Here is a 57,671-nt window from a genome sequence, read left to right as displayed (position 1 = left end):
TTAATTGGATTTTCACTTAAGAAAGGTACGAGTATGTTGCTAGACGATAAATCATTATGAGCAACTTCATTTTCTTCCATCATTTTAAGTGTTGTAAGAAATGCTTCTGCAATAAAGAAACATTGTTCTTTTGATAACATTCGTTGTTCTTGTAAAATATCAGCCCAAGTTGGACCTTCAATCCAAGGCATTACAATACTGTTAGCAAGATCTTCTGATTTTTCGATAGCAGATATATGTTCTTCTTTAGTAACAATATAGCGTGAACATACTTTAAGACCCGCTAAGGAAGAAAGTGGTTTCAAAAATGCTAGTTGATGTTTTTCCTCGCGATAGCGTTCCTTAAAGACTTTTAATGCAATTCGTTCCATACCATTTTCATGTTGTAGTTGATAGACTGTTCCTTGTCTACCTTCTTGCCCATATGGCATTTCAATCCCAACTACTGCTGGATGTTTCTCAAACCGATAAACATCTTTATTAAGACTAATTTCTTCTCCTACTTCCGGTCGGAATCCCATTTTATCCCCTTACTCTCATATGACAATTTTTCATACAAAAGACCAGGAACAATAGCTCCTGGTCTTTTGCAATTGTTCTATTCTTAGTATGTGTTATCTGTACTACGGAATTTCTCAGCAATACGTTTTAAGTCTCTCGAAATTCCTTCTAAAATAGGAATGTATTGTTGCATTTTTTGTTTAGAATTTTCAAATTCTCCTCTGAATTTTGCTTGTGTTGACCCAGCCCATTGTCCATCTAAGCTTTTAATATCGCCTTCAAGTCTATTAACTTGACTTTGTGCTTCCGCAGCTGCGTTATTAAAGTTATTAGAAATTCTTTCAAGGTCTTCTGGTCTAATTTTAATTTCTGTCATTTTATTAATTTCCCCTTTCAAACCATAAATGATATAACAATTAGATTATAAACTATATTCATACAATTTTAAAAGAGTTAAATTGCAAAAAAATTCTATTTTATAGTAATTTAACCCTATTTTAATATTATTTCACTTTTAATTCAGACCATTTAACACTAATTTTGTCTGTCATCGTGCGAAGTAAATGTAATGGTGTATATGCACATTTTATTTTTATTGGCTTTCTACGTATGCAATATCCATCCCCACTTAATAATTCTTGATCGATTTCAGCATGTGGAAGTTTCATATTAAAGAAATATACATCGTTATTGTGGGTCGTTCCTAATAAATAACCTATACTTCTCTTTCTAATTTCTCCAAACCATTTTTCATGTGAAAAGCTATTTACACTAGATGTTGTAGCCGCCGTTAAAAAATGAACCCCTTTATTTTTACAATTTTGAACTATTAGTTCCATTTTATTTTTCGCCTCATAATCAGTAGATAATACCGTTAACATTTGATCAATATCATCAATTGCAATGATTATTTTCTTATATGGAAACTCCACTGTTACCTTTGGATCTATAGAAGGTACTACTGCTTCTCTATTATTTATTAGCTCTAACAATTCATCTAACATTTCTTTTAATTGCATATCATCTGTAACTTTCTTCTTCACATGAGGTAAATCTCCAAGAGCTAATATGCCAGTAGGTCTTTCACCAAGGTCTACTAAGTATAGCTCAACCTTTTCTGGAGAGTATTGGTATGTAGTAGTGAAAAGAAGTGTTTGTAATAATGATGTTTTCCCACCTTCTATTCTTCCACCGATAAATATATGATTCATTTCGTCCAATGAAAAATTTTGCAAACGGATATCGTCTGTTTCAACTCCTGCAGAAATTTGAGTTGGTTCTAATTGCTCAACTAAATCTTCTACAAATATTTCTTTAGGAACCATTGGAATCTCTTTTGCTTTTTCACCATTCCATTCACTGCCCATTTTTTGAATAATCGTTTTTAATTGCTGTGAGTATTCTAATTCACTTTCACCTATAAACGGCAGTGCTGCTTGGAACAATTCAGGTGGTTGTCCTTTCATTAACCCACGGCCAGTAGGAACTTCAATTAACGGGAAATTCGGTCTACCAACTAAACTAGGATATTCAGCTCTATCTTGCAATTCAAATGTAATTGCCATCGGTATATTATTACGAACACGATCAAACATATCAATTGTTTGATTAAGCGAGAAATAGAAGTACACGCCATATGTGCTTGATTCGCGTAATAACATTTCTAATACTTCATTCTCTTTTTCGAATTCATTCTTAAATCTTATATAACCATCTACCATTACAACGATAGCAGGAATTCTCTTTCCAACCATTCGATTATACATAGAGAATGACTTTGCACCGATATTAGAAAAACTCTCTTTTCTATACGTGATTTCCTTCTTTAAAAATCCGAATAGACGTTTCATTTTTTCATTTTCGTCCTCTTGTACAACCCCGCCTACATGAGGTAAATCTCTAAAATCTAAGAACATACGACCAAAATCAATAATATAAAAATTCACTTCTTCTGGTGTATGAGATACTGCTAGAGACATAATAATCGTTTGTAACATCGTTGTTTTTCCTGTTCCTGGCATACCATAAATATTTAAGTGTCCTTCTTGTAAATCTAACTTCAGCGGAAATTGCGCTTGATTTGCAACATCATCAATTAATCCTACTGTTACTTGTAAATATCCTTTTGATTTATTCCACTCAGCAATTGTCCAATCTTCCATAGCATAAAATTCTTTTAACAATAATTTTTCTGGTAATGGATCCAGCCAAGGTCCTGGTAATGCTTTAATATTTTCTTTTTCTGATACGCTCTGTACATATTGAATAAAAGCTTGTAGTTGTTTTGGACTATTTGTCATTGGTTTTGGACGCTTTTTCACTTTTATTCTCTCACCCGATAGCTTAACTTCTGTAAAATCAACTATATCAAGTACTTTCTCTTCATCTGGATTATAAGGTGCTCCGCTCCATGCTGATTGGAATAATTCCAATACTTCATTGCTACCAACTTGGAGATACCCTCGTCCTGGTACATTGATTTTTGATGCATCTGGAATCTTTAACATTTCACGACTATCCGCATCATCTTGTACACGTAAACAAATTCGAAAACGCGAGTTACTCCAAATCTTGTCATTTACAACCCCTGAAGGTTTTTGAGTTGCTAATAATAAGTGAACTCCTAACGTCCTTCCTATTGCAGCGACACTAATTAGCTCGTCCATAAATTCTGGTTGTTCCTTTTTCATTTGAGCAAACTCATCAATAACAATAAATAAATGTGGTAAAGGTTCTTTTTCGCGCCAGCTTGTTTCATAATATTCATCTAAATGCTGGACATTTCCAGCCTGAATGAATAATTTTTGTCTACGCTCTAATTCTGCCTTTAATGAAATTCTGGCACGCTCAATTAAGTTTGGATCTTCTAAGTTCGTAATAGATGCAATAATATGCGGTAATCCCGCAAATGTGTTTGACATTCCACCACCTTTATAGTCGATAAGCATAAATGCCATCTCATGAGGATGATAGGTTGCCGCTAACGCGGCTATTATAGACTGAATTACTTCACTTTTTCCTGATCCAGTTGTACCAGCCATTAGACCGTGCGGACCATGCCCTTTTTTCTCTATTTTATCGTGAATATTTAGAAAAACAGGTTTACTTCCTTCTCTTACACCAATTGGAACCGGCAATGAAGTCGGGTATCGATTTTCTTTCCATCTCTCTAGCACTTGTAATTCTTCCATGTTTTTAGCTTGAAACAAGTCTAAAAATGTTAATACTTTCGGAATGTTGGCTGCTGTTGAACTTTTCATTCGAATTGGAGCAATACTTCGCGCTCCTAATTCACATCGTTCGAATGAAAGTCGATCTACTTTAAAACTAGCACGCGTTGTCCCACTATTTTCAGCTGAACTTGAAAACGTTTCTACTAACTCACCATCTTCTCCATTTAAACTTATTACAAGATCACATTCCATCGGTAACCGTTCCTTTTGTTCCGCAAAAATAAATGTAGAAGCTCCTACACTTTCACCTTCTCTAAGTAACATTGGAGTTAAAGGATCATCTTCTAAAAATTCTCTCGCTGATAAGAAAAAGACATACATCGGAATTAAAGGAACTTTTGCATCCGCTTGCGCAGAAGAATTATAGATTCTACGCATGTTAAGTGGGGTAAATAGTACTTCAGCTAGTTTCTGTGCATCTTGTTGATTTTCAGATAAAAAGCGCATACTCCTCTGTTCATCCCATACGTGAGGAAGCCACCTCATCCACTCCCACTGCTTTTTCTCTTTCTCATGATAAAATGCTGCTATTTTCACTTCATTTGGTGCATGATGCGTCATAATTTGCGTCGTTACAATTCGAATAAAGTTTAGTCTATCTTCTTTATTTCCAACTACACCAATTACATCGTTTTTTTTCAAAGAAATGGAGATGTGTCCATTTGGTATCGTATTGAAATCCCTTTTCACATTTTGCGCTTCCGTAACTAATGGATTTTCTTCATAACCTTTCTGTTCAGGCACCTTCAATTCTACAAGAAACGGTCTTTCTCCTGTACCAATACGAATATCTAAAAAGTCTGGACTTTCAGGTGTACGCTCCCATAAATTACTTTCCCGATTTTCAATTCTTTGTACACTTTTTAATGGGCTTGGATTTTGTGTAATTAAATATTTTGCTTGTTCAACCTTTAACGTATCTAATTCCACTCGATGCTTTTGAATTTGCTCTAAATATCTTGTTTGTAATTGTTCAACCATTTGACGATGTTCTTTCTTTTTACGGAAATGTCCCATCGTTGTAAATAGATATGACCCCAACATCGGAATACTTGAAACCATCATTAATGGCATATAACTTGCATTCATCTTCATAAATTTCATCATTACAAAATATAATACCAATGTTAAAACCGTCATCATTGCAGGCAGTAACATTGTTTCAATTGAAAACTTCGGCTCCTCCGGTATATTCGGTGGATCATGAATAATAACATCCCCTGTCGGTATATCTACTTTCACACGCGGAGAGCGTTGAAAATACGGTGATTTTTGCACAAAACATTTCTCCTTCCCCATCCAAAAACTATTACTCAATGATTTTCCATACATAATCTTCTTCACTAGAAGACATATCTTGTTTAACAGGTTCATTATAAACTTTTTCTGCTGGCATCATTTCAAAAGAAGGGATAATTGCTCCTTTTTTATGTAGCATTACATATTGTCCATCCCATACATCATTATCGCGCAACGTTTCATCATTTCCAATAGAATGCCACTCTTCTTTATCTTTTGCCACTCTAATTTCATAGATCCCGCTTAATGCTTCATCTATTTTTTCATGATGTAAAATCGATTCAATAATTTGCACCACTTTTACGTCATTTGGAATTGCAATATCTATTTCTTCATTTGACTGTTTTATGTATGTAACAATAATCTCTTCCACATTTATTCACCTTTTTTCCATCATGTTTGTTACCAAGAAATATCTAAAAATGAAATATCATCGCTTGTCGGAGAGTTCTGTGCCCTCTCAATTTCTTTTAACACTTCCTCAAAGTTATACTGCTTAAGCGGCACAAGTCCGTCTGAGTGAATAACTATCCGATTAGCTTCTTGCCTAGATAATGTCTTTGAAAAAACCGCTAATTCCCCACCAATAATGCCCCGCTGCGTAGACCATCTTTTCTCTATATTTCTCTCAAACTTCATTACATTCAAACAATTCTCTTTATCTCGAAACAATTGTACAAATGAATCGCCATGTGTAACTATCGTTATTTGTACTTTATCTTCATTTGGAATCAACTCTATTTTCCCACCGATAAACATCGCTTCACTACCTTGTTTTCGCTTTTCTTCTAATACATCGCGAAGTAACCACGGTGTTTCTTCTGGCAATCGAAATGCATTCACTTCCTCTGAAGCTTCTTCTATCCAATTTTTTAACTGTTCATTTAATAATGTAGCAATATCCAGTCCACTTTCTTGACATGTTTCAAACAAGTTTACTAACTTCATACCAAGAAATTTCGCAGCAATTTCACCATGAAAAGACAGCCCTACACCATCACATAACGCAAATATGAAACTAGTTCCATTATCTAGAAATACTAGAAAGTCTTGTCCACTCTCGTTTAAATCCTGCGTTTCTTTTGCTCTTACATAGCTATATCGATAAGTAAAATGTTTCGTTTCCTTTTCTTGCAATACCGTTTCTTTCTCTTGAGATAGAATATATTTCATCATACTTCTCTCTCCTATCGAACCGGCGTTGCAGCAGACATTTGAAATCCAAGTGATACTAAGTCCGCATTTGTCCCAGGAAACATCATCACAGCACCGTCTGCAATATGAAACCCATGTTCCGTCATCATCTCACGATAGCTTTGAGGGATAGGCGATGAAAGTCTTTGCAACTTTGCACCATATTCATCTGTAATCTCTGTATTTGGCATAATTCCTTCCCACTTCTTTATATTAGAAATTTGGTCTTGCATAATTTCATCTGAAATAAAAATATTTTCAATTAGTACGTTTCCATCAGGTACAGCCATATTCATAATTCTTCGTACAATTGATTCTGGATCTTCACCAGTTGATGCCCCATCTGTCATATGACAAACAACAGGAGCTGGCCCGTCTTGTAAATTTGGTAGTTCCTTTTGCAATAACTTCTCCACTACTGAGAAAGCTTTTGCTGTATCAGTTAAACGATGCGTTTGGATTTTTTCTAGTGGGCGAAGTCTTGCTACCTCATCTATTGTTTTCACACCACCCAATAAATCAAAAACATGATCGCTATAGGCTAAAATAGATAACTTATATCTCGGAAGCAAGCGACTACCTTTTGTTGAACGAAATACCATTTGGCGAATCGCTAAAGAAAGAGCATCCGTTACAATATCAATTCTTCTTTTTTCTTCTCCGCCTGCATCCATCATTTGGTTCATTGATGCGCTTACATCAAGAAGATAAATTATATAAGCTGGTGTTTGTTGTGTTGCTTGAGTTTGATATAACATGTTTCATACCCTTCCATACATTATTATATGAACTTTTTTTATATTCATATTTCATTATAACTTATGAATTTTCTTTTTCTCAATTCATTATAAAATGTTCTTAATATAATTTACATATTTTCACACAAAAAATTATTCCTTTTAACATGTGTTGAAAGGAATAAACCCCTTCTATAGTATAGAAGGGGTTTATTCTTATGGTATAAGACGCGTACAATCTCTCGGAAAAGCACTCGCCTCTCGTACATTTGTTAATTCTAATAGTTTGTATACAACTCTCTCTAATCCAATTCCAAAACCACCGTGCGGGGGACAACCGTATCGGAATGTATTTAAATAAGATTGAAATGTATCTAGATGTAATCCTTTTTCTTTAAAAGAAGCAAGTAACATTTCATAATTATGAATTCGCTGCGCCCCTGAAGTTATTTCTAGTCCTTTATATAGTAAGTCGAACGAATCAGTAATAGATGGATTCTCATTATTCGGCATCGTATACATCGGCCTAGCTTCTTTCGGATAATGTGTAATGAAAACAAACTCACTCTTATATGTTTCCTTCACATATTTCCCTAATAGCTTCTCGCCTTCCGTATCTAAATCTCCAATTGGCGATTCTTTTCGGTACTTACTTTTCAAAATTTCTTGCGCTTCTAACAATGTAATTTTCGGTATTTCTGTAATAACAGGTACTTCTATTTGTAATAGTTGCAGTTCTTTTTCACAGTTTTTTGCTACTTGTTGAAACATATATCGTAAAACTTCCGTTTCTAGTTGCATCACTTCATAAAAATCATGAATAAATCCAAGCTCTACGTCTAACGAGATATATTCATTCAAATGACGGGAAGAATTATGATGTTCCGCTCTGTAAACAGGTGCAACTTCAAAAACACGTTCGATTCCCCCAGCTACCATCATTTGTTTATAAAACTGAGGTGATTGTGCTAAATAAGCTTCTTTTTGAAAGTATGGTAGTTTAAAAACATTCGCTCCTCCTTCTGCCCCTTGCGAAACAATTTTCGGAGTAAATATACGTGTGAAATCGTTCTCTATTAGAAATTCACTAAAGCTCTGAACGAGTGTAGATTTCACTTTAAATATTGCCGCGGTTCTCTCATGTCTTAATGATAATACCCGTTCATTCAGTAATTGATCTAAACCAACTTGTAACTTCTTTTTATTTATTTCAAACGGAAGTGGTTCTGCACCATTTAATATTTTCACTTCGTGAGCAAGTACTTCAACTCCTAATTCTGTTTTTGAAGTCTCCACTATTTGGCCTACGACTTGAACGACACTTTCCACATCTACTTTAAATCCAGCTAGCTCGTTTTCTAATACGCATTGCATAACTCCTGATCGATCCCTTATTAATAAAAAACTAACATTACCTAGATGACGAATCTTCTTTACCCATCCTTGAAGTAATACAACTTTTCCGCTTTGTTTTGTACATTCCTTTGTGAGTGAACGCTTCATTACATTTCCCTCCAGTAAATTTATATTTATTTACGTTATTGTTGTCATCGTCATCATCCACGGTCACTCACCTCCTTTCAAAGAATACAAAAATCCGCCCCTATAAATAGGGACGGATTTTTCCGCGGTACCACCCAAATTGTCATAATGACCATCTTAGCCCTGATAACGGTAGGTACCGTTTGCTTTTACTAATTATCACGTTCAAAGCAACACTCACAGGTGTCTTTCCATCATGCAGTATCGCAATCATCTCAGCAACCGATTGCTCTCTGTAGACCTTTGCATTATGTACTTTTCCTGATCCTCACTTTTTATATTTACAGAGTATTCTATCTCTTTACTTTATAAAACGCAAGCCTTTTTAAATATATTTTGATTTTTCAAATCCAATTTTGTACAATCTCCTCTAAAGCCATACCACGTGAGCCTTTCAGTAATACAACATCCTTTTTCGAAATAATTTTCAATACTTCCTCTGCTATCTTGGTCTTATTATTAAATGACCGTACTTTTCCTGAATCATATTTCTTTCTTGCTTCTTCCGCTACAATTTCAGCTAGCTCTCCATAGGTAAATACATATTGAATGCTCTCTTCATTTAACATTTTGTCAATTTCTCTATGATATGTTTCAGCTTTCTTTCCTAACTCCAACATATCCCCAATCACTATAATTTTTTTCTCATAGGCATTTAATTTCTGTAATGTCTCAATTGCAACCTTCATTGAAGAAGGACTGGCATTCCATGCATCGTTAATAACCGTAAAGCCTGTTTTAGCAGTTAAAAATTGAAAGCGCATTTGAGTAATATTTACTTGTCGTAATGCTTCCTGTATTTTTTCTGTAGGGACATTATAATATTGACCTAGGGCGATTCCGACAATCGCATTTAAAATATTATGTTTTCCATGCAAAGGAACATCGTACTGTATTTTTGAATCATTTAATTTAAAATGAACACCATATTCATCTAATTGCACGTTTGTTGGAAACAAATCATTTATATACGTTTCACCAAATACCTTACAATTTATACTCGATAGATTCTTATTTTGCAAAAGCAATGGTTCATCACCATTATATAAAAACAAACCATTTCCTTTTAACCCATCAATAATTTCTAATTTAGCCTTCGTAATCTCTTCTCTTGATCCAAGCGTTTCTAAGTGAGACTGACCGATCATTGTAATAATCGCTACATCTGGCTGTGCTATTTTTGATAAGTTTCGAATTTGTCCTTTTTCACTCATCCCCATTTCAAGTATTAAAAACTCTGTATCTCGTTTCATCTCTAAAATTGTTAATGGTAAACCGATTTGACTATTAAAATTGCCCTCTGTTTTATGCACACGATACGTTGTACTTAAAATTGTGTTTATTATATCTTTTACTGTTGTCTTGCCATTACTACCAGTGATTCCGATTACGTTTACATTTAGCTCTTTTCGATAAAACTGTGCCAATTGTTGCAAAGCAAACAAAGTATCATCTACAAATATAATTGCTACCCCTTTTGGCGGAGTACCGTAAGACTTTTTCCATAAAGAAGCGACAGCTCCATTATCCATTGCCTCTTTCACATAATCATGTCCATCTTTCACTCTAATAATTGGGACAAACAAATTCCCTTCTTTAATGCTTTTAGAATCTATGCAGACACCATATATCTCTATATGATGAAACGATTCTTGTAACCCTTCACCACCTACTACCTTTTCAAGTTTTTTCAAATTCATTTGAATCAAATTATCACCTTTTTCCATTTTATTACATAAAAATTTATTTTTTACGCATATTAATTAAAAAATTTAAAGCGAGGTGTGTATATGAAAAAAACAATAAGTTTCTTTCTCCTTTTGTTATGCCTAGTCGTAGTAAATGAAACGTACGCCTATTCACCAAAATCGTTACCAATCTCCCAAAACTCTGATCAATGGCAAGTGAATATTGATGAACCAAAAAAAATAAGCAAAAAGACGCTTCAAGCTAAAAAAGATGAATTTCAAACATATCAATTTTCAGTAAAAAATGTTGGAAACAGTGAAGTATATAACGTACAAGTCGAAGTATTCCGCAACGAGCCAAAAACGAAAACGAAATATGAACTTTTCTCACGAAAGGAAAGTCGCTTAGCAAGTGGAAAAACTGGATTTGAACATGCTAATTTTCCAGTTGCTACAAAAGCAGATATAGTTGATGTAATTATTACTTGGCAAGAACACCCTTTCCGCTCCATGAGAAACGGTCAAAAAGTTGAGTCTAGAAAATTTAAAGAGCATTTTGTTTTTAAAGACGAGAAAAAATAAACAAATGCATATAAATTCACACTACCATTCATTTTGCTTACTTTACTAGTACCAGTTCATAAGCAAATTAAAAAGTCGTGGCTTATAAATGCCACGACTTTTCACATTAATTCGTACTAATTCCTCTCGCTGCCCAAATACGATCAATTTCAGCAGCATGTTGTCCGCCATATAAAAGAGCATCCGCTTGCTTAATCGCTTTTGCTCCATCACTGAATTTAGAGTTTGGTGTTAATGACCAGTGCGATTGTAAAATAATTTTCGTTGCTACATCACGGCCAAAAGCTTGTGCCATCTCATATTGTCCTTGTGACCAAATCTCCCCATCAGCATGTACTTGATTTTTTAAATCTCTCGGATACACTTTATTCGTATCTAATCGGCGCAGGCATGTTGGATCTGAACTAGAGTAAGCCGCCGCATCCCACTCTCCAACACATGCTTTTCCGTACCCTGTAGTCGATACAGCATCTTCATACGTAGCACCTAAGAAGTCACCAAATCCTTCTCCCATCGCTCCGCCTTCTGCTGAACTACCAAAACCAGGAACTTGGTTATCTTGAATCGAATGCCCGTATTCATGTGCGATAATACCAGCATCTTCTGCATCATCTACTCCGCCAGTACCGAAAGTTAAAGCTTTCGTTGTCGGAGAATAAAATGAATTATCAGCCGTCGTTCCATTCACATTCACTTTAATAGAGCGATTATTAATATTTTTAAAACCTAACCCTTGAATGTAACGCTGTAATGTATCGATATGATAATACGACATAACATCTTCAAAGCTATCATTTGCGCGTGTATAGTTAAATTGTAAATTTGCAGATTTCGTTTTTGCTTTTGAAGAAATCGTTACATACTCTCCAATTAAAAATCCTGTCCCATCTAAACCTTTTAACGTAACAGTCTTCAATTGGTTCGTTAGCGCAGTTGAATCTGCATCGTTATTATCTTTTAATCCTGTTAAACTCCCGCTTGATACAACAGGGTTAGGTAAAAATACTTTTCCTGTTCCTTCTACTTTTCGGTTTATATCAACCTTTTTAATTAACTTTCCATTTTCTGCATCAATAAATGTTTCCCATGCACCAAACGGGTTATTAGAATGGACTACAACTTTATATACTGGACGTGCAATTCCTTCTTCCACAATATATCCGAATTCTTTCTCTGTAGGAGCCCATAAGTTTTGCTCACTTGCTTCTCCAACATACGCCATTGATTTTTGTATTGCATCTTTTTCACTAATTTTTGTCGTTACTTCCTTCACCCCTTTAACGGATTGATAATCAGAAACAGCAAGTACTCCTTTTCCCTCTCCGTTAAGAGTAACTGTAATTTGTTTTGAAAATACAGGTGCACCATTAACAACTTGTTGGAACCTAACATATGAAGCTACTGATGTTTCTGTTGTAGAAATATATTGCAAGTCTGAAAGGTCTGTTTTCAATCCATACTGCGCAGCATTTTCTTTTAAATATTCAGTTGCTTTTTTCTGCGGCGAATAAGCTTCTAGCTTTACTTGCTGCTGTTTTTCCAATGCTGAAACCGTAGAAATCGTCCCCATTACTAATGGCACAGTCATTGCCATTGCCACCATTTTTTTATTAAACATAGAACCACTCCCCCTAATAAAGTAGCTCAACCTTATCCCATTACCAATCGGCAATCATTTCCGCAAAATGGATGGATAAAAATTGAATCTACGAGTAATTCTCTATAAACAATTCCATTACCTTTCTATTTAAGGTGAGTGAAATTTTCTCAATATTTATGTGTAAAGTAAAAACAATACTTTAGAAATAAATTCCTAAATCCATTCCTTCCCCTTAAAACTTTTCAAATTACTGTGTAAAAAAACAGGTTATTTTTTACCTAACGATAGGTTGAAAAAATCAATTATGAGTGATACGATTTAAATAACATTTTTAGGAGGATCAATTATGAGTAAAAGTGAAGAAACACTCTCTTCAATAATGGAAGCAAGTTATCGCCTTTTTGCTAAGTATGGTATTGCTAAAACAACTTATATGATGATTGCTGAGGAGGTTGGTATCGCAAAACCATCTATATATTACTACTTTAAGTCTAAAGATGCCTTAATTGAATGTATGTTTACTGAATTATGTAAAGCTATGCAGTTCTCTTTGTATTTTCATACAGAAGAGTTTACGAAAACAAATTTTATTGAAAAATGTATTGCAACTGGCTTTAAAATAATTGATGAACAGCGAAACGATCATTATTTTAATCGTGTGTTGCAAGAGTATGTATTACTATCTTCAAGAAACGATATGTACAAAGATCGATTACTAACTGTGCAAACAGAATATTTACAAGGATTTGAATCACTCCTTACAAAAGCAAATGAACTTCAATTAATTGAAAATGAAAATCTAGTTTCAAAAGCTCATATGTTAGCTTTAGTACTTGATAATCTCGGGAATTTTATGATGATTGATGCAAATATAGATTATAAACAAATTTGGATTGAAGCTGTAAATAGCATTTTTGAAAGAAGGGATTGAAGTGAATACACAAAAGCGCATTATCGGCTTAGATTTTGCTAGAGCTTGGGCGATGTTCGGGATGTTACTTGTTAATTTCATGGTAATAACAGGGGCGGAAGGCAATGGTCCTCCACTGTTGAAAACCTTTATGTCACTTTTTGAAGGCAGAGCTTCTGCCTTGTTTGTTATACTTGCAGGCATTGGTATAACTTTAATGACTAGATCAGCTGTTGCTAGCAATGAACAAATAAAAATTTCTAATAGCCGAAAGATCATATGGAAACGATCATTATTTTTATTTATTTTAGGATTACTACTATATGTACTTGAGTGGACTGGAGATATATTACATTACTACGGTATTTATCTTTTCCTTGCTGCATTCCTCATTACTTTACGTAATAAATTATTACTCTTACTTTCTATCATTATTTTAATCATCGCACAAAATCTGCAGCTTACATTCAATACCTTCGAAGGTTGGGGAGGTCCTACTCCCTTTATAAACTATATAGATTTCTGGACAATAAAAGGTTTTCTTCGCAATTTATTCTTTAATGGCTATCACCCTATTTTCCCTTGGTTCTCGTTCTTCTTAATCGGTATGATAATTGGCAGGTTAGATCTTCATAATAAGGGAATTAAAGAAAGATTACTCTTATTTGGTGTTACAATTACAATACTGACAGAACTTTTATCAAAAGGACTTACACACTTCTTTATTCCATACATCGGGAAAGAAGCAGCTACATTTTTGTTTAATACAGGACCCATTTTACCAAATGTATTATACATTTTATCTGCTACAGGATCCGCTATTACTACATTAATCATTTGTCTCTATATCGCTGAAAAATATGAAAATAATTGGTTTGTCATTTCCATTGTACAAACCGGACAATTAACATTAACTCATTATGTAAGTCATGTCTTTATCGGTATTGGAGCATTGATTCTCTTAAATAGAATGGAACATCAAACACTACTTTTCGTTTTATTATTTTCTACTTCATTTTTCATTTTCAGCATTTTAATTAGCGTGTTATGGAGAAAGAATTTTTCTAGAGGTCCTATCGAATGGATTATGCGGAAAATAGCCGGATAAATTCCCATCATACAAAAAGGAAGTTGGACTCATTCCAACTTCCTTTTTTCTTTAATTAGCTGCACTTAATTTAATTCTAAGTTTTGTCTCACCTAAAGAAAGTTCATCGTCTTCATTCGTTAAGTGACCAAATGTAAATTGTTTAACGAGTAAGTTTTCTTCCAACAACTCTTTATGATTCGTTAACGTTTGCTGTAGTTCTTCCTCTGTATCAAGAATAACATCGACTCGTAAATTAACCGGTAAATTTAGTTGCTTACGATATTCTTGAACCGCTCGAATAAATTCACGTGCTACTCCTTCTTGTAACAATTCTTTTGTTACATTCGTATCTAACATAACTGTATATTGTCCGTTAGTCGTATTAGAGAATCCTGATTTTGCAACTTTCTCTACTAATACATCTTCAGTCGTTACAACTACTTCTTCTCCTGATGCTGCTTCGTAAACTGCTTTTTCTGTAGAGACAAAGTTTTGTACCTCGTCTTGTGATAATTGTTTTAGCCAGCCATTTACTGCATTCACATTTTTACCAAACTTTGGCCCAGCCGTTTTAAAGTTCAGCTTTAATTGATAGGACGTGTATTTCGTTTCATCGAGTTCAACATGGAACGCCTTCACATTTAACTCATCCATAACGATATCACGATAAGATTCCCATTCCATATCATTTTCATTATGCTCAAGTAGTACAAGTTCCGCTAACGGCTGTTTTACTTTTAAAGAATGCTGATTACGGTTACTTCTTCCAAGTTCAACAACTTGTAAAACAGCATCCATTTCCGCTTCTAATTTCGGCTGAAGTAATAATTCATTTACAACTGGATAATCCTCTAAATGAACGCTACTTCCAGTTAAATTCAAATGAATATCTTCAGCGACAAACGGTGTAAACGGTGCGATTAACTTACTAATTGTCACAAGCACGTCATGAAGTGTTTCATACGCAGCTGCTTTTTCAGCATTCATACCAGATTCCCAGAAACGATTACGTGATCGTCTTACGTACCAGTTACTTACTTCATCTACAAGCGCCGCGATTTCACGAGCTGCATTCGTAAATTGATAATCATCAAGTGCTGTTCTTACCTTTTTCGTTGTGCTATGCAATCTTGATAATACCCATTCATCCAATTTCGTCCGCTTTGCATCATACGTTTCTTTCGGATTATACCCATCTAAATTTGCATATAAAACGTAGAAGCTATACACATTGACTAATGTATCTACAAACTTAGATTTGGCTTCTAGTACTGTTCTTTCAGAAAAACGCTTCGCATTCCACGGAGCACTGTCAACGAGTAGCGCCCATCTTAAAGCATCTGCACCAAACTGATTTACTAAATCAACTGGATCTAGTGCATTCCCTTTACTTTTAGACATTTTCTGTCCTTCTGCGTCTAATACATGCCCTAGTGATAACACTCGCTTATAAGGCACTTTTCCTGTATATAGCGCTGATACTGCTAATAAACTATAAAACCAGCCGCGTGTTTGATCAATGCCTTCCGCAATAACATCTGCTGGAAACTGCTCTTCAAATAACTCTTTATTTTCAAATGGATAATGATATTGCGCAAATGGCATGGAACCACTATCAAACCAAACATCAATTACTTCTGGTGTACGATTCATTGTACTTCCGCATTTTTCGCAGCAAACTTGCACTTCATCTACATACGGTTTATGCAGTTCTAAATCTTCCGGTGTTTCTTTCATACTATGCTTTCTTAAATCCACAATGCTTTTCGGTGCGAATTGATGATCGCAACTTTCACATTCCCATACGTTTAATGGTGTTCCCCAATATCTATTTCGGCTAATATTCCAGTCCACCATATTTTCTAAAAACTTACCAAAGCGTCCATGTTTCATATGGTCTGGATACCAAGTAACAGAATCGTTATTTTGTAAAAATGTATCTTTAATTGCAGTTGTTCGGATTAACCAACTCTCTCCTGCATAATAAAGAAGTGGTGAATCACAGCGCCAGCAATGCGGATAGCTATGTTCATACTTTTCTTTATGATATAGTAAGCCTTCCTTCGCTAAATAACGAACAATATCCACGTCACAATCTTTCACAAATTTCCCTTTCAAAAATGGTACTGCTTCTGTATACTCACCTTTCTCATCTACAACATGCAGGAATGACAATCCTTCACTTTGAACGACTCTATAATCGTCCTCCCCATATGCTGGAGCGATATGAACAAGTCCTGTACCACTATTTGCCGTGACAAAATCTGCCGCTATAACTCGGTAGCCATTTGTAACTTCTTTCATTGGAAATGGTGCTGTATACGATGTGTTTACTAATTCTTCACCTTTATGGACAGATAGTACTTCATAGTCTTCTTTTAATACATCTTGTACACGTTCTTTTGCAACAATGTATACATGACCTTCTTGTTTCACTTTCACGTATTCCATATTTGGATGTACAGCGAGCGCAACATTTGCTGGAAGCGTCCAAGGTGTCGTTGTCCAACCTAGGAAATACTCATTTTCACTATCTTTCACTTTAAACTTAACTGTTGCACTTAAATCTTTTACTGTTTTATACCCTTGCGCAACCTCATGTGAACTTAGTGACGTTTGACAACTTGGGCAATATGGTGAAACTCTATGTCCCTTATACAATAAGCCTTTTTCATGAATCGTTCCTAAAATATGCCATACACTTTCGATATATGGATTCTCTAGCGTAACGTATGGATTATCCATATCTACCCAATAACCGATGCTTTCAGTAAATTCACGCCACTGCTTTTCATATGTGAATACACTCTCTTTACACTTCTGAATAAATGGCTCAATTCCATACTCTTCGATTTCATGTTTACCAGAAATACCGAGTTGCTTCTCAACACCTAATTCTACAGGTAAACCGTGCGTATCCCATCCCGCTTTTCTTAACACTTTATATCCAGCCATCGTTTTATATCTTGCTACTAAATCTTTAATTGTCCGTCCAAGTGCATGACCTACATGCGGTAATCCATTCGCAGTTGGTGGTCCTTCATAAAATACGAAAGACTGTGCGCCTTCTCGATTCTGAATTGATTGCTCGAAAATACTTTGCTCGTTCCACTGCTTACGAATACGTGTTTCTCTCCCTACAGCTGACTCTTTTACATCTACTTTCTTCATCTACAATCACTCCTTTGAATGTTTTAAAGCACACAAAAAACCCGTCCCTATAAAGTAGGGACGGGTTTACCCGCGTTACCACCCTAATTCTATTAGCTCTTCACTAATAGCACTTAGCAACGTACTATCATACGTGTTCTTTGTAACGGTAGACATCCGTCCGGGCTTACTCACTTTCAGCCTCGGCTCCTCGGAGATGATTTTCAAATAACGTCTGCACGCCGGCTTTCAGCAACATACCGGCTCTCTGGGGAACAGTACACTATTTTACTCTTTCTCGTCTTCAGATTTGTATACTTTGTTAAAAGCTATTTTATGCCATTTGGCAACGAATTGTCAACTAATTCGAAATATATTTTATTTATACCCTTTTTCCCTATTCTTATACAATTACTTTTCAAATTCTCGCAATGCTGCTAAATTTTCATCATCCTCGATAAGTTCAGCGAAAAATCCCGACTCATCCTCACGAAGTACAATTTCAAGTTCTTCCTTCGCCTCTTCCTTTCTGTTTAACTGTGCTAAATAACAAGCACGATCGTATCTCGCTAACAGATCATTCGCATCAATTTTTAATACTTCATTCGCTATTTTCTCTGCCTTTAGTGTTTGACCGGCACCATGATATGCAGATGCTAAAGAAAGAAGAATCGCTGTTTCATTTGGATGATGTATAGAAGCATTTTCTAATACATGAATTGCCTCTTCAAACCGTTCTTGACTTTGATATATTTCTCCTAAAGCAAGAAACGCTCTATTTACAAACGGTGTTTGCTCCGTTAATTGTAAGGTAATCTTTTCTGCTTTTCTTTCTTCCCCTGCTTTAAACAATACTTGTGCTTGTAAAAGAAGAGTATCATAATCATCTGGTAATTCTCGAACCATTTGCTTCGTTAACTCTGAAGCATCCCGTAACATATCTTCTTCCTCACACCCTATGAAAACATTTACAAGCTGCTTCGCTACATCGTAATCCCATTTATTTTCTAACGATGTTTGCAATACATCTATTGCCTCGTTGTTCATCGTCACATTCTCGTAAAATAGTGCAAATCGCTGCGCTGCCAAACTATTTTTTTGATTTAACTTTAACGAAATTTCATATAAATCAATGATTGTAGTAATAATCGAAATTTCTTTCGCACGGTTTTTCATGCGATAAAAAGCTCTCGTAATTATGGATTTCTTCGGCTGATCATTTTGTTGACGTTCAATCCATCTTTCTGTAACCGCAGATGCAGCATACATAAATGCCATACTTCTTTCTGCCTTTTTCACTTTTAGTGTATGAAGAAAATCTCGTATATTAGACCATTTCTTATGTTGTTCTATCGCTTTTACATATACATCAAATATACGTTCATTATTTGCATCTTTTTGTATCACTTTCATCGCAATTTCAATTGCTTTTGCATTTCTATTTTTCACTAGTACTTTTGCATAATGATATAGAACTTCTGTATGCTCACCATCTAATTGTAGTGCGTATTCAATCTGTTCTTGTTCTTTATCTATTTCATCCATCGCTCCATACACATATGCAACCGCATCTAATCTCCATATTTCAGGTACTTCGTCTGCTAATTGTTCTAGCTTAGTTAGCAATTCTTTCTGTAGATTCATTTCTACTGAAAGCTGTGCCAAATATTCCATATTAATATGCAATGGCTCTTCTTTCATCGCCTGAACCATATGACTTTGTTCTTTAGAACGATTTTCTTCTTTTTCGTATATTTCCGCAAGCTGTAAATGTACACCTACGAAATTCCCATCAAGCTCTAAACATCTTTCATACGCTTGTTTTGCTTCCGTCAATTGCCCTAATAGCATAAGTGTTTCACCAATTCGGTAATACGGTAATGCCGTTTCCTTTTGTTCTATCGCCTTATTATATCTTTTCATCGCTTGGCCGTACTGTCCAATCGATTCATATAAAATACCTGTATAACAGCCGTATTCACTTACTTCATTTCTTTCTTTCTGTAACGTTCTTAAGAATGCTATACCTCGTTGTACAAATACTGTTCCTTTAATTCGATTCACATATTCATCTAACGCACTTGCTACATTATATTCGCTCTGCTTTATACCACTCTCTAACTTAGACAACGCTACTTTAAATCCTTCTTCACTTCCACCAAGTTCGACCTCTGCATCCCATAAAACCATCCCTGCGTTCATAAGGAAATCTTGACTCTTTTCAATTTGTTTTTCGATACTGAGAATATATTCTTTTGCTTCTTTATATTGTTCTCTTGCCATATAAACTTGTGTAAGTCCGAAGTGCGAGTATACATCATCATGATTTTCTTCCAAAGCACGAGCATACAATGTTTCTGCTTCTTCCAGACTATCATTTTGGAAATGATAATCACCGAGCTTTACGTATAGAGGTGCCTTATCGTCACAATTCTCAATACCTTTTAATAAAACTTCTTTCGTACTTTCTTCATCCTTCAAATCAGATTCGTATATTTCCGCAAGTTTCGTATAAATGTATGGTGCATTACTATCCAAATGAATTGCTATTTTAAGCCCTTTTATCGCTAAATATAATTTCCCTAAATGATGCGCACATCTCGCTCGCTCATACCATACATGTGCTTCATTTTTATATTCTTTTAACAAATCATTAAAGATTTCATACGCTTCTTCATATCTTTCTAAATCTATTAATATTAACCCGTGATTCGTTAAAGTGAATCGTTCTGGACTACGTTCCAAGGCAACTTGAGAAAACTGTAACGCCTTTTCAGACTGATCGATATACATATACGATAAAGCGAGAAAACTCCAAGCAATCGGCTGATCTGCGTCTAATTGTAACGAGGAACGAAAACTTGAAATCGCTTCTATATAACTTTCCTGCTCAAAAGCATACCTTCCGTTTATTAAATGATATAAAGCACGATTATTTTTCTTCTCAACACTCGCAAGCATGTGCCCCGCTTTTTCTAACTCTTCAAGGCGAATAAAGCACTGTGCACCATGTAATTTAACAAAATCTGAGTTTGGAAACTTCTCCATTAACTTTTCAATACAAGATATAATAAACTCGTTATCTACTTCAACATCTAAGTGCTTAACCGTATACAACCACGTATTCGGATTATCACTCGTCTCTTTTAAAAATTGTACTAACTTATGAATCCCCTCATTATCTTGTTCATCTAAATGATCCGTTAAAGAAAAAATGGATTTAAAATAATGATGTTCTTCCTCATTTAAAAATGATAATTGTCCCTTCTTTTCTTGCGGAACAAACGTAATCGCTAAACACCCTGTATAACGATATTTTTCTTGTAACTTACTATACTCCACAATGACTGGTTCGATAAAGTTTGGATCTTGAACATAAAAAGCTTGTAACCTATCATCATACCCAGCTAACACTTGCACATGTGAAGCATGCTCAATATCAATACTTAATAAAACGGCAACTCCTTCGCCGAGTAATTTCTTATAAGTTTCCACATTTCCTTTAAAATAACGATATGCATAACCTAAATCTTCTAAATAAGAAACAGTATCTGAAAACTTCGAGCCCGTCATATCAAAAATGAACTCTGCTATTTCATCTTGTGTACGTTTTTCTCCCCATAACTGCAACATCATTTCTAAACTTGTCGGCACACAATAATTATCCTTTTGTACAATGGGAACTATCGGTAAGTGAACCTTTTGGCCATCTGGATTTTTTTCTAAATTATGATATAAAGACTCTTTTAAACTTGTTTCTTCTTTTAATAACTGTTGTAAATCTACAAGTTTATTCATTTTGTAAAGCGCTTCTGCACGTAAATGCACGAAGTAAGTTTTATACGCATGATAAGGAAGCTGATTATTTATGTTATCTATTACGTCTAACACTTCTTCATACTTCCCTAAATCTAATAAATATTTCACCTTTTCAAAATGAAAATATGGTACTTGCGGGAACTTTACAATTGCATCATCAATTAGCTGTAATGCACGTTTTTGTTCCCCTTTATTTGCATATAACTGTGCTAATAAATAAGTAGATAACTCTTCACAATCTTTATGCTGCATGCCAGCTATAAATTGTTCTTCTGCTTTCTCCCATTCACCTGTATGCATATAGACGTAACCCCATTTATCAAATACGGCACGTGCACTGTACTCCTCTGCCTTTTGCATATAAATAAGCGCTTCTTCATTTCGTTTCATTTCTAACAAACATCGTACTAACGTAAAATATGTTTTCGCTAAAAGATCAACTTCTATCTCTTCTTTATTTACCTCTTCTAATGAATCTTTTAACAACTGTTCTACTTCAAGTATTTTCCGCTCATCAATTAACTCTTCACAATATAAAGAGAGCGTTCTCATATTTGGGAATTTTTTGTAGGCGTAGCGAATGAGGAATGAACTGTATTGGTGCATAAGCCCTTCATCAGTAAGACGTATTAATATATCAAACTCCTTATGTGAAGGAATATTAGCAAGCCAACTCTTCAAATAAGATAAAGTATTCTTTTCTTTTATATATGAAATTTCATTATTTATTTCCTGTAATCCATCTATAAATCTCTTGTCTTTCAAACAAGCATCTAACTGCTTAAAATCTAGCATGTATTCACCTCGAATAATTTTTTGCACTGCTACTTGCTTAGATTTTACACATCATATTGTAGGTATTCAACTAAAATCTCCTATAACGGATAGTATTATTTAATATTATTCGAATTTATAACAAAATATAGTAAAAATGATTGTTTTTCTCTGTATTTTGTTTGATTAAATGGAATAACGTTACATGAGGATCTTATCTTTTGGAAGCTGAAATTACAATTCTCCATTTAATAAGGACATTCCTACACCTGAAGCAAGTCTAGAAAAGTTTAAACTTAATAAAACTTCTGCTTTCACATTTTTTATAAAAATAAATAAGGATACATATCAACTATGATACGTATCCCTATTTATTTTACATCTCCTCAGGAGCATCCACCCCAAGTAAACGTAATCCCTCTTTTAATACAACTGTCACAGCATACACTAATGCCAGTCTGCTGTCTTTCTCTTCGCTCTCTTCTAATATACGAACATTTCCGTAATATTTATTGAACGATTGTGCTACATCTAATACGTATTTCGAAATGATTGATGGCTCATTTTTGTTGAAGGCTGCTTCAATTACTTGTGGGAATTTATTCAGTAATTTTACGACGCTCCAGCTATGATCATCTTTTAATGCAAACGTACACGTTTCAAATTCTACACTTTCTCTTCTTAAAATAGAGCACGCACGTGCATGTGTGTACTGTACATATGGACCTGTTTCACCTTCAAATTTCAGCATGTTTTCTAATGAGAATTCGATATTATGCATACGCTCGTTTTTTAAATCGTGGAAGATAACTGCGCCAACACCGACTTGCTTCGCTACTTCTTCTTTCTGTTTTAAGTTTGGATTTTTCTCTTCAATATTTTGTTTTGCAAGGTCAATTGCTTCCTCAAGTACTTCTTCAAGTAAAATAACTCTTCCTTTACGTGTCGACATTTTCTTACCATCTTTTAAAATAAACCCAAACGGTACATGTTCCATGCCGTCAACCCAATTGTAGCCAAGCTTTTTTAATACCGTGAAAAATTGATTGAAGTGTAGACTTTGTTCCGGTCCAACCACATATAACGCTTTATCAAACGCATATGTGGTTTGACGATATAACGCTGCCGTTAAGTCACGCGTTGCGTAAATCGTCGCACCATCTGATTTTCTAATTAAGCAAGGCGGCATTCCCTCTTCTTCTAAATTAACGACTAATGCACCTTCTGACTCTTCAAGCAAATCATGCTCCTCTAAAATCCCAATAAAATCTTCCATTAAGTTATTATAAAAAGCTTCCCCTTGAAAATTAGTAAATTCAACACCGAGAAGTTCATAAATACGAGAAAATTCTTTTAAAGATTCGTGACGGAACCAATTCCAAAGCTCAACTGCTTCTTCATCACCTTCTTCTAATTTCTTAAACCAAGCGCGTCCTTCTTCTTCTAATTCTTCGTCGTCTTTTACCTCTTCATGAAATTGAACATATAACTTAAATAATTCACGTATTGGATCCTCTTTCACTACTGCTTCATTTCCCCATTTTTTATAAGCCGTAATTAACTTTCCAAACTGTGTTCCCCAGTCTCCAATATAATTAATTCCTACAACTTCATAACCACATTTTTCAGCGATATGTTTCAGTGAATTTCCAATCATTGTAGAACGTAAATGCCCCATCGAAAAAGGTTTTGCAATATTAGGAGAGGAATAATCGATAACTACCGTTTTTTCACAACCAAAGTGATTTTGACCGTACTCTTCTTTCTCCGCTAAAACCGTTTTTAATACATCATCACTTACCGTTTCACGATTAAAAAAGACATTTACATAAGGACCAACGGCTTCTACTTTCGTAAAAAACGGATCATTTAATTTCTCAGCAACTTCCTTTGCGATAAGAGCTGGTGCTTTTTTATATTGCTTCGCTAATGAAAAGCATGGGAACGCTGCATCTCCAAATTCATCTTGTTTCGGTGTTTCAATTAAATCTAAAATTTGTTTTTGCGTTAATTCATTCGTGAAAATATTAGATAAACTTTCCGCAAACTGCATTTTATAATCCATGATACAACCTCCTTATTTTTTAAAACACAAAAAACTCGTCTCTAAAAAAGAGACGAGTTTGAACCCGTGGTACCACCCTTGTTGTTCATTACGAACCACTTTCCCGTTTATAACGAGGACAGGGGGCCTCGGCTTACTCTACTATTCGTTCAAGAAGCATCTCCGAAGTGCGCTTCATCTTTTTCTTCCGTACTAGGCTTACACCATCCCTAGCTCGCTTTCCTTCTAAAAAAGACTACTCTCTTCATCACAGACAGTATATTTAATTAATTATTGCTTATTATACATCTTTTCAAACAATTAGCAAGGGTCAATTACACCAAAGTGAAACTTAGCACTTTTTCTTTTGTATACGTAAAAATTATGTTTTTCAAATCTAGAACTACGGAAATGATCTTTTAATACGACACGCTTTCTCGCCACTCGCTTCGCCTCCGCAATTGTTTCATCAGTAATATCATGATACAAAGCGAAGTGTTTTAATCCTTTAATTCCGTCAGATTCTATGACAGTTTCTTCAAACATCGGATCGAGATAAACGATGTCATAGCTATTATCTTCACATTGTTTTAAAAATGCGTAATGCTCAGTTTGCTTTACATCTATTCGTTGCATTGCTTCATCAATTTCAGAAACGGATGAAGACCATGTTTTCAAACCATTTTCCATAATATAAGCCATATACTCATTGCCTTCAAGTCCTGTTACTTTTCCATTTTCACCAACAATATAACTAGCTACAATACTATCTGATGCCATACCGAGCGTACAATCTAACACTGTCATTCCGCTCTCTAATTTAGCAGCTTGTACAAATGGGTCGTGTTCTCCGCGCATTAACCTTTTCACACGAAACATCGCTGAGTTCGGATGAAAGAAAAACGATTCTTCCGTACCTTTTGGATAAATAGCTAAGCGGTTCTTTCCTACGACAAGCACATCTTGTTCATACTGCTCATGCAGCTTATGTACTGGTATGTCATTACGTTTAACGAAAGAAGCATTTAATTCTGCTGCTACCTTATTTGCATAATCTGTCATTTCTTTGTTTGTTCTTCCTGCTGTTGTTACGATCATTTTTTCACCTCTATATAAAGAAAAGAGGGAGATTTACTCTCCCCCTTCTTTAGCAATTCTTTTCGAAAGCTTGTTCTAAGTTCGTAATAATTTCGTCCATAGTTGCACCTTCAATTTCATGACGGTGAATGAAGTGAACAACTTCTTTTCCTTTTAACAATGCCATAGATGGTGAAGATGGAGGAATTTCTCCGAAGTATTCACGCATTTTTGCAGTAGCATCTTTATCTTGACCTGCGAATACAGTTACAAGATGATCAGGTTGTTTTTCAGCACGGACAACTGCTTGACCTGCTGATGGACGTGCTAAACCAGCTGCACAACCACAAACTGAGTTTACAACTACTAAAGTTGTACCTGCCGTGTTTTCCATAAATTCTGTTACAGCTTCTTCTGTAGTTAACTCTTCAAACCCAAAACGCACTAATTCTTGACGCATTGGGACTACCATTTGGCGCATGTATTCTTCATAAGCATTTGACATCTTGTAATCTCTCCTTCAACTTTCATTCCAAATTCATCATATCACGCTCTATTACTAGGTGCAAAAGAAAGATTACGATGATTTCATTTTTTTGAAGGGATTTCACAAACCCCACCGCGGCAATGTCCAACTGGGACAAGTTTTCTATTGTTAGCGATATAATCGTATACTTTACTTCCGAATCCGAGTACGATAGATAGTTTTATAAAAGGAACGGCAAACCAATAAGATGGAACAGCCTTTGCTAATACATGTATGCTATGAATTCCGTCATACCACTTATTATTTTTTAAAATATACAATCTTTGTTCCATCTTACTTTGTAGTTCTTGAGAGAGTCCATACTTCTCAACTACATCTTCATCTCGAAATGAAACAAATTTCATCTTACCCTTTTTATCTAACTTTTTCGTACGTTCTGCAACCGCCGTACACATCGGACACCAACTATCATAGAAAACAATCATACACTATTCCCCTTTACGAGACTCCGTCATTTGTTTCCATACAGAGCCTTTTGCTTCTTCTCCGCCTTCAATACGCTCTAATGCTAGACGCGCTTGCATCGCTACTTCAAACTCTGGATCATCTTGCGCTGCTTTTAATGCAGGAATCGCACTTTCATCTCCAAGTTCAAATAAGAACATCGCTGCACGCCAGCGTACTAATTTACTTGAATCTTTCAGAGATTTAATCATAACGAACATCGCTGCTGGATCACCTACGTCTGATAAGCAATCGCCCGCTGTACGGCGAACACTTACTGAACGATCTAATAACGCTTTATATAATAACGGCAATACTCCATCACCTTTTACCATACCTAAATACGCTGTTGCTAAACGGCGGATTGAAACTTTTTCATCATCTAATGCCATCTTCAGCACTGAAATATCTTCTTCCGTAGGATCCATTTGCTCTAATGCTGCAAAGCGATTTTTCCAGTCAGCATCTTTCATCATCTCTTCTGTTACTTTATATGGCTCACGCTTTTGAATCGTTACTTCAACAGCACCTGCCTGATTTAATAATTCTTTAACTGTTTCATTTACACGTTCTTCTGAATACGCAGCAACAATCTCTTCTACTACTTCTTTCCCGATTTCTTCAAAGTTACCGTAACGTGTACTTTGTTCCACCCATTTACGTTCTTTTACAACGTTTGGCGCAGACATTTGAACTTTCATAATTGATTCTTTAAAACGATCTGGTAAACCAACACGTTCTTCCGATGTTCCATCTGTTAACTTTACTTGCATTGGAATTGTAAAGAACATTTGAACAAACACTTTCACTTCCCCAAAATGAGCAAGTTGTTGTTCTTCACTTTCTTCTACTACCTCTTCGCCGAAAACAGCACGAACTTGTTGTAATAAAACTTTCCAGTCAAACTTCGCATTTCGCTCCACTGCTAAAAAGTCGGCTACATGATATACACCTTTAATGCCTTCAATTTTCAAAATTTCTTGCACTTGCATTGGTGCTTGTTCTTTATTTTCATTTGTATAATTATTACGCGCTCCTGATGGTAATACTTCATTCAAAATAACCTTCATTGTATTTGGACTTGGCGTCGGTTCAATTGCTTTAATCTTCACGTAAAAAACTCTCCTTTATTGCGTGTTCTTAGGTGTATTGTAACATGTTCCACCCCTTGAAACCTACTCGGATGCTCTATCTTGCTGATTTCTTTCCATCATCATACTTTATCTTTCCACCTAATTCCCCCAAGTCCCATCTTTTTTTGATGCCCCCTCCCGTATTTTCTCCAAAAATGTAATATTATCAATCACAACTTCCGTTATATATATTCTCTTTCCTTGATTATCCTCGTAATTCCTCGTATGAATACGTCCAGTAATTCCAACAAGAGACCCCTTCTTGCAATATTCAGTTACATTCTCAGCCGATTTTCTCCAAACGACACAATTAATAAAATCTACTTGTTGCTCACCTAAACTATTTCGAAAACCTCTATTCACCGCAACACATACTCGTGCATACGCGACGCCTTGCTTTGTGTAGTATAATTCTGGCTCCTTTGTCAATCTACCTCCCTTATGGTAAGTAGTATTTTTGTATAAACTCTATCAGCCTTTGGTAAATAACCTTTTGTAATGTGAATTACGTTTTTTTATAATTAGACAAAAAGCATAGTAACATCGGACCATTTCATCAGAAAAAAAGGATAAAATTTTGGACATTTTCGAACTTTAAGTTTGGATCAAAACTAAAATAATAAAACGTCTTTCGACGGCTCTAATTGCAGTAAAGCTACCTATTAGTTTAACAAGACTAGATATTAGTTAGTTCTGTTACTTTATCATTTTACGCGAGCCTTTATGTATTTTATCGAATTAGGGTTTTTTATAATAAAAATCTTCCCCAAAAAACTTTTTCTGGAAAACTAGTAAACTATGATATTTGTCAATTTGGTTCTGGTTCAAAAACCCAAAAACTCTTGCAATTAATTCCTAATATTAGATATACAGATGGTATGACTCTAAAAAAGTGCGTGAATAGTATGGAAAAGAAAGCTCGTTCGAATAGAAGCGTTATCAGACGGATATTATTTTGTTAACGGTACGATGTTACCTACAACCTCAGTTTTCATGACTTAGTGGAAATGCTATAGGAACGTGGCTTATCCTATAACAATTGAACAGTTAAAAAAGAAAAAAACATGCCCGATAGTATGCAACTTAGACAACAAAAGTACTTGAATAAAATAGTAGAACAAGATCATCGCTTTATAAATAAATGAACCCGTTCTATACTATGGTTCAAATGCTTCGACACAACTACTGACATTCTTTCTGGAGTAGAAGCAATGCATATGATTATAAAAACAAATTGATTTACGGAACCAGTCTGCCCAAAATCAGAAAGAATTCATTCATCAATTGTTTGGACTTGCAACATAAGATGTGATTCTGTTAAGAATATATGCGCTTTATTCTTTTTATTTTGCACCAAAACCGCCGGGAAGGCTTCAGTGAACATGAACACAAATAACCATAAAATTTTTAAACCGCAAAAGAGAACAATTTAATCCTCTATCATTATCTTCTTTATTTATTTGAAACAATCCCCAATATCGATTTAAACAATAAAGATGAAATTAATAAAGTCTTACCGTGGTTAACAGGTTTATCGTCTAGATGAAGCGTGACGATAAAAGTGAAGTTAACAAAAAACAACTCCAAAATCAACTTTCATTGTATATTCTAGAATTGCTTTATGTTTACTTCTATAATTATAAATTTGAGTTTATAATTATTATTGTTGCTAAAAATAATTATTAACTTTATCGCTTAGAGAAGGAGAGGACAAAACATGAGTTTTTGGACAAAAAAAGTAGAGTATAAACGGACTGATCTATATATATGGGAAAGAAAAATATTACAGTATATCACCAAAAGTGGAGTCTATGTTTTTAGAGATGTAAATGATGAAATCATATATGTTGGAGAAGCGACAAATTTAGCAAAAAGAGTTAATACACATCTTGCTGGAAATAGTGATACCTCTGCATTGTATGAGGATGACGCTTTTTCATACACACACAAGGTAGAACTATATGAATTAAAGACAGAAGATACTCATGAGAGAAAACTAATAGAATTGGATTTAATCCAAAGGTTTAATCCAGTATTTAATCGCAACCATCGTACAAATGGTACACCTAAACAAATAGAAAGTATGCGCAAAGTTTATTTGAAACAAAATTCAGCATACACTTGGAAGAATTGGAGCGTATGGCAAATAAAGGCTTTCATAGAAGGTGATGTATTAACCGATTTCGTTCTAATGAGCGTCGAAAATGAAACTAATACAATAACGCCATATCCCTCTATTGATTCATGGGAAAATGAAATAAAAGATAAATTAATTAACAGGATTATGAAAAAACAAAATTATAAAGATCCACTAGAGGTGATAAATAAAGCGTTTTCTATTGGTTTAGTTCGAAACGGAGATTACAACCTAATTTCCCCAGTAAGTTATAGTTTACATTTAACGCCATTTTCACCCAAATTTCTGAGTATGTACGCTGCTGCTCCAGTAAAGTTGATAAACATTTTACAACATAGAAAGAATGTTGGGCAAAACTTAGCTCCAACAAATAGAAGAACAGGAGATCCTCATCCTGTTTCAGAGGTACAGACTTTTATTTAGTTTTTCACATCCTAAAGCTTAAAATATAAATTTTTGTTACATATATTATATATTTATTAGTTTTTAAAAATTATATATATTCTTTATTAATTATTTATAATTAGGCGTGATTCGCTTCTTTTGCAAAAATATTAGATAGAAACATAGAGTAACCATTTCCTCTTCGTTTCTATCTAATGTAGCAAAGCTAAACAATTTATGAATAAATTCTTCCTGCCTTTGGACAGAGTTAGTTGTCCAATAAAACAAGCTACCCCTTTTTCGTTATATGCATGGCTTCAAATAGAAATAAAATATAGCTTATGAATACTTTTTACACGGATCCCGATTGAACCACAGTTAGGTATCCAACTTTAATCTTTAATTCTTTCATCAATTGATTTGTATTCTTTTAAAAACATTGGTACAAAAGGATTTAATGAACGAATGCTAGAAGAATTCTCTCCAAAATGAAGAATCAATTCCCTTGTTATTTCCACTATCTTTTTCACGTCGATGTTCTTTAAATCAAAGTATTCTGTTTCACCGTATCGTGCTTTATATAGTGCTACTTTCTCAATATCAAAATAACTACCTCTATAGTCGAAATGTTCAGCAACTAATGAAATCTCATTCAAAAGATAGTAACCGATTAGTTGAGCTGCATTTTCCGACGAATATACGAACGATCTCCCTGTTTTGAAGTCGTATAAGACCCCGTCAATTATTACATCGCCATCTGCACCATTAACCATTAAAGAAGCAAGTCCAAAATTAGGATTGTACACAACTTTGCTTTCTTCATGAACAATTTCAGGAACAAGAAATTTCTCCTCAAATACTTTACACATCGCTTCTAATTCCCTCGCTATATCATCGCTCGGAGGGGAAAATAAACTTTTACGTATATTTACTGGTGGCCTATGATTACGGTAAACACATTCTAAATTAGCTAAAAAGCATGATACTTTTATTATCGTTTGAAAATCATTCCCATTAACTACAAAATCCCTCATTAAATTGATTGCCTTTTTGTGAATTTTTTCTAATTTAACTGTAATGTCATTATCTTCTCCCAGAAACCTCTTCATTTCGTTTAATCCTTTTTCTGCTGCTAATTCCGTAAAGAAATCTTCGCGGTTGTTAATAACTATTCTTGCAATCATTAATCTAGCAATATAATCAAACGCTGTCCCCACTATCTTTGCGTTATAGCTATTTTCTAGGGTGTATGGTACCAACATATCGTATCCATCAGAAAAAGCTGTATTACCAGACAATGTCTGGAAATCATTTCGATTAGGTGTTACTTCTTTTATGATAGCCTGAAATTTTTTTTCATTTTTTTTTGAACCCGTCAACATACTATTTAATGACATAATATTTTCACCTCATTAGTTTATTTGTTTGACATTCAGCTTTATTCTTTGCTCATTACCTCTAAAGCAAAAAATCCGTTATTTTTTCTAATCTAACTTATTTAGAAAGAATAACGAATTTTTTTATTGAAGGATATTAAAATCTCTTAAGTTGATGGGGATGTATGGTAACCCCTAATTGTGTAAAGAAAATGCGATGCAACTTTTTCAAAACGCATAACTGTATTTTAATCTACCATATTTACTTTAATTTATGTTGACTTACACAGATAGAATCACTATTATACGCAAACGATCTCGGATTGTGTTTGTAAAATTCATGGTTTTTTTGCGTTATCTTCATTTTGGTAAATTACTATCCTTGTCGAGAAACGCATCTGATATTGATTATAAAATTTCATTTCACTCATACCAAGTTCAAAAATAGTGTTTTCTGGATTTTCAAAAGGATAGTTTCCCCCTCTAATAACCAGCAAATGTTTCGGCGATAGTGGTAAACAAAATTCCTTGTATACCTGCATTCTTTTAATATCAACATGGTCAATCACTATGACTGGATTATCCGAAATAAACAATTCATCAGTAACCACCATTGAGGATTTCATTTCTTCAGAATCTCCTACAACCCCAAGGAATCATTGGAAATTATCACTTAAAAGATATGAATCCACCCTCTCCAATATTCCCGAAGCTAAGTGTACCAAAAGTTGCTCATTATCATCTAATTCAAACTTAGAAAATTCAGGTTTAAATTTAGCGAGCATCTTCATGAAATTACCACTTAAATCTCTGAAATCAGGAATTCTAATACTTTGTAAAAATATAAACATCACTAAATTCACTCTGTCTTCTTCATCTAACATTTCATTTAAACTAGAATTTAGCAGATCAGGTTGATTACTTATTTTCTCTGCAATTATTTTTAGCATTTTGCAAATTCACCTTCAAATTCGGCAAAATACTCTTCTAGAAAGTGTTTATCAAAAAAACTCATCAGAAAAATTGTAAAAGTATTTTTGAAGCGCAACATTTTCAACTGTCATATTAGACAAATCTTTATCTATAACTTTATCAAAATAATTCATCTTTCCACTATTTCCAAAATAGTTAAGATAAAACCTTGGTACATAATGTTGTCTTTTAACCATTCCGTCACCTGTTCCTAATAAAAATCTTTACAACACTATATTACCAATATGTAATATAGTGTTGTAAATAAAAGACTGCAATATTGTAGCTTTTACACTTAAATTATTTTAGTAAAGATGTATTTTTGAATATTTCCTAATAGAGATACCGTCACATGCTCATCAACCTAACAGAGCTGTCACTAAAAGGGATACGAAAACATATCCTATTTATAAATATGTCAATCAAAATTAAGACTATTTTCAGATTTCATCACAAGGACTCCAGATTAAAAAGAAACATTTATTTATATCTTAAAATTTTTTGTTTATCTTTAATTTTTTCCCACTCCGATTTAATATGATTTTTTAATAGAATTTCAATCTCTTCGGTTTTCTCATAAATATTTCGATCTATTAGTCGAGTTAAAGTGTGCACATTATAATACTCAAAATGCAACTTCCTAAAAAAATCCAAATCATATTTTTTAATAAAGCTCTCCATCTCCACAATATCCTTTTCTTCTGTCCTAAGTTGAATTAGCCTTAATAAATATCTAAGTTTATTTACAACATTTAGCTCTTCCCTCTTATGAGCGTTAAATTGATACTCTATAAGACTACTTAAATACTTTAATTCTTTATAATTACTCTTTAAAGCATTTTCATTTACACTTACTAAAATCAAGGATGTAAAACTTGCTGTATTTTTCTTAAGGTTATTTAAAGAATCTAATCTCTCTTTTAATACAGTGCTAGAGTATATGTTTCTCTGATTATTCAATATAGAAAAAAACAGAGTTACTATTCCAATTATAGCTGTAAATATTATCCCAAGGGAGGTGAATTTATCCTTTGGCTCAAGGGCTAAAAAGCTTTCTATCATAATTTGCAAACTCCTTTTTTTAGTACAGTAAAAACTTATCAGTTAAACAGTCTAAAACTCATATATTTTTATACAGTACTTCTATAATATTAATTATTACTCAAAAAAATTTTTTATTAACTCATATGAAATCATTACGCTATTTCTAGCAGCATATTGTGCATAATCACTATTCTTTTCTTCATCAGATAAATCACTAACACCTTTAATCCCTATCCCTATAGGTTTAATACCATATGTATTCTCTACGGCATACATAAATCCGTAAATCTCCATGTCTATCCCTAAAAGCTTACGTTGCTGTTGTTTAATAGCTTTTATTTTACTAGATGCTGCAACAACAGCTGCTCCACTAGCAACCGGTCCAATATGAACGATAAAAGGATTACTTGGTTTTTGTTCACTAAAACTAGTATACAGCTCCATTATTAAATCTTTATCACTTCTTAATATATTTACTTCCTGCTCCAAAGTTTTATCCAATCTAATTTGTAAAGGACTTTGTTTAAATATTACTTCTCCGCCCTCAACAACATATTTCCCATCTCCATAATCCCAACTTGGATCAGAAATTACTACATCACCTATACTCACTTCAGATTTAACACCACCCATAATACCTGGCATAATCATTACATTCGGTCTAAATAAGTTTATCATTTTCATAGTAGTTACTGCAGCAGCCGATAATCCCATTTGATTAGCTGCTACTGCTACTACCCTTAAATATTGATCCTCTACTAATATTCTCCCAATATAATAAATCAAATTGTCAGTTTCAAAAATTTGTTTAACCCAGTTAGCTTCAAGTTTTAGCACTTCACTTAATTCCGGAGATGATAATGCACATACAAATCCTACATCAAATATATAACTATCTGATTGAGGGCTCTCTTTCAAACTTTTTATATAGGAAAATTTATTTTTAATTTGCTCAACCCATTTTAGACTTGTTCTATCAAATTTTATTAATGAGAATAAGTTATTTTCAAAATACTCTTCCACTAATTGCATACTTGTATCATGCTCTGTTAAACCAATAACTTCTTTTGGGAGTTTATATTTTCTCCTGTTCCCCATCGCTCTTTGCAACAATTTCAATCCACCTTCTGGATCTGGTATCTCCCCAAACCTATACGGTAAATTAATATCTAAAATAATAACATCAAATTGAAATTTTCTTAAAGTTTTTATACCATCCTCTGAACATTGAACTGTTGTAATATCACTATTATTCAAAAATTGAAACTTTGTAAGCTCCGTCCTAATCGTTCCTGTCTTATTTCCATCATCATCAATTACTAGTACTTTGAGCAATTATTTCACCCCAAAATTATCAACTACACCCTGCAACTCATGTTTCCATTCAATACCTGCTGGATTATAATAAATTGTTTTTATATAGTTATCCGAAAATTCTTGTTTAAGTTCCTCTTTTAATTTATCTAGAGTCATTTTCTTTTCTTCTCCAAAAGATTCAAATTGAGTAACAACTACCGTTGGTATACTAACTTTTTTTCTTTTTAATTGCCTTAATATTTCCTTTCCTCCAAAGTGCATTACTTTACCTCCGCCTGCTTCTGTTGAAATATCAAAGGTAGGCATACTCATATCTAAAACAAGAAAATGATATTCGTTTCCCAAAATTTCTTTAAGTCCCGTTTTATAGGATCTTTTAATAGTAATCGATTCAAATCCTGAAATATTAGAAAAAAATTCATTCAATTGCTTTGCTTTATTCGGATCATCCTCAATAATCAAGATATTCAATAAAATCCCTCCTAAATTTTCATTTCTATAGTAAGGATAAATTCATCTTTGACAATACAATAGTCCATACTGCTATCATCATATCCTAAATCGATTTTCAAAATCTTTAATATTTTTAACAATCCTGATCCACCCTCTGTGCTAACTAATCCAAAATCTGAATCACTGATTACCTTTTTATTTTTTTCGATATTAATTAACCGCTTTTCTAAAGACTCAGTTTTAAAGGAAATTTTATTTTTACACTCTAATACTAAATGTTTCCCCTCTTTAATAACTCGTAAACTAACAGGAATGTCCTTTGATATTCCACTTCTTTTGAAAACATTATCAAATATGATAACAAATATATCCACAAAACCTCTCAATTTTTTACCGTGTATAGGTTTTGACAATAAATTCTCCACTTCAAATTTTATACTTTTACTTGTATTAATTTTATATGCAACTTCTAAGCCTATTTCATAAGCTAAATCTATCTCAAATTCTTTCACATTAAGGCCTTCACTTCTATTAAACCAATTGGAAACATGATTAATTTCATGAGCCATATTTGTTTTTGTTTCAATAATTTTACGTTTTAAATCTGTTAAACCCCCTTTTCCCTTTATGCATTCAATATCGAATAACAACTTATCAAAATAACTATTTATACTGTCTAAAAAGTTATTAGATATATAATATTTTATGAACTCTAAATTCATTTCCGTTCTAGCCCACAGATAATTTATTATTTGATCAATAAATTCTTCTAAACTCATTCCATTCATGCTATCATTTGAGTTTAAAGAAAGATATAAGCTATGTATAACTCTTTGATTAATAGAATATTCAAAATGTGAATTCGGTACATAATTTGATTCTGTAGTAATTTGAACTTTTTCTTCTTTCAAACTTCCCACAATAGTATCGAAACTTTCAGAGAAAGAATTTAATGCTACTATTAGTTTTTCTTTATTTATATTATCTATAGGATTAACTATTTCCATCCAATAATCATTAGTTATATATTGATTTGTTATAGAATCTTTAATTGTAATTAATTTTGAGCTCTCTATAGCTCCCCTTAGTTGTCCAACTAAAGTTCCATGTCGAATACCTACACTTAAATACCCGTCTAAACCATATTCTTTACTGAAAACAAAATGGTCCCTTATTTCCCTAACCATACCTCCAAATATATCTCTTTTTTCATCTTTAGGTATGGATATTGTGTAGTTGTTCATTTCAAAGCGATAAACCCCATCTAATAGCCCAACTTCTTTATATTTAAAGTTCTTAAACCTAGCATAAGTTTCTTTCAAGCTTCTTTTCAATAAATTTTTCAATCCATTTTCATCCACATAAATCTTACTTGTTTCAATTTCCCTTTTAACAGTTTTTATTCGTTTAACTCTAGTAATTTCTTTAATCTCTTCATTATATACTTCAACATTATCAGAATCTATCTCGGCTAATAAATTACATATAGCTATTCTTTCTTCTTCAGCTTCATGTTCTGTCCCAATATTCCATAACTTTGAAAGAACATCAATAACACACACTTCTTTTAAAAAATATATTAACTTTTCTTTGTCAAATATGTTAAAGTTTATTTCTTGTAACTCTGATACTAAATCAACATCATAACTATTTAAAAAATCTTCTAATATATCACTCCGTAGCTCTTCTTTCCCCGAACCTACATATCTTGTAAATAACTCATAAACTATAGGGTAATTTATATCACTGTTGTTTTTTTCTATTTTTTCTAACTCATCCAAAATCCCTTTCAAATCAACATCATCAATTAGATTAAAACCTTCAATAAAATTATCTATAATCACTTCAATAGATTTTTCGTATTCCTTTAAACACTTGTAAATCTTTATTTTTTCAACTAATATTTCAAATTTAGATAATCTAGTGTTATCTAAATGAATATTTTCATAGCATCTTAATGCCTCATTATAATTTCCAATTTGTTGATAAATAGCTGCTGCATATTTGTTTTTTCTTTCATTAGAGATATTTAGGGCATTTATTTTTTCTATATTGTTAGATAAAAAAGCATGATGCAAATCATTTGTTGAACTATCCACTTTCCCAAACCTACAGTTTAAAATTTTTTCTAACTTATTCTTAGGAAATATTCCATTAAATATTTGAGGTTTCACCAACCAATAAAATTTAAATCCCTCTGGTATGCGAGCATATTCTTTAATTTCTTGTAAATCTAGTTTTGTTTGGAAAGCCATAGCAATTAATTTCCATGCCCAAACGTTTAAAGAATAGTCGTATGATATTTTTATGATATCATCTAAATAACCGATTTCATTTTTTTCTTGTTTATATAAAGCACAAAATACTACAATAATTTTATCTAATAAGCCTGTATATTGCCGCTCATGATCTTTTTTCATATATACAAGCGACTTTGCATATACTTCATAAAAATCAACACACCAAGGACGTTTTTTTAATAACTCCTCACATAAAACAATCGTTTTATCATAGTTCCCAATAGTATAGCTATCAATTATCTCTATAGCCATTAAATCTGGTTGATAATCCTTTAATTGACTATCCTTTAAATATGGGAGCAATAGATTTTTCAAATCTGAATCATTAATATTTTTTATATTTTTATAAACACTACTAATAAGTTCTTCATCAATTTCTTCGTTTTTCAAATAATTTAATAATACTTTGATAAACGAATCATATCTATCCATCATTGGCATTTTAGAATCTAATGCCAATAATACTCCTGCATTTTGGGATTCAACGTAATTGAAACATAATTTATTCGATAAGTATATTGCTAAAACAGATTTTAAATCCCCTTTAGATACCTCAACTATTGTTTTATATAAATCATTTTCGTATTTAGCCGGAGTAACAGTCCCCTCTGCTTTAACACTTAGGTGCCTTACCATAAGCTTATATAAATCTGGAACATTATTATTTTCCAAAATTTCCAAACTGTACTCTTTTTGTTTATCAAGCCCATAAAATTCTTGATAAACTTTTAGTTTAGTTTCTATAACCCACAAATTTATTCCGTACTTTCTTTCTAATTCTCCTAGTAATTCTAAACCTCTTTGATTTTCACCATGAAATAACGCCTCAAAAATTTTATTTTTATAATCTAATACATCATTAATTTTTTGATGAATTTTCGAGAACACCCTTGAATACCATAATAGATCTTTTCTTAAGTCATCTAAATCGTAACTATCTAGACTATAATAATAATTTAGTTTGCTATTCATATTATTAAAATTTATCGGAAATGCTTTATGAAACAACGCTTCCCTAGATAGCGGATGATTAAATAGTTGGTCTACTGTTCTATTTATATCCTTAATATTAGCATTTCTCTTTACATACTCTAAAGCATATACTGGACCTGTTTTTTTTATTTTTGAAGCATAAGTTTTAGTTGCATTCATCTAACTTTAACCATCCTTTCAAACTCAATAACTCTATAATATATATTATATTATTTCTATACCATTCTATGTTAGATTATTGTATTTTTTGTTTTTTATTGAAATACTATTCTTAGTTACATTTACCTTAAAAACCTACTTACTCTTTGCAAATTTTCAGATCAACTTACTCGAAATTATATTTAGATAATATTAAACAAACCACTAACAATGACCTTTTTAAGCTATAAAATATAATTATCTTCTATAAGATAATTATTCACATTAAATTCATTGCTTTATTTCTAATAGTTTTCTTATTATATTTCAATGCTACGGATACGATTTTCACTTTTTTTATCTGTATTGATTGTAAAAAATCATACCATCCTCACCTTCTCTGAAAGACTTATTCTTACACTGATATTAAACTCTTCATTCATATCTATCTCGGTGATTTTAGAAATAACCAGATGCTTAATAAAGGAAATCCACTACCTACTAATAATCCAAGATCACACTCTAAATCTTTTTCAATTTATTTAATTCAATGGCACAATTTTTTTCTGGTTCTGTTCATTTAAAGCCTTGCGTAGCTTGCAGTTTTCTTCTTCAAGTTTCTGAACATCCTGTTGCCTTGATTCCACTTGAAGAATAAGTCGTTTATTTACAGTCTCCAACATTTCAAGGCGTAACTTCAATTCAAAAGAATCCACTACTTGTTGTCGTAAACCATCTAGATATCTTTCAAGTTCACGCTTTTCACTTTTAAGCCTTTCGTGTTTTTTTATGTTGAAGATATCTTCTTTTTCTATTTCCATAATCCGGTATTCTATATAAAACTTTAAAGTATTGGTATTTAAATTTATCTGGCTTCTCGGAACCTTTGCACCCACCGAAACTGACGATATGGACAACTTACTGAATTGTTTTATTTGTTCACTCAATCGCTTTTGATTCATACAGAAGTCTTGTAGAAATTCTTCTATCTGAACTAACTGTTTTTGAATTGTTAGACTTCCTATTTTTTCTAACTTACCGATTCCAAATTTAATAGTGTTTTCATTTACACATTCTTTAATGTTAGTGCTGATGTCCATTTTGAAATCTCCTTACCAATTTCATCTATATTGGAAATAATACTTTCTAATTGTGGAAAAGCAGAAAGGAAGGACTCTTTCCCTTCATTTTTCAACTTAAAAAGAATTAACTCATATTCAGGTAAAAGACGATTCTGATAAAATTTACTTATAGCCATATATTCATTCTCATAATCTCTTTGGTATTTTGAATCTTGTTGAACTAACTGTTTATTATGTTGAACTATTATAGCTTTGTCTAGAAACCTTCTATAGGTAAAATCAAAGGATTCAATATTGGGAATAGTCGGGCTAAGGTAATACCATTTTTCAAAGGTCGCAAGACGATATTGACGCTCACATATTATCCCCAGATGTTTTATACAAACACCAACATCGTTTTCACGCAATGGATTATATTTCAAAGTATTTATAATTTGATCAATATCCTTAAAAATGTTTAATTTTTTCTTTTTAAGAAATTTATTTATTTCCTCATATGCTTTTATTAACTTTGGTTCCGATTTTTCATTTTTTATAAAACTATTTTGATTATCATAATTCATCTCTAACGAGTTTCCATCAGATGATGCCCGCTTAAATAATGTTTCTTTTACAATTTTATCATCTCGAAAATAGTGTTTAGTCATATCTTCATCAAGGTGGTTCATATGTTCCCGTATCCATTGTAAACTTACTTTATCCTTCAAAATATTAGCAATTGCGACCCGAAATTGATGAGCATTCAAATTTAAAAATTTTTCTACTGTGCTGTTTGGGAATCTTCTTCTTTCTATGTAGCCCATTAAATATACTCCTACTTTCTGACAATGAACTTGAGTTTGTTCAAAATCCGTTAAACCTTTGAATAGTTCTTGATGTCTATAAAAAAAGAAATCAAACATATATGCAAAAGCTGTATCACTATACTTTTTACCCCTATTATTCAGAAATAAGTAATTGGTTTTTCCTTTTATCCTTCTTTCTTCCGATAATTCTTCAAGAGTATGATAAGCTTTTAATGTTTTAGGAAAAGCAATTGTTTTAGTCCAATGACCTTTTTTCCTACCAGTTGTTTTGTAAGTGAAAAATTCAAGAATATAGGCTTTTTCCTTTTTATTCAATATTTCAATACCTTTTAATTTGTTTACTTCTAATAACTGAAGTTCGCCTCTTCTCATTCCTGTATGAGATAAAATCACAATCAAACAAGCCATCATCCTGTCCTCAATTGTAAGACTATCATCATCCATATCCTTTAAAGCAGTCTGCACAACCTTCTTATAAATTCTCATAGGAATGTTAGGTGTTTTATTTGCAACTATTTCAGCCTTTATTTCTTCCCAGGAAATGCTATGAATAACATCTTTATATTGCGATATTTTTATATAATGACCTGCTATTTCACACTCTTTAAGAAGCTCTCCTATCGGAGACAATTTTTTTGCCAATGTGAACTTGTTCCTCCCCTTTTGCTTATAGCCTTCAATATACTCCTTAATGATTTCAGGTGTTAAATATCTTAAATCATACATATATTTTTCATTCTCTAAAAACCGAATAAAACTATTTATTATTAAGCATTTCTTATTAGCGGTTATACTCCTATTACCTACAAAGAACATTTGTCTAAGGGCGACTTTCTTTAATAGCACCCGGAAAATTTTCGACTTAATAGATGAGAAATTTATTACCACATTTCTATGTCCCTCATCGAAAAAATTCCATTTGTTATCCGAGAATCTTATGCTTGCTGTAATAAAGAGAGACGGCTCATCAATATAATCACCTTTTAGATAGTTTTCTTTTCCGAGTAACAAACTTGCATTATTAATGTTCCAATCAATTTCTTCTTTTATCTTGGGTATGGTTGTATTCATACTTTCCCTCCATAATGGCATACATTTCAGCAAGGTAGCTACCATATAGCTCAATTAATCCAGTATAAAAATTTTTTTCAGCAACAGATGAAGAATTCTCCTTCTTATTCATGTAAACCTTCATTCGTTGTTCAAAAATAGTAGTGCGTTCTACTGTTGTTACGAACTTTATACAAGTCAAGCATTTATAAAAACTGTCCTCGTCTGTATCGATTTTTACACACGATTCACTTGCACAGTTGCCAGCATCATTTTGGACAGGAGGGAGATTTCCAACAGTTTTACTATCAACGATAGATCCTGGTAATTCATCGTCCAAAATAGAAACCTCATAAAGTGCTTCTACATATCGTTTAGTGTTTTCCTTATTTCGATAATGCTTCGCAGCAACAACTGCGGAGTTTCCTGTAATAATCCCAACCTCAAACGTTGATATAAGACCATCCTCAACCATTTGCCAAGCTTTTTCAATATACGTGTGTCTCAAATTATTAGGTGTGTATTTCAATTTAATCTTCTCTTGCTCAAAAAGCTTCTTGGATATTGTTCTAAATGCCTTATTAAAAGGATGTCTCGCTGCTATTACCTGGTCTTTATAACGATTGTAATTACAAAGAAAAATATATTTTTTCAAAGAATTTTCAGCCATTTCCTTTAATGGCTGAGTAATTTCTGTAGCTTTTTGCAATAATTTAATATGTTCTATCACAAGAACTTCTTTTATTTTTTTTCTGCCTGATGTCTTTGCGTAATATTCAATAGTTCCAAATTTCTTACCATCATCAACCGAAATAATACAATCTCTTTCTAGTGCAAAAATCTCACCAAGACGAAGTTTTGTCTCTATGGCCAACTGTAAAATAATTAACATTATTTCATTTTCATTCTTAAACTTTTTCTCAAATTCCTCTTGTATTTCTTTAAAATCTTCAAGAGAAATTGGAGTTCCACCCTTTTCATTCACATCAATTGTAGTAAATTGTTCCATCATAACATCGGGAATGTTATATCGTGATTGAATATGCTTTATAAACTTTCTAATGGCCTTAACATTATAATTAATAGTAAGATCAGTATACTCCTTATTCGACACTAGACTTGCATAGTAGAATATCAAAAACCTACTTGAAAAGGGCTTCAAATTAGTTAACAATAAATTATTTAATTGTAACAATTGCCGCTCCTGTTGATAGTAACTGTCAGCTTCGTTCAGAAAATCTACCATTATACAAAAATGGCTAGACATATTATTATAAGACAAATCTAATTTCCAAATATAATCTTTTAAAGCATTTCTAAACTCAATATTGTGAACTAATTCAAAATTCATTAGAGAATTTTTAGAGTTAGCAATATGAGTACCATGCTTATTCGGATCTGCAACAACAAACCATTTATCTGATTTAGGATAGGCTCCCAATGAATTAAGATTAACACTTTTATAACACTGCTCTATACTAGTTAAGTACTGCTTATGAATAATAAGGTCTCTATTGAATGAGAATGAATTAAATAATCTTACTCCATTTTCCTCCAGATAAATCCCGTCAATATATCTGTAAAATTTAACTAAAAATTGTTTGAAATATACATACATAGGAGTATGATTAGATTCCTCGAACGAATTAAAGTAAAGTAATTGTTGTTTAAACGTTTGTTCATTAAAGTCTTCCAACCTATTAATTTCTTGACCACCTAAACTTTCCTCAAATAAAGTCACCACCAGTCTATTATCGAATTTATTCAATTTCCTTTTTGGTAAAATATTAAGAAAGTTTTTTATTGTATTTAGTAAGAATTGGCTACAAGTTGGTAAGAAAAAATTTACAAAGTTTACACTACCATCATTATGAAAATATTCTACTTGGATAATGTGTTCTGAACTAGAGTTAATGGGGAAGTTAGTACGAATACAATTGTTTATATAAGGAGTGTAATTTTGTTTGCCCTCAACCCTTTTAAACTCTCTAGTTAAAAGAAGGCTGTTATTCCTTGCAATAAAAGATTTAACTTGCGAATTAGTTATTGTATCAGAAGCAAGTGCGTGTAGATAAAGACTCCGTGTCATTTGCCTAAAAGGTGAATGAAATCCTTTTCTTTTCCCAAGAGGTATTTCATGCATAATCTTACAGTAATTTTCCCATGTAAAGTCCTCTTGTTTAAGAATGATTTTCCCTAAAATTTCTATATAACACTTTATTATTACAACTTTTACATTTTCATTTTTGTTGACTGGATACATTATAAATGGTCTTTTTAACAGGATGTTCTGCATTCCACCTGTTTGTAACCATTCTTCCAAAAAAATTTTTAGTATATTTTGAAATTGATATTTCTCTATATTCTCTGTAATACTCTTAATTTCTTCTTCATCATAAAAATCATTTGTGTTAATCATTAGAATAAAATCTTTCTCTATTTTTCATTAATAGCTCCACCTTATCATTCTCGTCTGGATTATAATATGTTTTACAGCTTTCTGGACTTTTATGACGAAGTGCTTTTTGAAGTTCATATTCATTTGAACCCTGTTTTGCAAGTTTCATAGCAAAAGCGTGGCGGAATCTATGACTTAAATTAGTTTCTTTTTTATTTTTATCCATTGAAATCCCAGCTTCGGCGAAAATTTTCCGAAGAATATAATTCCATCCTGCCTGAGATAATGAAGTATAGTGTTGATGATTTAAGAAAATATATTGATTCTCATCCCCCAAAAGAGAGATCGTACCAACCCTATCTGCAATTGCTTTCCTGTTTAAATTCCCTCTTTTTTTAGGACTTTGACTTAAAACGATATCGTCTCTCGATTCATCAATGTATTCTTGGATAAGTTCTCCCATTTCTTCACAAATAATAACTACTTGGTATCCAAGACCATTACCTTCTGTATTGTAACTACGACTATTATAAGTATCTATGTTTTCAGGGACCATTACTCCCTTTGCTCTCTGTGTCGGTTTGTCAGATACTCTATTTCGAATGATAAGCCTATAATATCCATTATTGGTTAGCTCAATATCTTCAAAAGTAGCCCCTAATACTTCACCTAAACGTAGACCATAATCATACATCAAGTTGATAATAACCTTTTCACGCAAACCATACTTTCCCTCAACGATTCCCATAATTTTCTTGTACTCATTAGGTCTTATATATTTTGGAACAGATTTTCCTAGGTCACCTACATTTTTATTTGCCGTATATCGTTCGTGTGTTGTTTTTTTTACGTGTGCAAAAAAACCTTTTCCAATTGATACTCCTGTTTTTATAGTGTCAAATAACGTCGTGTTTGAGAAATCATACATTTTGGATAAAAAATCTCTGTACACGTTTAAATATTGATTAAATGTTTGATTATCACGTCTAACTCGTAAATCTAACCCCCATACTTGACCGTCTTTTTTTCCTCCTTCCAAAAACAATCGAAGATCTTTGATGTCATCGTTTGTTAAATCTGTAGGATTATTAATATGTACTAGTTCCAGAAAGGAAAAAAAAACTTTTAATGCTGAGAAAGCACTTTCTCTTTTTTTATACTTAGCATCACCAATTTCTTTATTTAAATATTCATTGGCAGCAACTATTAAATTCCCATTAATATCAGTAACAATAAAATATGTCATTTTTCTTTCTGTGGATTTCTTTATATAACCAATTGCTCCAAATCTCTGAATCAGTTCATTATTGCTATCATAACGTTCATACACAGTTCCTAATAATGTTTGTTTCTCCCTAATGACACCCATATAGATCCCCCTCTACAGGACTATCTCCCTCTAATAGCACTATTATTATTCATTTAAATATCGAAGTTTTTCATTTGACCCTACTTTGCTTAAAACCCCACTATTATCATTATGTAGTTTCAAATTATTAGCCAGTTCTCTCGTTTATCATAAGTATATATTACACCGAAAAATTTACAATACTTTCCTAAATCTTTGTACTATCGATTAGCTTATCATAACCGATTAATACAACTCGATTCATCATAAGTTATACCACCTCACATATTTTTCTTCATTGTAATGAAAAAAGTGTGAAGGGTAAAAAGCTTAAAATAATATACTTTATAATTAAAAATATATTTTCATATCTTATAAAAACAAAAAAGAAACCTTACATATTTCAAACATGTAAGGTTTCAAAAATTTATACTTCACTGCATGAAATGTAATATCCTCCGCGCGCCATCTGTATTTCCGCACGATATAATACTTCTTCTAAGTAAAAAGTTATCGGTTTTACTTTACTCTCAAATTTTAGTCTTTCATTGCATTCAGCCGCATATCCTACTATTGCTGAAGTAATAACTTCTGATGATGGATACGTTAAAGCATCTTCTAGTTCTATGAAAAAACTTTTAGCAAGTAGTTTTTTCATAATCCCTTTCTTCTCTTTCATCATATTCCATCCCCTTCAATTTGAATTACCAACAACCATATTATACCATAACAAAAATTAACCAGCATTAACAGGCAGTATAATCCTCACTGATTAAAATTCCACTCTATCTTTGGAAATAAAAAAATCCTGCATTTTTCATGCAGGATTTTTTATTAGTCATTTTTCGTAAAGTAAGAAACGAAACGAAGAATTTCTAAGTATAACCAAACTAATGTAAGCATTAGTCCCATTGCAGTGTACCACTCCATATATTTCGGAGCTTGACTACGTACACCATTTTCGATTAAATCGAAATCTAGTAATAAGTTTAATGCAGCAACTACGATAACCACTGCACTAATAATAATACCGATTGTACCGCCTTGGTGAATGTACGGAACTGTTACACCAAACATGTTTAGTAGAAATACGACTAAATACATAACCATAATTCCAAGTGTCGCTGCCATCACGCCTGTACGGAATTTATCCGTTACTTTTACTACGCGTGTTGCATATAACACTAACATTGCAAATAGAATTGAGATTGTTAGTAATACAGCATTTAAAACGATAGAATCGCCAAACTTCATTGTATAAACCGCTGAAATACTACCTAATACAACCCCTTCTACCGCCGCATAGATTGGTGCACCAAAAGGTGAAATACGCGGGAAGAACATAGACGCAAATGCGATGATTGCCGCAACGATTAAAGCACCAATTAATACTGGCATTTTCATCGTACCCTCTATCATCTGTATGTATGAATAGACAGACGTTGCAAGTAGCAAGATAAGCATAATAAACGTTTTGCCTACTGTTCCGCCAATAGTCATCGCAGAAGCACTTGCTCCCTCTTTACGGAATGCCTCTTTTTTCAACATTGGATTAGATGTTCTCATTTTTTCCCTCCTAAAATAGGTTCTACCAATAGTGTAAAGTTTTTCTCTTTACTTTTCAATATATGCAGCTTGTTTTTATTTTAATCCTTCAACAATGTCGGATAGTTCACTCCATCTTTCCATCGTTTTTTCTAGCTCTTCTTCTGTTTTTTGCTGTGCTTCAGATAATTCTTGTGCTTTTGTGAAATCAGAACCAACATTCGAGAGTTCTTCTCCAATTGATTCTAGTTTCTCTTCAAGTTCCGCAATTGTATCTTCAATAGTTTCCCATTCGCGCTGCTCGTTATATGAAAGCTTACGCTTACGTTGTTGTTTCGGTGCTTCTTCTACTACTTTTTTCTCTTTCTGCACTTCTGCTTTCTCAATAAGTTCTCTCGTTTTTTCCATTTCTAAATAATCTGTATAACTACCTAGAAATTCGCGTACTTCTCCTTCTCCCGTAAAGATGAACAATTCATCAACTACTTTATCTAAGAAGTAACGGTCATGCGATACAGTTAAAACAACACCTGGGAAATCTTCTAAATAATCTTCTAACACTGTTAATGTTTGTGTATCTAGATCATTCGTAGGCTCATCCAATAATAGTACGTTCGGTTCTCCCATTAATATACGTAATAAGTATAAACGTCTTCTCTCGCCACCAGATAGCTTACCTAGCGGTGTACCGTGTGAATGTGGTGGGAATAAGAAACGTTCTAACATTTGAGATGCACCAATTACTTTTCCGTCTGTCGTATGAATGACTTCTGCGATTTCTTTAATGTATTCAATCATACGTTGATTTAAATTCATTTCTTCATTTTCTTGCGTATAGTAAGCGATTTTTACTGTTTGCCCAACTTCAATTTCACCACTATCAGGAGATATTTTACCTACAAGCATATTTAATAGAGAAGATTTCCCGCTTCCATTCGCTCCAATAATTCCGATACGATCGCCTGGTTTCACAATATGATTAAAATTGTTCAGTACAGTTTTATCACCGAATTTTTTCGTTACATCTTTTAACTCGAGTACTTTTTTCCCAAGGCGGCTACCGCTAAGCGCAATATCAACAGACTGTTTTGCAGCTGGGCCTTCTTGACCTTTTAGCTCATCAAAACGTTGAATACGTGCCTTTTGCTTAGTCGAACGAGCTTTTGCACCACGGCGAATCCATGCTAGTTCGCGGCGATATAAGTTTTGACGTTTTGATTCCTGTGCAAGTTCTTGTTCTTCACGAAGTGCTTTCGCTTCTAAAAACGTACTGTAATTCCCTTCATAACTATACAGTTTTCCATTATCTAATTCGAAAATACGATTCGTCACACGATCTAAGAAATAACGATCGTGGGTTACAAGTAATACTGCACCTGTATATCGTGCTAAATATTCCTCTAACCATTCAACTGTCTCATGGTCAAGATGGTTCGTAGGCTCATCTAAAATTAATAGATCCGGTGTTTCAATAAAGCACTGCGCCATCGCAATACGTTTTTTCTGTCCACCAGATAAATTTCCCACAGTTGCTGTGAAATCAGTAATTCCTAATTTTGTTAATAACGATTTTGCATTCGCATTTGCTTCCCAAGCGCCCATCGCATCCATACGTTGTTGCACTGCAAATAATTGTTCCTGTACCTTTTCATTACTTGGATCTTTTTCGATATGTAATAGCGCCTTTTCATAGTCACGAAGAAGACGAATTAAAGGTGTATCACCATGGAAGACTTGTTCTAATACTGTTAATTGCTCATCAAACTCTGGTTGCTGTGATAAATAACTAATTGTATACCCACGTGAATGCGTCATATCACCTGTATCAGGAGTTTCTAACCCTGCAATAATTTTTAATAATGTCGATTTACCAGTACCGTTTACACCAATAATTCCGACACGTTGTCCTTCTGTAATACTACATGATAATCCATCAAATAACGGTTTTTCTCCGTATGATTTCGATAAGTTTTCCACAGTTAACATTTTCATATTTGTGCATTCCACTCTTTCATAAATTGTTCAATAAACTGTTCCATATAACGATGTCGAACTTCAGCCTCTTGTTTTGCTGCGTCCGTGTTCATTAAGTCTTTTAGTTTCAAAAGTTTTTCATAAAAATGATTTAAAGATGGATCGTTATTTTTTCTATATTCATCTTTCGTCATCACTTCACGCGGAGGAATAGTTGGATCATACATTAATCTCCCTTTCGCCCCACCATACGCAAATGTGCGAGCTATTCCAATTGCTCCAAGAGCGTCTAAGCGATCCGCATCTTGAACAAGCTTTCCTTCAAGTGAATCCACTTTACCGCCATGACCACCTTTATAAGACATATTGGCAATGATATGAAGAACATGTTTACTTTCCTCTTCTTCCACATGTAATTCTTCTAACCAATCAGAAACTTTTTTCATTCCTGCTTCTTCACTTTCATTTAACTTCTCATCAGCCACATCGTGAAGTAATGCTGCCATTTCAATTATAAAACGATTTCCTCCTTCTTGCTCGGATAAAGAAATCGCCAGTTTATGTACGCGCTCAATATGATACCAATCATGCCCACTCGCATCTTTTTCTAAAATATGTTTTACAAAAGTAATTGTTTTTTGAATCTTTTCTTGTTTTGTCATTTTATATTCACCCAGTTACTTATTGTAACACGCCCGCATTTTTTCATCACATATTTTCTTGTCCGCCCATACACTAGGTGGTAAGCATCATCATGAAGGAGGAATAACTATGTTCTATAATAATCAACCGCCTTATCCACAACAACCATTTTACCCTCAGCAACAGGAACAACGGTATGAAGAACAATATGAGGAATATGGGGAACAAGAACAACAATATGAACAAAATCCATACGAAACACCGCAAAATCAAGAGCAACAATTTCAGCAAAACGCATACGACACACGTCCAAATTATGATTACCCTCAAAATCCATACGCAGCACCGCAAAATCAAGAACAACAATTTCAGCAAAATCCATATGTAGCACCACAAAATCAAGAGCAACAATATCAACAAAATCCATATGCAGCACCACAAAATCAAGAACAACAATTCCAACAAAATCCATACTCAACTCAGCCGCAACAACCGCAATACCAACAACAAATGTACCAACCAAACTACGACGCGCGTGTCTCACCACCTAAACCACCAACAATTGATCCGACACAACCACAAATTTTACCACCAGGACCAACACTCGATATTACACAACCGCAAATCTTACCACCAGGACCAACATTTGATATCACACAACCTCAAATCTTACCGCCTGGACCAATTACAGAACCAACACAACAACAAATTCAACAAGTTGTCGGTACACAGTTTTTACCCTTAAAGAAACCTGTACTAGATTTCGTAAAACCTTGGGTAGATTACGGTTTAAATGAAGCAAAACATACATCGCACAAACATGCTTTAACAGAAGTTGCTGCGATTATGTTTTTAGTTGGGAAAGGATTCAATCCAACGATTGCACATTATATTGTGGAATCTTGGGAGAAGAATGAGCAGTTTTAGGGTTGTTCGTTTCAATTTAAACAAAACAAAAAAATTGTCACAAATGCCTGTTTTATAAGCATTTGTGGCACTTTTTGTTTGTTATGTTCAAAATGGAAATTTCATGTTTTTTCACATATTTTTATATTATTTATAAGCAAATAATATCTTTTTAGTTAAACTGTATTAATTGCTTTTTATTTTAAAAACAATTCATTTAACATAAATTTCTGCAATAAATCTTGTATTACAATCACCTTCATAAATAGGTATTACCTTCCCCACTGTTGAACTTGTATTCTGAAAAATATACCTTCGTTTTAATATAATCATATTAAATGCAAGTTTATCTGATAATATTTTCCCACGGTATCACTACTTGTTATTAAATTGTGGTTTATTTTATTCAAACTAAATTTCGGGTAAAACGTGTGGGTTTGTCTACCATATTTTAGACCATATGGATGGTATAGATTGACTAATATAGATAGTTTTTAATACGTATATATCATGAATAATCTGGACATTCATCTTCACAAACTATAAAATCATATATATAAATATCACCTATCAAAATTTAGAAAGGATGCACTATTATTGTCACAAAATATTGAAGCTATTTTAATTAGTCACGCACACAAAGATGCAGAATATGCAAAAGCGTTAGTTGATATGATTACAGTTACAAGAGTTGAGGATAAAGGGGTTAAAATTATTTGTAGTTCATATTATGGACGTGACATCCCTGCAGATGTCAATATATATGATTATCTAAGTTCTACACTCCAAGGAAATGTTTGGGTTATTTATCTTCTTTCTAAAAATTATTATAATAGCGCTGCTTGTTTAAACGAAATGGGAGCTACTTGGGTCCAAAACAAAAAATACTCAACATTTATTACACCCAACTTTGAGTTTTCTGAAATAAAAGGCGCAGTCGATCCTTCTAAAAATGCATTTAATTTAAATACCAAAGAAAAATTGAATGATTTTAAAAATTTATTACTTGAAAAATTTTCTTTACGATTAGAGGATAACATTTGGGAAAGTGTTCGTGATACATCTCTCAACACAATAAAAATTATTGCAAAAAAAGAGTTAGAAAGTTCTCCGACAGAAAAGGTAGAGTTTGAAACAGTAAAAAAATCTGAAGGTAGTCAAATTAAGGTTATACTACGTGTAACAAATTATAATAATTTCTCTATGGATTTATCTTTCGTTAAAATACAACTCAAGGACAGTAATGGACAAGAATTCCTTATTGAGGATGAAATTACAGATGTTTGCGTGCATAGTTTCGAAAACAAATTAATTTATAGAACGTATTCTCTAGAAGACTCTAACTATTCAGCAGCTAGACATCAATCAGTTGCAATTGAAGATTTTAAATTTCACAAAGCTTATTAAAAAGGAGCGAGCTTCATGAAAATTAGCCTCAATGCTGAACAAGAAGAATTAAAAAAAATTATTAAAGAAAATCTAAGTATCACAAAACAATGGCAATCTTTAGATCACAAGACTGTAGAAGAAGCATTTAAAATAATGAAAACAGCTGCACATAAGCTTCATATGCAATTGGATCCTAAACCTAAACACCATAAATATATGATAAAAAATAGAGGTATGGAACCGGATAACCCTGAGTTTTACAATCATATCCATCCTGTGGAAGATCTTTTAAGTTACCTTGACGATTCATCTGCAAATGATGATCCAATTGACTTCACATTAGGAAATACATTTGAATTCAATGTATATTCAAATCGTTGGGGACATATAGATAGATATGAATTAACAAGAACTGAGAACGGATGGCATGTTAGACATTTATCATATGATGGAGAAGATAATATGCATGAAATGAAAACACTTTATGCTGCCATGTCTCATGATGGTATTGCTTTCCCTCACTCAGTTAAACATTACTTCTCTTCTATTTGGCAATTAGCCGAAGATGAAGGATTGGAGTATCACCAAGTTCAAGAAATGTTAAATCGTGTAGCCGATTGGATTTCTCAAACCGAAATGAATGCTCCTAGAGATATGTTGATATAGAAACATTAAACTGGCTCCCTAGATTGAACTGTTATATCAATCTAGGGAGCCGATTCTTTTTATTTCACTTGCATATAGTGTGGACTAGCCATAATATAATACACATTCCCTTGAAAGTTTTTAACCTATATTGTGCGAATCCATTTACTATTGCTTGATGTAGAATTGTAAATCCTAATCCTACATCAACTGTACCTACTACATAATTATTATTCCACGCAGAACGATCATAATAATTTAAGTTATTAACCTTAGATTCTACTCTTTTCGATTTTTTTATTTAATTGAATTTCACTAATATCTTCTACACTTAACATTCATATTAGTACCACCTATGTAATTTTTTATATAATAAAAATTAGCCTATATACTGGATATTCTTTGTAAACTAAACCCCATTAATTCTCTTCATGCAAATTATCTTTTAAATCTAAATACTCCTTTACAAGATTAACTGTTGACACAAAAACAGCAAAAATTGAAAATTATAATAGATACATACACCTTGCTTGTACCACAGCAGTCGCTAATGAAACAATAGCCCCTCCGAAACTATTGCAGCTACGATTAAATCTACAATTTCTTATGTTTTTTTATCCAATTTATTTGAAACACAATACAATAAAGAATTGTTAAAAAACCTACTATTAATATCGTTACCATAGTCTTTCCTAAAGCTTCACCCCATAATCGTTCTCCCTATTACGTTTTGACAAAGTTTTATTTTCTCTTGTTTATAAACTAAATATCAAAAAGCACCCCATTAGAGGGATGCATTTATATTATGTATTTATTTAGATGGCTTTTCTTTGTACACCCTATATTCACCTATTTTTTGCTTCCAAATACCTTGCTACTTGTTCCAAATTATGTGCCCCCGCTTCTAAATCCTTCATAATTTCTACAGAACCCTCAATACTAACTAATTCATCAATACAATTGTACATCATTGTACTGGTTGTTTTTACTTCTTTAATTAACCCTGTAGGTATCCTAGGAATTCGTCTTTCATGAAGCATTTTCTGTTGATTTATTGTTTTTTCTTGTTCAACCAACTTAGAGTAAATAACATTCAAAAGGTCTCTATCGGTTGGTCCATCCTCTCCTTCATTGCTCTCATTTCTATCTCCATTAACTATTGCATTTATAGCTTCTTCAAGGGGCTGCCACCACATTTCAAAAGCTTTTTCTAACCTACTTTCATCTAACCTTCCGTCTTGATTACTTATATTAATACTTTGAAGTAAGCTAAGAATGCTATCTTTCTCTAAATTTTTCGTTGATTGAAATTGTTTAAGAGGACCTTGATCCAATATTGTTACCTCAGCCTTATATAAAATAGGTATAACTCTTGACTCAAATTTTTTTGAGAGTGCCCCCGCCTCAAAATTAAGCCATGGTGCTTTAATGTTCGATGGAGTAACAAAGATTAAACCAAATACAGACTCTTCTAGATTATCTGCAATACTATTTCCCCATCTTTCACCCATATTAATATCTTGAGCTGACATATAAGGATCTACATATTGAAGTACATTTGGTAACCATTCCTTAAAAATCGTAGCTAGTTGCTTACTTTCACTACCTGACCAACTTAAAAAAACTTTCATTTTATATAATCTCCTTCATCATAAATATTTATTCATAATTATATCAAAGTTTAATCATATAAAATGGCCCAACACCTAAAATTGTTCGCCGTTTTTCGACAAATAAATCAATTATTTATTAGTACCTTCACACCTCTTAATTACATACTCACTGTCATCTCGTTCTTAAATACACCAACGTAATTCTCTCTTTAATGCTGGAGTTAATTGAATACGTTTCTATTTTCCTGTCTTTTTTCTCATTGAAATATGACTACTTTTTAAATCACCTATCCTCAATTTCAGAATGTCACTAATACGTAAACCCCTGTTGATTTCCCTTACAAATAAAATATAATTATATTCACTGTTTTCCTTCAAATACTCTTTAATTTGTTGTATTTTCTCTGAATTACGGATAGATTGAACAAAGTTCATAAGTTATCCCCATCATCCTATTCTTCAGTCTCATATACTTCTAATCTAAGAGAAAAAGCTTGTTTATAAAAAGCATTAGATTTATTTCGTCTATATGTACGCTCACTCATACCAATCTCGTTATAAACCATGTAATCAAAGACTTCTTCATCCTCTTAATATCGTCTAATCATAATATTAAATTAATTATCAATAAAACAACTTAATGCCTTATCATTTTGAAAAGATAACCGTTGTAATTTTACTTCCTTTTTATTCATAGCAACATTGGCTAAAACAATTTCTTCAGCTGGCTTTCCTACAATTTTTGTTGGACCATGGTATCTTACTTCACTAGATGATGTGACTTTCATCCTATTTCTAATCATCCCAAATTGTTTATAAATGCGAACATTTTCAAGAACTCCTTCTAAACGAACGTGTGTTTCTTTTCGATCGTTTTTAGGTGGAAAATTTAATTGTGCCCTATACAAAAACACTCCTTATCTATTTTGTTAATAAAAATAAACAGTGAACACCAAACCATAGAGCAATATCACTAATGCTCCCTATAGCTTGATGTCCGCTGTTTCTTCCAGTAGGACTAGATGTTTAATTATTATAGTAGATAAAAAGAAAGATACTATAACTATTTTGTAGCTCCACCAAAACTAGCTTTTAGTAATTTAATGACCATTTTGGTCCAGGATATTTAAGATTGTGTACCGTCATACACCCTAAGGCATTCAAAATATGTTCTTTATTAAATTTAATATGTAAGCAAGATAAACCTTTTCTAAATGGATCATTTAATCTTTCTTTTAATGCTTTGGGCCATCTCTTTTCTAACATTGACCATTGATTATTGATTTGTCCTTCAATACCAGAATAGGCAATAATTAATGGTAATTTATAGTCATCCAAGGCTTTTTCTATTTCATAATTTAGCATACCTCGATCATAATTAGTGTCATCCGATAAAACCAATAACATAACTCTTGAATTTCTAAGTCTTTCTCTTAATACTGCTTTTAAAGTATCCTTTGAACTTGAATCTCTAACAGCTCTTGTCTTCTGATGACTATCAATAAATTTAAAATCCTCATCTTTTGCCCACGATTTAAGTAAATTAAAATATCGAATATCTGACGCTGTTGGGTTAGTTACACCTTGTCCATCAAAAGCTACATAAACCCCATTTCTATATGCCATTTTTCTCCAACTCCTTCAATTTATAAAAATTGATTTCATTTTTTTGACTTTCATGTATAACAACTTTAATTTTAGACGGTTCCTTAAATTTCACCTTACTGATTTTAAATGTCCAAATAAGTACTTCCAGTAGATCTTGATGAGTAGCATTAAAATCCCGATGCCTTGTAATCCCTGCTCCTAACAAAGGAATTACGACTGTTTTTTGACTGTATAAAGCATTTACTTCACTCCAAAACTTTAATAAACAAGTAGCATATTCTGTTAGTCTTAAATTAGCTTCATTTTTCTCATTAAACTTTGAAAAAGCTACAAGAAAATAATCACTATCTTTAAAGACACTTCCAAGCTCATATTTAGTTTTATTTCCTCCAAGTTTTCTTGTAACATCAGTTTCCTTAATCTGGAGTCTAAGATCATTAGCTATTCTGTCATTTAATTTTTGGATATCATCTGAGGATTGATAGTTTCGCATTAAATACTGACCGTTCAGTGAAGTTGACGAAATCACATTTTCATCAACTATGGTATCGAAATATTCATTAAATGCAATTACCTTAAAGTCATCGGAATCTTGTTGAAATATATCTCCGACGGTTATTTCGAAATTTGAACCATCTAAATTTAAAGTAATCTCACCCAATCCAGATTTTTTAATGACAGAAATAATAAAATAAAGGCAAGTAATAACTACTAAAACAATTAAGCTAAAAACTTTAACTTTTAACTCTACATCTATAAATGATAGTAATCCAGTTGTCGCTGCAAATAACATACTCGGAAAAACCCAAGTACTTTGCCAAAAACTTTTATCATTAATAAGTTCCCAAATGTTCAATCTTCTTTTCTTAGACATACTTATATTCTCTTCCTTCCATGATTTATATTACAAAATAATTAATATATTAAGAGTATAATACAATCATTTTAACTTATATATAAATTATGTGATAATATTTGAAAAATATCTACTTAATTTAATTGCTTACATCTTTAATTACAACAAAATGATGATTTGAATTCAAAACACACTCACTAAGAGTTTTTTTGCCCACATCATTATTAATTCGATAAAGTTACCACGTGCTTAATTAACTGTTTTTCTCCTATCTCAAGCGAAAATACACCCATTGCTGTATTGGGCACTTACTACGTGGAAAGCGACATTTAATACAAATGCTGTTTCCACATAGAAGGACGGGCATCAACAGTAATTAAATCGCCTTCTTGTAAATCCGTCTGTTATTGTATTTAACTCGTCGTAACCATTTGATATACCAGTTAGATCTCCTACATCAACCTGCATTTCCTTATATAAATCAACAAGTTTTTCTTTCAAGTTAAATTCATCTGAGTAACCTGTTTCTTCAATGGCGATTAGTTCATCAATTAATGTACAATAGCACTTATATCTCTTTCATGCTGAAGGCGGTTATATAAGCTACCAGCAACCTATTGAGCATGTCGCATCTTCCAAGCTTCAATCACTAATCCTTCGTAATACGAGAATTTTTTAGTTGTCATAACAACTTCCGTCAAGTTTATAAAGAATTCAATTCCACCAATTTGATTCACAAAACTTTCATCGAATTTCCCCGTGAAATTGACAAGATTTATTGAAACCTCAGCATCCTCTTGCTCTCTCATCTCTTTAAAAATCATTTGATGTGTCAGTAAAGAAAACTCATTCCCCTTTATTTTGAAACACTTAATTAATCACCCTCTTAAATAATACTTCAGGCTGGAGAACACCCTAAAATTGTACGATATCGCTTAAGGACATTCATCTATTCAAATGACTTTAGACAAGTATAGCCACATCACACAGAACATGCAGCAACAAGCAGCGGAAAACTTTGAGAGCATACTCAAATCTAATGAAAACACCTGATAAAAATGAACAAATTTTAATATGAACAAAATGTGAACATCGAGGAAAATCACTACTTAAAAAACCTTGATATAATAAGTTTTTTATACTAAATCGTAGAACCTTAGGAGAAGAATGAGCAGTTTTAGGGTTGTTTTATATAAAACAACTGAAAGTTCCCCATAATATCTATGGGGAACTTTCATTACTATTTCTAAGCAGAATAATGAATCACCATACCTTTAAATCCATCTTTATATACAAAGTACATAGTTTCTTATAAATTACTTCTCATCTCC

The 57,671-nt window shown here is 33.0% G+C and carries 43 protein-coding genes, 5 pseudogenes and 3 other annotated features (1 of these 51 running past the window's edge); of the genes and pseudogenes, 9 read left to right on the top strand and 39 right to left on the bottom strand.

Annotation, left to right across the window (positions count from 1 at the left end; genetic code table 11):
* The 8 genes from VF726_RS05310 to VF726_RS05275 all read right to left on the bottom strand — a co-directional run.
* Positions 1-521, bottom strand: partial view of a tetratricopeptide repeat protein gene (locus VF726_RS05310; protein WP_440166421.1) — the beginning only. The gene continues 2,155 nt to the left of window position 1, outside the view; only the first 521 of its 2,676 coding nucleotides appear in the window; its start codon is at positions 519-521; its stop codon lies off the left edge, out of view.
* 83 nt (positions 522-604) lie between these two features.
* The gene (locus tag VF726_RS05305; RefSeq protein ID WP_000136048.1) at positions 605-877 is read right to left on the bottom strand and encodes a WXG100 family type VII secretion target; all 273 of its coding nucleotides are present in this window, start codon (positions 875-877) and stop codon (positions 605-607) included.
* Between the two features lie 127 nt (positions 878-1,004).
* Positions 1,005-5,012, bottom strand: coding sequence for a type VII secretion protein EssC (essC, locus tag VF726_RS05300; RefSeq protein ID WP_440166419.1), 4,008 nt, complete (start codon positions 5,010-5,012; stop codon positions 1,005-1,007).
* A gap of 31 nt (positions 5,013-5,043) precedes the next feature.
* Positions 5,044-5,406, bottom strand: coding sequence for a hypothetical protein (locus VF726_RS05295; RefSeq protein WP_440166417.1), 363 nt, complete (start codon positions 5,404-5,406; stop codon positions 5,044-5,046).
* 29 nt (positions 5,407-5,435) lie between these two features.
* The gene (locus VF726_RS05290; RefSeq protein WP_440166415.1) at positions 5,436-6,209 is read right to left on the bottom strand and encodes a hypothetical protein; all 774 of its coding nucleotides are present in this window, start codon (positions 6,207-6,209) and stop codon (positions 5,436-5,438) included.
* 11 nt (positions 6,210-6,220) lie between these two features.
* Complete coding sequence (locus VF726_RS05285) at positions 6,221-6,985, bottom strand: vWA domain-containing protein (RefSeq protein ID WP_087956291.1); 765 nt, start codon at positions 6,983-6,985, stop codon at positions 6,221-6,223.
* A 195-nt stretch (positions 6,986-7,180) separates the two neighbouring features.
* On the bottom strand, positions 7,181-8,467 hold the full coding sequence (gene aspS / locus VF726_RS05280) for an aspartate--tRNA(Asn) ligase (RefSeq protein ID WP_440166413.1): 1,287 nt from the start codon (positions 8,465-8,467) through the stop codon (positions 7,181-7,183).
* Between the two features lie 105 nt (positions 8,468-8,572).
* Positions 8,573-8,784 (bottom strand) — a binding site (T-box leader).
* 66 nt (positions 8,785-8,850) lie between these two features.
* Positions 8,851-10,233 (bottom strand): UDP-N-acetylmuramoyl-tripeptide--D-alanyl-D-alanine ligase, encoded by a 1,383-nt coding sequence (locus VF726_RS05275; RefSeq protein WP_440166411.1) that lies wholly within the window; start codon positions 10,231-10,233, stop codon positions 8,851-8,853.
* A 63-nt stretch (positions 10,234-10,296) separates the two neighbouring features.
* Here VF726_RS05275 and VF726_RS05270 point away from each other — a divergent pair, with 63 nt between their 5' ends.
* A complete protein-coding gene (locus VF726_RS05270; RefSeq protein WP_440166409.1) occupies positions 10,297-10,776 on the top strand; it encodes a hypothetical protein in 480 nt (159 codons plus the stop codon).
* 106 nt (positions 10,777-10,882) lie between these two features.
* Here the strand turns inward: VF726_RS05270 and VF726_RS05265 are convergent, their stop codons facing one another.
* The gene (locus VF726_RS05265) at positions 10,883-12,394 is read right to left on the bottom strand and encodes a M36 family metallopeptidase (RefSeq protein ID WP_440166407.1); all 1,512 of its coding nucleotides are present in this window, start codon (positions 12,392-12,394) and stop codon (positions 10,883-10,885) included.
* Between the two features lie 328 nt (positions 12,395-12,722).
* Between VF726_RS05265 and VF726_RS05260 the strand changes: the two genes are divergently transcribed.
* Positions 12,723-13,307 (top strand): TetR/AcrR family transcriptional regulator, encoded by a 585-nt coding sequence (locus VF726_RS05260; RefSeq protein WP_440166405.1) that lies wholly within the window; start codon positions 12,723-12,725, stop codon positions 13,305-13,307.
* A 1-nt stretch (position 13,308) separates the two neighbouring features.
* Positions 13,309-14,394: a DUF418 domain-containing protein gene (locus VF726_RS05255; protein ID WP_440166403.1), complete on the top strand. Its 1,086-nt coding sequence runs from the start codon at positions 13,309-13,311 to the stop codon at positions 14,392-14,394.
* A gap of 51 nt (positions 14,395-14,445) precedes the next feature.
* Here the strand turns inward: VF726_RS05255 and ileS are convergent, their stop codons facing one another.
* From ileS to VF726_RS05215, 8 genes are all read right to left on the bottom strand, one after another.
* The gene (gene ileS / locus VF726_RS05250) at positions 14,446-17,547 is read right to left on the bottom strand and encodes an isoleucine--tRNA ligase (RefSeq protein WP_440166401.1); all 3,102 of its coding nucleotides are present in this window, start codon (positions 17,545-17,547) and stop codon (positions 14,446-14,448) included.
* A gap of 53 nt (positions 17,548-17,600) precedes the next feature.
* Positions 17,601-17,840 (bottom strand) — a binding site (T-box leader).
* A gap of 97 nt (positions 17,841-17,937) precedes the next feature.
* Complete coding sequence (locus tag VF726_RS05245) at positions 17,938-22,140, bottom strand: tetratricopeptide repeat protein (protein ID WP_440166399.1); 4,203 nt, start codon at positions 22,138-22,140, stop codon at positions 17,938-17,940.
* A gap of 355 nt (positions 22,141-22,495) precedes the next feature.
* Positions 22,496-24,184, bottom strand: a complete 1,689-nt coding sequence (argS, locus tag VF726_RS05240) for an arginine--tRNA ligase (RefSeq protein WP_440166397.1) — start codon at positions 24,182-24,184, stop codon at positions 22,496-22,498.
* A 45-nt stretch (positions 24,185-24,229) separates the two neighbouring features.
* Positions 24,230-24,444 (bottom strand) — a binding site (T-box leader).
* 40 nt (positions 24,445-24,484) lie between these two features.
* Positions 24,485-25,261, bottom strand: coding sequence for a class I SAM-dependent methyltransferase (locus VF726_RS05235; RefSeq protein ID WP_440166394.1), 777 nt, complete (start codon positions 25,259-25,261; stop codon positions 24,485-24,487).
* A gap of 49 nt (positions 25,262-25,310) precedes the next feature.
* Positions 25,311-25,745: a BrxA/BrxB family bacilliredoxin gene (locus VF726_RS05230; RefSeq protein WP_440166392.1), complete on the bottom strand. Its 435-nt coding sequence runs from the start codon at positions 25,743-25,745 to the stop codon at positions 25,311-25,313.
* Positions 25,746-25,828: 83 nt separating this feature from the next.
* Entirely contained in the window at positions 25,829-26,212 is a 384-nt protein-coding gene (locus VF726_RS05225) for a thiol-disulfide oxidoreductase DCC family protein (RefSeq protein WP_440166390.1), read from the bottom strand.
* Positions 26,213-26,215: 3 nt separating this feature from the next.
* On the bottom strand, positions 26,216-27,343 hold the full coding sequence (locus VF726_RS05220; protein WP_440166388.1) for a conserved virulence factor C family protein: 1,128 nt from the start codon (positions 27,341-27,343) through the stop codon (positions 26,216-26,218).
* Positions 27,344-27,463: 120 nt separating this feature from the next.
* Entirely contained in the window at positions 27,464-27,793 is a 330-nt protein-coding gene (locus VF726_RS05215) for a single-stranded DNA-binding protein (protein WP_440166386.1), read from the bottom strand.
* Between the two features lie 585 nt (positions 27,794-28,378).
* Between VF726_RS05215 and VF726_RS05210 the strand changes: the two are divergent.
* A pseudogene (locus VF726_RS05210) lies at positions 28,379-28,669 on the top strand (DDE-type integrase/transposase/recombinase); the annotation flags it as partial.
* 412 nt (positions 28,670-29,081) lie between these two features.
* Positions 29,082-29,924, top strand: a complete 843-nt coding sequence (locus VF726_RS05205) for a nucleotide excision repair endonuclease (protein WP_440166384.1) — start codon at positions 29,082-29,084, stop codon at positions 29,922-29,924.
* A gap of 353 nt (positions 29,925-30,277) precedes the next feature.
* On the opposite strand, the gene VF726_RS05200 is transcribed toward VF726_RS05205, so the two are convergent.
* The 16 genes from VF726_RS05200 to VF726_RS05125 form a co-directional block, all read right to left on the bottom strand.
* Positions 30,278-31,282, bottom strand: a complete 1,005-nt coding sequence (locus tag VF726_RS05200; RefSeq protein WP_440166382.1) for a hypothetical protein — start codon at positions 31,280-31,282, stop codon at positions 30,278-30,280.
* A 317-nt stretch (positions 31,283-31,599) separates the two neighbouring features.
* Positions 31,600-31,887, bottom strand: a complete 288-nt coding sequence (locus VF726_RS05195; RefSeq protein WP_440166381.1) for a DUF4238 domain-containing protein — start codon at positions 31,885-31,887, stop codon at positions 31,600-31,602.
* 30 nt (positions 31,888-31,917) lie between these two features.
* Complete coding sequence (locus VF726_RS05190; RefSeq protein WP_440166379.1) at positions 31,918-32,211, bottom strand: hypothetical protein; 294 nt, start codon at positions 32,209-32,211, stop codon at positions 31,918-31,920.
* Positions 32,212-32,262: 51 nt separating this feature from the next.
* On the bottom strand, positions 32,263-32,367 hold the full coding sequence (locus VF726_RS05185) for a hypothetical protein (RefSeq protein ID WP_440166718.1): 105 nt from the start codon (positions 32,365-32,367) through the stop codon (positions 32,263-32,265).
* A gap of 346 nt (positions 32,368-32,713) precedes the next feature.
* Positions 32,714-33,295, bottom strand: coding sequence for a hypothetical protein (locus VF726_RS05180; RefSeq protein ID WP_440166377.1), 582 nt, complete (start codon positions 33,293-33,295; stop codon positions 32,714-32,716).
* Positions 33,296-33,391: 96 nt separating this feature from the next.
* On the bottom strand, positions 33,392-34,612 hold the full coding sequence (locus VF726_RS05175) for a phosphorylase family protein (RefSeq protein ID WP_440166375.1): 1,221 nt from the start codon (positions 34,610-34,612) through the stop codon (positions 33,392-33,394).
* Complete coding sequence (locus VF726_RS05170) at positions 34,613-35,065, bottom strand: response regulator (protein ID WP_440166373.1); 453 nt, start codon at positions 35,063-35,065, stop codon at positions 34,613-34,615.
* Positions 35,066-35,076: 11 nt separating this feature from the next.
* A complete protein-coding gene (locus VF726_RS05165) occupies positions 35,077-38,499 on the bottom strand; it encodes a hypothetical protein (protein ID WP_440166371.1) in 3,423 nt (1,140 codons plus the stop codon).
* 521 nt (positions 38,500-39,020) lie between these two features.
* Positions 39,021-39,578: a hypothetical protein gene (locus tag VF726_RS05160; RefSeq protein WP_440166369.1), complete on the bottom strand. Its 558-nt coding sequence runs from the start codon at positions 39,576-39,578 to the stop codon at positions 39,021-39,023.
* The gene (locus VF726_RS05155) at positions 39,545-41,437 is read right to left on the bottom strand and encodes a tyrosine-type recombinase/integrase (RefSeq protein WP_440166367.1); all 1,893 of its coding nucleotides are present in this window, start codon (positions 41,435-41,437) and stop codon (positions 39,545-39,547) included. The genes VF726_RS05160 and VF726_RS05155 overlap by 34 nt, the downstream gene beginning before the upstream one ends.
* The gene (locus tag VF726_RS05150) at positions 41,400-43,835 is read right to left on the bottom strand and encodes a hypothetical protein (RefSeq protein WP_440166365.1); all 2,436 of its coding nucleotides are present in this window, start codon (positions 43,833-43,835) and stop codon (positions 41,400-41,402) included. The genes VF726_RS05155 and VF726_RS05150 overlap by 38 nt, the downstream gene beginning before the upstream one ends.
* The gene (locus VF726_RS05145) at positions 43,828-45,183 is read right to left on the bottom strand and encodes a tyrosine-type recombinase/integrase (RefSeq protein WP_440166363.1); all 1,356 of its coding nucleotides are present in this window, start codon (positions 45,181-45,183) and stop codon (positions 43,828-43,830) included. The genes VF726_RS05150 and VF726_RS05145 overlap by 8 nt, the downstream gene beginning before the upstream one ends.
* Positions 45,184-45,589: 406 nt before the next feature.
* The gene (locus tag VF726_RS05140) at positions 45,590-45,844 is read right to left on the bottom strand and encodes a DUF4318 domain-containing protein (protein ID WP_440166361.1); all 255 of its coding nucleotides are present in this window, start codon (positions 45,842-45,844) and stop codon (positions 45,590-45,592) included.
* A gap of 152 nt (positions 45,845-45,996) precedes the next feature.
* Positions 45,997-46,728 (bottom strand): Bax inhibitor-1/YccA family protein, encoded by a 732-nt coding sequence (locus VF726_RS05135; protein ID WP_001260642.1) that lies wholly within the window; start codon positions 46,726-46,728, stop codon positions 45,997-45,999.
* A 75-nt stretch (positions 46,729-46,803) separates the two neighbouring features.
* A complete protein-coding gene (locus tag VF726_RS05130) occupies positions 46,804-48,699 on the bottom strand; it encodes an ABC-F family ATP-binding cassette domain-containing protein (protein WP_440166359.1) in 1,896 nt (631 codons plus the stop codon).
* Positions 48,696-49,343, bottom strand: a complete 648-nt coding sequence (locus VF726_RS05125) for an HD domain-containing protein (RefSeq protein WP_061679546.1) — start codon at positions 49,341-49,343, stop codon at positions 48,696-48,698. The genes VF726_RS05130 and VF726_RS05125 overlap by 4 nt, the downstream gene beginning before the upstream one ends.
* Positions 49,344-49,452: 109 nt before the next feature.
* Here VF726_RS05125 and VF726_RS05120 point away from each other — a divergent pair, with 109 nt between their 5' ends.
* The 3 genes from VF726_RS05120 (at position 49,453) to VF726_RS05110 (ending at position 52,284) form a co-directional block, all read left to right on the top strand.
* A complete protein-coding gene (locus VF726_RS05120; protein WP_440166357.1) occupies positions 49,453-50,250 on the top strand; it encodes a hypothetical protein in 798 nt (265 codons plus the stop codon).
* 576 nt (positions 50,251-50,826) lie between these two features.
* On the top strand, positions 50,827-51,636 hold the full coding sequence (locus VF726_RS05115) for a toll/interleukin-1 receptor domain-containing protein (RefSeq protein ID WP_440166355.1): 810 nt from the start codon (positions 50,827-50,829) through the stop codon (positions 51,634-51,636).
* Between the two features lie 15 nt (positions 51,637-51,651).
* A complete protein-coding gene (locus tag VF726_RS05110; protein ID WP_440166352.1) occupies positions 51,652-52,284 on the top strand; it encodes a hypothetical protein in 633 nt (210 codons plus the stop codon).
* An 824-nt stretch (positions 52,285-53,108) separates the two neighbouring features.
* On the opposite strand, the gene VF726_RS05105 is transcribed toward VF726_RS05110, so the two are convergent.
* From VF726_RS05105 to VF726_RS05080, 6 genes and pseudogenes are all read right to left on the bottom strand, one after another.
* Positions 53,109-53,894 carry a toll/interleukin-1 receptor domain-containing protein gene (locus VF726_RS05105; RefSeq protein ID WP_440166350.1) on the bottom strand — a complete coding sequence of 262 codons (786 nt, stop codon included), beginning with the start codon at positions 53,892-53,894 and terminating at the stop codon, positions 53,109-53,111.
* Between the two features lie 168 nt (positions 53,895-54,062).
* A pseudogene (locus tag VF726_RS05100) lies at positions 54,063-54,311 on the bottom strand (site-specific integrase); the annotation flags it as partial.
* A 17-nt stretch (positions 54,312-54,328) separates the two neighbouring features.
* A pseudogene (locus VF726_RS05095) lies at positions 54,329-54,790 on the bottom strand (ArpU family phage packaging/lysis transcriptional regulator).
* Between the two features lie 178 nt (positions 54,791-54,968).
* Positions 54,969-55,502 (bottom strand): TIR domain-containing protein, encoded by a 534-nt coding sequence (locus tag VF726_RS05090; RefSeq protein WP_440166349.1) that lies wholly within the window; start codon positions 55,500-55,502, stop codon positions 54,969-54,971.
* Entirely contained in the window at positions 55,492-56,358 is an 867-nt protein-coding gene (locus tag VF726_RS05085) for a macro domain-containing protein (protein WP_440166347.1), read from the bottom strand. Before VF726_RS05085 ends, VF726_RS05090 begins: the two co-directional genes overlap by 11 nt.
* 218 nt (positions 56,359-56,576) lie before the next feature.
* Positions 56,577-57,191, bottom strand: a pseudogene (locus tag VF726_RS05080) (DnaB-like helicase C-terminal domain-containing protein); the annotation flags it as partial.
* A gap of 39 nt (positions 57,192-57,230) precedes the next feature.
* Here VF726_RS05080 and VF726_RS05075 point away from each other — a divergent pair.
* Positions 57,231-57,393 (top strand): annotated as a pseudogene (locus VF726_RS05075) (site-specific integrase); the annotation flags it as partial.
* Positions 57,394-57,671: the final 278 nt, after the last annotated feature.

It is taken from the genome of Bacillus sp. Brlt_9, assembly GCF_051948935.1.
Lineage (GTDB): Bacteria > Bacillota > Bacilli > Bacillales > Bacillaceae_G > Bacillus_A.
Note: the sequence above shows the minus strand (reverse complement) of the source record. Positions and strands in the feature narration are given on the sequence as shown.

Coding starts and splice junctions, on each gene's coding strand:
- VF726_RS05305 (WP_000136048.1), bottom strand. CDS start 877: ATGACAGAAATTAAAATTAGACCAGAAGACCTTGAAAGAATTTCTAAT.
- VF726_RS05290 (WP_440166415.1), bottom strand. CDS start 6,209: ATGATGAAATATATTCTATCTCAAGAGAAAGAAACGGTATTGCAAGAA.
- VF726_RS05285 (WP_087956291.1), bottom strand. CDS start 6,985: ATGTTATATCAAACTCAAGCAACACAACAAACACCAGCTTATATAATT.
- aspS (WP_440166413.1), bottom strand. CDS start 8,467: ATGAAGCGTTCACTCACAAAGGAATGTACAAAACAAAGCGGAAAAGTT.
- VF726_RS05275 (WP_440166411.1), bottom strand. CDS start 10,233: ATGGAAAAAGGTGATAATTTGATTCAAATGAATTTGAAAAAACTTGAA.
- VF726_RS05270 (WP_440166409.1), top strand. CDS start 10,297: ATGAAAAAAACAATAAGTTTCTTTCTCCTTTTGTTATGCCTAGTCGTA.
- VF726_RS05265 (WP_440166407.1), bottom strand. CDS start 12,394: ATGTTTAATAAAAAAATGGTGGCAATGGCAATGACTGTGCCATTAGTA.
- VF726_RS05260 (WP_440166405.1), top strand. CDS start 12,723: ATGAGTAAAAGTGAAGAAACACTCTCTTCAATAATGGAAGCAAGTTAT.
- ileS (WP_440166401.1), bottom strand. CDS start 17,547: ATGAAGAAAGTAGATGTAAAAGAGTCAGCTGTAGGGAGAGAAACACGT.
- VF726_RS05245 (WP_440166399.1), bottom strand. CDS start 22,140: ATGCTAGATTTTAAGCAGTTAGATGCTTGTTTGAAAGACAAGAGATTT.
- argS (WP_440166397.1), bottom strand. CDS start 24,184: ATGGATTATAAAATGCAGTTTGCGGAAAGTTTATCTAATATTTTCACG.
- VF726_RS05235 (WP_440166394.1), bottom strand. CDS start 25,261: ATGATCGTAACAACAGCAGGAAGAACAAACAAAGAAATGACAGATTAT.
- VF726_RS05230 (WP_440166392.1), bottom strand. CDS start 25,745: ATGTCAAATGCTTATGAAGAATACATGCGCCAAATGGTAGTCCCAATG.
- VF726_RS05225 (WP_440166390.1), bottom strand. CDS start 26,212: ATGATTGTTTTCTATGATAGTTGGTGTCCGATGTGTACGGCGGTTGCA.
- VF726_RS05205 (WP_440166384.1), top strand. CDS start 29,082: ATGAGTTTTTGGACAAAAAAAGTAGAGTATAAACGGACTGATCTATAT.
- VF726_RS05200 (WP_440166382.1), bottom strand. CDS start 31,282: ATGTCATTAAATAGTATGTTGACGGGTTCAAAAAAAAATGAAAAAAAA.
- VF726_RS05195 (WP_440166381.1), bottom strand. CDS start 31,887: ATGAAATCCTCAATGGTGGTTACTGATGAATTGTTTATTTCGGATAAT.
- VF726_RS05190 (WP_440166379.1), bottom strand. CDS start 32,211: ATGCTAAAAATAATTGCAGAGAAAATAAGTAATCAACCTGATCTGCTA.
- VF726_RS05185 (WP_440166718.1), bottom strand. CDS start 32,367: ATGAATTATTTTGATAAAGTTATAGATAAAGATTTGTCTAATATGACA.
- VF726_RS05180 (WP_440166377.1), bottom strand. CDS start 33,295: ATGATAGAAAGCTTTTTAGCCCTTGAGCCAAAGGATAAATTCACCTCC.
- VF726_RS05165 (WP_440166371.1), bottom strand. CDS start 38,499: ATGAATGCAACTAAAACTTATGCTTCAAAAATAAAAAAAACAGGTCCA.
- VF726_RS05160 (WP_440166369.1), bottom strand. CDS start 39,578: ATGGACATCAGCACTAACATTAAAGAATGTGTAAATGAAAACACTATT.
- VF726_RS05155 (WP_440166367.1), bottom strand. CDS start 41,437: ATGAATACAACCATACCCAAGATAAAAGAAGAAATTGATTGGAACATT.
- VF726_RS05150 (WP_440166365.1), bottom strand. CDS start 43,835: ATGATTAACACAAATGATTTTTATGATGAAGAAGAAATTAAGAGTATT.
- VF726_RS05145 (WP_440166363.1), bottom strand. CDS start 45,183: ATGGGTGTCATTAGGGAGAAACAAACATTATTAGGAACTGTGTATGAA.
- VF726_RS05140 (WP_440166361.1), bottom strand. CDS start 45,844: ATGATGAAAGAGAAGAAAGGGATTATGAAAAAACTACTTGCTAAAAGT.
- VF726_RS05135 (WP_001260642.1), bottom strand. CDS start 46,728: ATGAGAACATCTAATCCAATGTTGAAAAAAGAGGCATTCCGTAAAGAG.
- VF726_RS05130 (WP_440166359.1), bottom strand. CDS start 48,699: ATGAAAATGTTAACTGTGGAAAACTTATCGAAATCATACGGAGAAAAA.
- VF726_RS05125 (WP_061679546.1), bottom strand. CDS start 49,343: ATGACAAAACAAGAAAAGATTCAAAAAACAATTACTTTTGTAAAACAT.
- VF726_RS05120 (WP_440166357.1), top strand. CDS start 49,453: ATGTTCTATAATAATCAACCGCCTTATCCACAACAACCATTTTACCCT.
- VF726_RS05110 (WP_440166352.1), top strand. CDS start 51,652: ATGAAAATTAGCCTCAATGCTGAACAAGAAGAATTAAAAAAAATTATT.
- VF726_RS05105 (WP_440166350.1), bottom strand. CDS start 53,894: ATGAAAGTTTTTTTAAGTTGGTCAGGTAGTGAAAGTAAGCAACTAGCT.
- VF726_RS05090 (WP_440166349.1), bottom strand. CDS start 55,502: ATGGCATATAGAAATGGGGTTTATGTAGCTTTTGATGGACAAGGTGTA.
- VF726_RS05085 (WP_440166347.1), bottom strand. CDS start 56,358: ATGTCTAAGAAAAGAAGATTGAACATTTGGGAACTTATTAATGATAAA.